The sequence below is a fragment of the Mycobacterium sp. MOTT36Y genome (genome assembly GCF_000262165.1).
Taxonomy (GTDB): Bacteria; Actinomycetota; Actinomycetes; order Mycobacteriales; family Mycobacteriaceae; genus Mycobacterium; species Mycobacterium intracellulare.
Genome location: NC_017904.1, coordinates 3,893,875 through 3,950,925 on the forward strand (window position 1 = coordinate 3,893,875; position 57,051 = coordinate 3,950,925).

The 57,051-nt window shown below is 70.5% G+C and carries 58 protein-coding genes and 1 pseudogene (2 of these 59 cut by a window edge); 21 read left to right on the forward strand and 38 right to left on the reverse strand.

The annotated features are described in order from the left end of the window. Both W7S_RS17505 and W7S_RS17510 read left to right on the forward strand, forming a co-directional pair. Positions 1-314, forward strand: the 3' portion of a protein-coding gene (locus tag W7S_RS17505; RefSeq protein WP_014380652.1) for a hypothetical protein. The gene continues 277 nt to the left of window position 1, outside the view; only the last 314 of its 591 coding nucleotides appear in the window; its start codon lies beyond the left edge, outside the window; the stop codon is at positions 312-314. Between the two features lies 1 nt (position 315). Further along, positions 316-2,037, forward strand: a complete 1,722-nt coding sequence (locus W7S_RS17510) for a CocE/NonD family hydrolase (protein WP_014712055.1) — start codon at positions 316-318, stop codon at positions 2,035-2,037. On the opposite strand, the gene W7S_RS17515 is transcribed toward W7S_RS17510, so the two are convergent. Both W7S_RS17515 and W7S_RS17520 read right to left on the reverse strand, forming a co-directional pair. Next, entirely contained in the window at positions 1,996-2,538 is a 543-nt protein-coding gene (locus W7S_RS17515) for a DUF1802 family protein (RefSeq protein WP_168160334.1), read from the reverse strand. The two genes, W7S_RS17510 and W7S_RS17515, sit on opposite strands and share 42 nt — an antisense overlap. Positions 2,539-2,552: 14 nt before the next feature. Further along, positions 2,553-2,822 carry a DUF2277 domain-containing protein gene (locus W7S_RS17520; protein ID WP_008258698.1) on the reverse strand — a complete coding sequence of 90 codons (270 nt, stop codon included), beginning with the start codon at positions 2,820-2,822 and terminating at the stop codon, positions 2,553-2,555. A 125-nt stretch (positions 2,823-2,947) separates the two neighbouring features. Here W7S_RS17520 and W7S_RS17525 point away from each other — a divergent pair, with 125 nt between their 5' ends. Next, positions 2,948-3,697: an enoyl-CoA hydratase gene (locus tag W7S_RS17525; protein ID WP_014712057.1), complete on the forward strand. Its 750-nt coding sequence runs from the start codon at positions 2,948-2,950 to the stop codon at positions 3,695-3,697. 49 nt (positions 3,698-3,746) lie between these two features. Then, positions 3,747-4,313, forward strand: a complete 567-nt coding sequence (locus W7S_RS17530) for a hypothetical protein (RefSeq protein WP_008258707.1) — start codon at positions 3,747-3,749, stop codon at positions 4,311-4,313. Here the strand turns inward: W7S_RS17530 and W7S_RS17535 are convergent. The 7 genes from W7S_RS17535 to rimP form a co-directional block, all read right to left on the reverse strand. Further along, positions 4,310-5,644: an MATE family efflux transporter gene (locus tag W7S_RS17535; protein ID WP_008258712.1), complete on the reverse strand. Its 1,335-nt coding sequence runs from the start codon at positions 5,642-5,644 to the stop codon at positions 4,310-4,312. The genes W7S_RS17530 and W7S_RS17535 overlap by 4 nt on opposite strands. Continuing rightward, on the reverse strand, positions 5,641-6,642 hold the full coding sequence (locus W7S_RS17540) for a bifunctional oligoribonuclease/PAP phosphatase NrnA (RefSeq protein WP_170320576.1): 1,002 nt from the start codon (positions 6,640-6,642) through the stop codon (positions 5,641-5,643). Before W7S_RS17540 ends, W7S_RS17535 begins: the two co-directional genes overlap by 4 nt. Beyond that, positions 6,617-7,105: a 30S ribosome-binding factor RbfA gene (gene rbfA / locus W7S_RS17545; RefSeq protein WP_008258717.1), complete on the reverse strand. Its 489-nt coding sequence runs from the start codon at positions 7,103-7,105 to the stop codon at positions 6,617-6,619. Before rbfA ends, W7S_RS17540 begins: the two co-directional genes overlap by 26 nt. Positions 7,106-7,111: 6 nt before the next feature. Continuing rightward, complete coding sequence (gene infB / locus W7S_RS17550; RefSeq protein ID WP_041297939.1) at positions 7,112-9,883, reverse strand: translation initiation factor IF-2; 2,772 nt, start codon at positions 9,881-9,883, stop codon at positions 7,112-7,114. A 75-nt stretch (positions 9,884-9,958) separates the two neighbouring features. Further along, positions 9,959-10,234 carry a YlxR family protein gene (locus tag W7S_RS17555; protein WP_014712058.1) on the reverse strand — a complete coding sequence of 92 codons (276 nt, stop codon included), beginning with the start codon at positions 10,232-10,234 and terminating at the stop codon, positions 9,959-9,961. A 156-nt stretch (positions 10,235-10,390) separates the two neighbouring features. Next, positions 10,391-11,437: a transcription termination factor NusA gene (nusA, locus tag W7S_RS17560; protein ID WP_008258725.1), complete on the reverse strand. Its 1,047-nt coding sequence runs from the start codon at positions 11,435-11,437 to the stop codon at positions 10,391-10,393. Continuing rightward, the gene (gene rimP / locus W7S_RS17565) at positions 11,434-11,961 is read right to left on the reverse strand and encodes a ribosome maturation factor RimP (protein WP_014712059.1); all 528 of its coding nucleotides are present in this window, start codon (positions 11,959-11,961) and stop codon (positions 11,434-11,436) included. Before rimP ends, nusA begins: the two co-directional genes overlap by 4 nt. A 207-nt stretch (positions 11,962-12,168) precedes the next feature. Here rimP and W7S_RS17570 point away from each other — a divergent pair, with 207 nt between their 5' ends. Both W7S_RS17570 and W7S_RS17575 read left to right on the forward strand, forming a co-directional pair. Next, positions 12,169-12,696: a hypothetical protein gene (locus tag W7S_RS17570; protein WP_041297941.1), complete on the forward strand. Its 528-nt coding sequence runs from the start codon at positions 12,169-12,171 to the stop codon at positions 12,694-12,696. Further along, positions 12,693-13,139 carry a ferritin-like domain-containing protein gene (locus tag W7S_RS17575; protein ID WP_008258734.1) on the forward strand — a complete coding sequence of 149 codons (447 nt, stop codon included), beginning with the start codon at positions 12,693-12,695 and terminating at the stop codon, positions 13,137-13,139. Before W7S_RS17570 ends, W7S_RS17575 begins: the two co-directional genes overlap by 4 nt. Here W7S_RS17575 and W7S_RS17580 read toward each other — a convergent pair. The 8 genes from W7S_RS17580 to mqo all read right to left on the reverse strand — a co-directional run bounded on the left by W7S_RS17580 (position 13,136) and on the right by mqo (position 23,647). Beyond that, on the reverse strand, positions 13,136-14,887 hold the full coding sequence (locus tag W7S_RS17580) for a proline--tRNA ligase (protein ID WP_014712061.1): 1,752 nt from the start codon (positions 14,885-14,887) through the stop codon (positions 13,136-13,138). The two genes, W7S_RS17575 and W7S_RS17580, sit on opposite strands and share 4 nt — an antisense overlap. Before the next feature lie 64 nt (positions 14,888-14,951). Then, positions 14,952-16,559, reverse strand: a complete 1,608-nt coding sequence (locus tag W7S_RS17585; RefSeq protein WP_026071284.1) for an MFS transporter — start codon at positions 16,557-16,559, stop codon at positions 14,952-14,954. A 33-nt stretch (positions 16,560-16,592) separates the two neighbouring features. Continuing rightward, a complete protein-coding gene (cobA, locus tag W7S_RS17590; RefSeq protein WP_014385431.1) occupies positions 16,593-17,798 on the reverse strand; it encodes a uroporphyrinogen-III C-methyltransferase in 1,206 nt (401 codons plus the stop codon). A gap of 81 nt (positions 17,799-17,879) precedes the next feature. Next, entirely contained in the window at positions 17,880-19,271 is a 1,392-nt protein-coding gene (locus W7S_RS17595; RefSeq protein WP_014712062.1) for a cobyrinate a,c-diamide synthase, read from the reverse strand. An 11-nt stretch (positions 19,272-19,282) separates the two neighbouring features. After that, on the reverse strand, positions 19,283-19,897 hold the full coding sequence (cobO, locus tag W7S_RS17600) for a cob(I)yrinic acid a,c-diamide adenosyltransferase (RefSeq protein WP_009956278.1): 615 nt from the start codon (positions 19,895-19,897) through the stop codon (positions 19,283-19,285). A 15-nt stretch (positions 19,898-19,912) separates the two neighbouring features. Next, the gene (locus W7S_RS17605) at positions 19,913-21,754 is read right to left on the reverse strand and encodes a magnesium chelatase subunit D family protein (RefSeq protein WP_008258752.1); all 1,842 of its coding nucleotides are present in this window, start codon (positions 21,752-21,754) and stop codon (positions 19,913-19,915) included. Next, positions 21,751-22,221, reverse strand: coding sequence for a GNAT family N-acetyltransferase (locus W7S_RS17610; protein WP_008258755.1), 471 nt, complete (start codon positions 22,219-22,221; stop codon positions 21,751-21,753). The genes W7S_RS17605 and W7S_RS17610 overlap by 4 nt, the downstream gene beginning before the upstream one ends. Beyond that, entirely contained in the window at positions 22,214-23,647 is a 1,434-nt protein-coding gene (mqo, locus tag W7S_RS17615) for a malate dehydrogenase (quinone) (RefSeq protein ID WP_050989421.1), read from the reverse strand. The genes W7S_RS17610 and mqo overlap by 8 nt, the downstream gene beginning before the upstream one ends. 166 nt (positions 23,648-23,813) lie before the next feature. On the opposite strand from mqo, the gene W7S_RS17620 reads away from it, so the two are divergent. The 8 genes and pseudogenes from W7S_RS17620 to W7S_RS17655 all read left to right on the forward strand — a co-directional run bounded on the left by W7S_RS17620 (position 23,814) and on the right by W7S_RS17655 (position 32,073). Then, complete coding sequence (locus tag W7S_RS17620) at positions 23,814-24,827, forward strand: alpha/beta hydrolase (protein ID WP_008258758.1); 1,014 nt, start codon at positions 23,814-23,816, stop codon at positions 24,825-24,827. Positions 24,828-24,831: 4 nt separating this feature from the next. Then, entirely contained in the window at positions 24,832-26,211 is a 1,380-nt protein-coding gene (gene mtr, locus W7S_RS17625; protein WP_008258759.1) for a mycothione reductase, read from the forward strand. 143 nt (positions 26,212-26,354) lie between these two features. Beyond that, entirely contained in the window at positions 26,355-27,494 is a 1,140-nt protein-coding gene (locus tag W7S_RS17630; protein WP_008258760.1) for a HoxN/HupN/NixA family nickel/cobalt transporter, read from the forward strand. 397 nt (positions 27,495-27,891) lie between these two features. Continuing rightward, positions 27,892-28,389: a hydrogenase maturation protease gene (locus W7S_RS17635; RefSeq protein ID WP_008258761.1), complete on the forward strand. Its 498-nt coding sequence runs from the start codon at positions 27,892-27,894 to the stop codon at positions 28,387-28,389. A 24-nt stretch (positions 28,390-28,413) separates the two neighbouring features. After that, positions 28,414-29,280 (forward strand): annotated as a pseudogene (locus W7S_RS17640) (hydrogenase maturation protein); the annotation flags it as partial. Between the two features lie 47 nt (positions 29,281-29,327). Next, positions 29,328-30,452 (forward strand): alkaline phosphatase family protein, encoded by a 1,125-nt coding sequence (locus W7S_RS17645; protein WP_008258763.1) that lies wholly within the window; start codon positions 29,328-29,330, stop codon positions 30,450-30,452. An 82-nt stretch (positions 30,453-30,534) separates the two neighbouring features. Then, complete coding sequence (locus W7S_RS17650; RefSeq protein ID WP_014712063.1) at positions 30,535-30,996, forward strand: hypothetical protein; 462 nt, start codon at positions 30,535-30,537, stop codon at positions 30,994-30,996. Between the two features lie 117 nt (positions 30,997-31,113). Further along, on the forward strand, positions 31,114-32,073 hold the full coding sequence (locus W7S_RS17655; RefSeq protein ID WP_008258765.1) for a PPE family protein: 960 nt from the start codon (positions 31,114-31,116) through the stop codon (positions 32,071-32,073). Here the strand turns inward: W7S_RS17655 and W7S_RS17660 are convergent. The 13 genes from W7S_RS17660 to dxr all read right to left on the reverse strand — a co-directional run bounded on the left by W7S_RS17660 (position 32,045) and on the right by dxr (position 46,684). Continuing rightward, on the reverse strand, positions 32,045-32,824 hold the full coding sequence (locus tag W7S_RS17660) for a 3-oxoacyl-ACP reductase (RefSeq protein ID WP_008258766.1): 780 nt from the start codon (positions 32,822-32,824) through the stop codon (positions 32,045-32,047). The two genes, W7S_RS17655 and W7S_RS17660, sit on opposite strands and share 29 nt — an antisense overlap. A gap of 3 nt (positions 32,825-32,827) precedes the next feature. Next, positions 32,828-34,192 carry an aldehyde dehydrogenase gene (locus W7S_RS17665; RefSeq protein WP_014712064.1) on the reverse strand — a complete coding sequence of 455 codons (1,365 nt, stop codon included), beginning with the start codon at positions 34,190-34,192 and terminating at the stop codon, positions 32,828-32,830. Position 34,193: 1 nt separating this feature from the next. Next, a complete protein-coding gene (locus W7S_RS17670) occupies positions 34,194-34,898 on the reverse strand; it encodes a gamma-glutamyl-gamma-aminobutyrate hydrolase family protein (RefSeq protein ID WP_014380674.1) in 705 nt (234 codons plus the stop codon). A 73-nt stretch (positions 34,899-34,971) separates the two neighbouring features. After that, positions 34,972-36,357, reverse strand: a complete 1,386-nt coding sequence (locus tag W7S_RS17675) for a glutamine synthetase family protein (RefSeq protein ID WP_014712066.1) — start codon at positions 36,355-36,357, stop codon at positions 34,972-34,974. Between the two features lie 20 nt (positions 36,358-36,377). Further along, a complete protein-coding gene (locus W7S_RS17680) occupies positions 36,378-36,929 on the reverse strand; it encodes an alpha/beta hydrolase (RefSeq protein WP_014712067.1) in 552 nt (183 codons plus the stop codon). A gap of 153 nt (positions 36,930-37,082) precedes the next feature. Beyond that, positions 37,083-38,603, reverse strand: a complete 1,521-nt coding sequence (locus W7S_RS17685) for a cobyric acid synthase (protein WP_014712068.1) — start codon at positions 38,601-38,603, stop codon at positions 37,083-37,085. 28 nt (positions 38,604-38,631) lie between these two features. Further along, a complete protein-coding gene (map, locus tag W7S_RS17690) occupies positions 38,632-39,489 on the reverse strand; it encodes a type I methionyl aminopeptidase (protein WP_014712069.1) in 858 nt (285 codons plus the stop codon). Positions 39,490-39,520: 31 nt separating this feature from the next. Further along, positions 39,521-40,105 (reverse strand): DUF1707 domain-containing protein, encoded by a 585-nt coding sequence (locus W7S_RS17695; RefSeq protein ID WP_008258773.1) that lies wholly within the window; start codon positions 40,103-40,105, stop codon positions 39,521-39,523. A gap of 51 nt (positions 40,106-40,156) precedes the next feature. Next, positions 40,157-41,971: a penicillin-binding transpeptidase domain-containing protein gene (locus W7S_RS17700; RefSeq protein ID WP_008258774.1), complete on the reverse strand. Its 1,815-nt coding sequence runs from the start codon at positions 41,969-41,971 to the stop codon at positions 40,157-40,159. A 167-nt stretch (positions 41,972-42,138) separates the two neighbouring features. Then, the gene (locus tag W7S_RS17705) at positions 42,139-42,993 is read right to left on the reverse strand and encodes a GNAT family N-acetyltransferase (RefSeq protein ID WP_008258775.1); all 855 of its coding nucleotides are present in this window, start codon (positions 42,991-42,993) and stop codon (positions 42,139-42,141) included. A 49-nt stretch (positions 42,994-43,042) separates the two neighbouring features. Then, entirely contained in the window at positions 43,043-44,221 is a 1,179-nt protein-coding gene (ispG, locus tag W7S_RS17710) for a flavodoxin-dependent (E)-4-hydroxy-3-methylbut-2-enyl-diphosphate synthase (RefSeq protein ID WP_008258784.1), read from the reverse strand. A gap of 8 nt (positions 44,222-44,229) precedes the next feature. Beyond that, positions 44,230-45,453 carry an RIP metalloprotease gene (locus tag W7S_RS17715; RefSeq protein ID WP_008258786.1) on the reverse strand — a complete coding sequence of 408 codons (1,224 nt, stop codon included), beginning with the start codon at positions 45,451-45,453 and terminating at the stop codon, positions 44,230-44,232. Between the two features lie 19 nt (positions 45,454-45,472). Beyond that, the gene (gene dxr / locus W7S_RS17720) at positions 45,473-46,684 is read right to left on the reverse strand and encodes a 1-deoxy-D-xylulose-5-phosphate reductoisomerase (RefSeq protein ID WP_020823213.1); all 1,212 of its coding nucleotides are present in this window, start codon (positions 46,682-46,684) and stop codon (positions 45,473-45,475) included. 114 nt (positions 46,685-46,798) lie between these two features. Here dxr and W7S_RS17725 point away from each other — a divergent pair, with 114 nt between their 5' ends. Then, entirely contained in the window at positions 46,799-47,053 is a 255-nt protein-coding gene (locus W7S_RS17725; RefSeq protein WP_036390065.1) for a DUF2631 domain-containing protein, read from the forward strand. A 102-nt stretch (positions 47,054-47,155) separates the two neighbouring features. Here the strand turns inward: W7S_RS17725 and rlmN are convergent, their stop codons facing one another. From rlmN to pyrH, 4 genes are read right to left on the reverse strand one after another with little or no spacing between them, the layout of a single operon-like run. After that, positions 47,156-48,259: a 23S rRNA (adenine(2503)-C(2))-methyltransferase RlmN gene (gene rlmN, locus W7S_RS17730; RefSeq protein ID WP_008258789.1), complete on the reverse strand. Its 1,104-nt coding sequence runs from the start codon at positions 48,257-48,259 to the stop codon at positions 47,156-47,158. A gap of 32 nt (positions 48,260-48,291) precedes the next feature. Continuing rightward, the gene (locus tag W7S_RS17735) at positions 48,292-49,236 is read right to left on the reverse strand and encodes a phosphatidate cytidylyltransferase (protein ID WP_036429090.1); all 945 of its coding nucleotides are present in this window, start codon (positions 49,234-49,236) and stop codon (positions 48,292-48,294) included. Positions 49,237-49,268: 32 nt separating this feature from the next. After that, on the reverse strand, positions 49,269-49,826 hold the full coding sequence (gene frr / locus W7S_RS17740) for a ribosome recycling factor (protein WP_008258791.1): 558 nt from the start codon (positions 49,824-49,826) through the stop codon (positions 49,269-49,271). Between the two features lie 15 nt (positions 49,827-49,841). Further along, the gene (pyrH, locus tag W7S_RS17745; protein WP_014712070.1) at positions 49,842-50,639 is read right to left on the reverse strand and encodes a UMP kinase; all 798 of its coding nucleotides are present in this window, start codon (positions 50,637-50,639) and stop codon (positions 49,842-49,844) included. A gap of 325 nt (positions 50,640-50,964) precedes the next feature. Here pyrH and W7S_RS17750 point away from each other — a divergent pair, with 325 nt between their 5' ends. Together W7S_RS17750 and W7S_RS17755 are read left to right on the forward strand one after the other, a co-directional pair. Then, on the forward strand, positions 50,965-51,204 hold the full coding sequence (locus W7S_RS17750) for a CsbD family protein (protein ID WP_008258793.1): 240 nt from the start codon (positions 50,965-50,967) through the stop codon (positions 51,202-51,204). Between the two features lie 190 nt (positions 51,205-51,394). Next, positions 51,395-52,117, forward strand: a complete 723-nt coding sequence (locus W7S_RS17755) for a response regulator transcription factor (RefSeq protein ID WP_008258794.1) — start codon at positions 51,395-51,397, stop codon at positions 52,115-52,117. Between the two features lie 45 nt (positions 52,118-52,162). Here the strand turns inward: W7S_RS17755 and W7S_RS17760 are convergent, their stop codons facing one another. After that, positions 52,163-53,101, reverse strand: a complete 939-nt coding sequence (locus tag W7S_RS17760) for a lysophospholipid acyltransferase family protein (RefSeq protein WP_020188526.1) — start codon at positions 53,099-53,101, stop codon at positions 52,163-52,165. 91 nt (positions 53,102-53,192) lie between these two features. After that, a complete protein-coding gene (locus tag W7S_RS17765) occupies positions 53,193-53,771 on the reverse strand; it encodes an MPT63 family protein (protein WP_008258797.1) in 579 nt (192 codons plus the stop codon). Between the two features lie 296 nt (positions 53,772-54,067). On the opposite strand from W7S_RS17765, the gene W7S_RS27200 reads away from it, so the two are divergent. From W7S_RS27200 to W7S_RS17780, 4 genes are all read left to right on the forward strand, one after another. Then, the gene (locus tag W7S_RS27200) at positions 54,068-54,244 is read left to right on the forward strand and encodes a hypothetical protein (protein WP_167324040.1); all 177 of its coding nucleotides are present in this window, start codon (positions 54,068-54,070) and stop codon (positions 54,242-54,244) included. Positions 54,245-54,326: 82 nt separating this feature from the next. Then, a complete protein-coding gene (locus tag W7S_RS17770; protein ID WP_008258798.1) occupies positions 54,327-55,166 on the forward strand; it encodes an SDR family oxidoreductase in 840 nt (279 codons plus the stop codon). Positions 55,167-55,247: 81 nt separating this feature from the next. Further along, positions 55,248-56,318 (forward strand): hypothetical protein, encoded by a 1,071-nt coding sequence (locus W7S_RS17775; RefSeq protein ID WP_008258799.1) that lies wholly within the window; start codon positions 55,248-55,250, stop codon positions 56,316-56,318. 10 nt (positions 56,319-56,328) lie between these two features. After that, complete coding sequence (locus tag W7S_RS17780) at positions 56,329-56,661, forward strand: hypothetical protein (protein WP_008258800.1); 333 nt, start codon at positions 56,329-56,331, stop codon at positions 56,659-56,661. Here W7S_RS17780 and W7S_RS17785 read toward each other — a convergent pair. Continuing rightward, positions 56,627-56,983: a hypothetical protein gene (locus tag W7S_RS17785; protein WP_008258801.1), complete on the reverse strand. Its 357-nt coding sequence runs from the start codon at positions 56,981-56,983 to the stop codon at positions 56,627-56,629. The genes W7S_RS17780 and W7S_RS17785 overlap by 35 nt on opposite strands. A 1-nt stretch (position 56,984) precedes the next feature. Continuing rightward, positions 56,985-57,051 carry the 3' portion of a molybdopterin-dependent oxidoreductase gene (locus W7S_RS17790; protein ID WP_014712071.1) on the reverse strand. 1,424 nt of this gene lie beyond the right edge of the window, so 67 of the gene's 1,491 nt are visible here — the last part of the coding sequence; its start codon lies beyond the right edge, outside the window; the stop codon is at positions 56,985-56,987.

Here is a 57,051-nt window from a genome sequence, read left to right on the forward strand (position 1 = left end):
TGCGCTGCCACTTCGACGCCGGCAACTATCAGGTGGCCGTCGAGCCGATCATCTGGCGCACCTACGAGGCCTCGCTGCCCGCCGACGCCGTCGAGACGACGATCGCGGGCCACCGCGCCGCGCAGTACTGGGTGCTCAAGCCGACCTATCACAACAGCTACTGGTTCTACTCCTGCATGGTCGTGTTCAAGACCAGCTACGGTGTGCTGCAGCAGGCGCTGTACTACTCGACCGTCTACTCCGACCCCGAGGTCGATTGCATGCAGACCAACCTGCAGCGCGCCAACGACCTCGCTCCGTATTACAAGTTCTAGGGTGAGCATCACCTCGATCCGCCCCGCGCAGCCGACCCTGCACACCGTGAATCACTTGGGCGGCAAGGCCCTTGGCCGGTTGCTGGGTCTGCCGCCGGCGACCACCGACTACACCGTGGAGCGCGTGCGCGTGCCGATGCGCGACGGGGTCGCCTTGGTGGCCGACCATTACACGCCCGCCACCCCCGTCGGCACCGTGCTGATCCGCAGCCCCTACGGACGCGGGTTCCCGTTCACCCTGATATTCGGTGCGCTGTACGCGGCGCGCGGCTACCACGTGGTGCTGCAGAGCGTGCGCGGAACGTTCGGGTCCGGCGGAGTTTTCGAGCCGATGGCCGACGAGATCGCCGACGGCGCGGACACCGTCGCATGGCTGCGTGAGCAGCCGTGGTTCACCGGCCGCTTCGCCACCATCGGCATGTCGTACCTGGGATTCACGCAGTGGGCCCTGTTGCAGGATCCCCCGCCGGAACTGGCGACCGCGGTGATCGCGGTGGGACCGCATGACTTCAACGAATCGACTTGGGGCACAGGGTCGTTCGCGGTCAACGACTTCCTGGGCTGGAGCGACATGGTGGCGCACCAGGAGGACCCGGTGCGGGCCCGCGCCGCGCTGCGCCAGTTGCAGACCCGCCGCAAGGTGCCGCGGGCCGCGGCCGCGACGCCACTGGGCGACGCCGCCCGGGCCCTGCTCGGCACGGGCGCACCCTGGTTCGAATCGTGGGCCGAACACAGCGATCCCGGCGATCCCTTCTGGAATGCGTTGCGCTGCAACGAGGCGCTGGACCGGGTTCAGGTGCCCGTGCTGCTCATCGGCGGCTGGCAGGACCTCTTCATCGGGCAGACGCTGCGGCAGTACGCGCATCTGCACGGCCGGGGAGTCGATGTCGCGCTCACCGTCGGCCCGTGGACGCACACCCAGCTGCTCACCACCGGGCTCGCCACCTGCGCCCGGGAGACGCTGGATTGGCTGGGCACCCACCTTGGCGGGGCCCCCGCCCGCCGGCCCGCCCCGGTCCGGGTCTATGTCACCGGCGTGGGTCGGGGCCAAGGGTGGCGCAGCCTGCCCGTGTGGCCGCCCGTCACCACCGAGCGCGCGCTGTACCTGCGGCCCGGTGGCTACCTGGGTGAGACCGCCCCGACGCTGAAAGGGCTGTCCCCGGCCACATTTCGCTACGACCCGGCCGATCCAACACCGACCATCGGCGGCCCGATGCTGTCCGCCAACGGCGGTTACCGCGACGACGGCCGGCTCGCGTCGCGCGCCGACGTGCTGGCGTTCACCAGCGCCACCCTCACCCAGGACCTGTACGCCTACGGAACCCCGGTCGTCGAGCTCGCACACGGCGCCGACAACCCGCACGTCGACCTGTTCGTGCGGGTGAGTGAGGTCGATCCGAAGGGCCGGTCGCGCAACGTGAGCGAGGCCTACCGCCGGTTGGCCACCGCGGCGAAGACGAAGTCGGAGAAGGTCGTTCGCCTCGAGCTCGACGACATCGCCCACCGGTTCCGCGCCGGGTCACGCATCCGGGTGCTGATCGCCGGTAGTTGGTCCCCGCGCTACGCGCACAACCTCGGCGGCGACGAACCGGTGCTGACCGCGCGGCGCGCCACGCCGGTCACCCACAGCGTGCGCTACGGACGCTCCCGGCTGGTGTTGCCCGTCGGCCCAGCGGAGTTGTCAGCCGACGGCGTCGCGGACGCGGGCGGCGACGGCGTCTAGCGCGGGATCGTCGTGCACCGGCGCCGCCAACGGCGCGTGCACCGGCAGCTCCACCCAGCTCTTGCAGCCGGCGTATTCGGGCGTCCGGGCGATGCGCGCCGGTTCGGCCAACGGGCTCACCGACACCACCAGCACGGCCAGCTTGTGCTTGGGGCGAAAATCGAGCCGGTCGGCGCGCACCGACTCGGGCGTCCAGATGTGCAGGTCCTCGATGGCCGCCAGGCCGTCGGGCCGCTCCACGGCCACCGCCGCAACGACTTTCGCGGCCGCGCGGATCACCAGCTCGTCGTCGGTGCTGTCGGCGGCGGCGGGCTCGAGCAGGTCTCGATGTTCGGTGCGCACCCGCTCGGCGTGGCTGTGCGCGACCGTCGGGAACAACAGGAATTCGCGAGCGGCAAGGTCGAACCGCTTCTCCCCGATGCCCCCCTTGCGCAGCAGCACCCGCTGGCGGCCGTCGAGCAGGGCGTGGACCGCGGCGCTCCACTCTTTGAGCGCGGGCATCGTGGCGGTCACCGTCACGTCGCACCCGCCAGCCGGGCCACCACCTCGGGCCGGCGCAACGGCGGCACCGTCTTGGGCGGCTGACGCCGCGGGGCCAGCCGCCCGAGCAGCCGGGTCGTCGTCTCGGTGACCTCGGCGACCGCCTGCTCGAACGCTTCGGCGTTGACGGCCGACGGGTGCGTGATGCCGCTGACCTTGCGCACGTACTGGCGGGCCGCCGCGGCGATTTCCTCCGCGGTGGCCGCCGGCTGAAGACCCCGCAGTTCGGTGATGTTCCGGCACATGGTCCCCACGATAAGCGCTACGCCCGGTGCCCTCTACCCGCGCGAGCAGACACAAAAGCACCTCCTGAGCGGCGTGTCGTGGGGTCTTTGCGTCTGCTCGCGGAGCCATCTCTACGGTGGCACTCATGACCGACGAGATCCTGCTGATCGACACCGAGGAACGGGTCCGCACCCTGACCCTGAACCGCCCCCAATCGCGCAACGCGCTGTCCTCGGCATTGCGGGACCGCTTCTTCCGCGCGCTGGCCGACGCCGAAACCGACGACGACGTCGACGTCGTCATCGTCACCGGCGCCGACCCGGTGTTCTGCGCGGGACTCGATCTCAAGGAGCTCGGCGGCTCGACGGCGCTGCCGGACATCTCGCCGCGGTGGCCGGCGATGACCAAGCCGGTGATCGGCGCCATCAACGGCGCCGCGGTGACCGGCGGGCTGGAGCTGGCGCTGTACTGCGACATCCTGATCGCCTCGGAGAACGCCCGCTTCGCCGACACGCACGCCCGGGTGGGCCTGCTGCCCACCTGGGGGCTGAGCGTGCGGTTACCGCAGAAGGTGGGCATCGGCCTGGCCCGGCGGATGAGCATGACCGGCGACTACCTGTCCGCCGCCGACGCGCTGCGCGCCGGCCTGGTGACCGAGGTGGTGCCCCACGAGCGGCTGCTGGGTGCCGCGCGCCAGGTCGCCGCGTCGATCGTGGGGAACAACCAGGACGCGGTGCGGGCGTTGCTGGCGTCCTATCACCGCATCGACGACGCGCAGACCGGCGCCGGGCTCTGGCAGGAGGCGACGGCCGCCCGGCAGTTCCGGACCAGCGGCGACGACATCGCCGCCAACCGGGAGGCCGTGTTGCAACGCGGGCGGGCGCAGGTTCGCTGACCGGGCGGTCCGGTCGGGCCGATTTCCGGCCACCCAATACGATCAGGTGATGCGCGCGGTTGTGGGAATCAGCAGGGCGCTCGCCTGCCTGGCGCTGGCGGCATCGGCGATCGCGGCCGGTGCGCCCCTCGCGGCCGCCCAGCCGCCGCCGAAGTTCCCCAACCTCGACGGCTACACCGCCGTCCCGCCCGAGGGCTACCTCAGCACCGGCGCCTCGCCGCGGATCGCCTTTTCGGCCCCGTACGCGCTGGTCTGTGACTTTTACGGCGGGCCGGCGCCCGCGCCGCAACCCTCACAGGACATCAAGTGCAAGGGCGACATGTCGGGCATGGACGACGTCCCCATCCCCGGGGGCCGCCCGAGGCCGGGCGATTGCGTCGTGGGTTCCGTCGACTTCAAGGGCCCCGGCTACCAGTTGAGCCGCATGTCCTACAGCGGATGCGACGGCAACCCGCCCGCGCTGCCCACGGGCGCCAAGCTGTTGGCCGCGGGCCAGAAGTTGACCTACCTCAACGTCACCTGCGCGGTGGGAGCCGACAACCTGGTCGCCTGCCTGGACACCACCAGCGGCGACCACGGATTCGTCGTGCAGCGCTCGGGCAGCTGGGCGTTCTAGCGGCCCGTGGTGGCCGCCCAGCGGCCCGAGATCGCCCGGGCGCCAACGAAGACCAGCCGCAGCAGCACGAACGTGGTTAGCCCCGTCCAGATGCCGGCCAGACCCCAGCCGAACACCAGCGACAGCCAGATCAACGGCAAGAAGCCGACCAGCGCGCTGATCACGGTGGCGGTGCGCATGAACGCGGCGTCCCCCGCACCCAGCAGCACGCCATCCAGGGCGAAAACAATTCCGGCAAAGGGTAATTGGGCCACCAGGAACCACCACGGCACTCCGATCGCGGCCAGCACCGAACGGTCGTCGGTGAACAGGCGGGGCAGCGCGGAAAACCCGACCGCGCAGACGGCCGCCAGCAGGGCGGCGGCCGCCGCCGAGAACAGCGTCACCCGCCGCGCCACCGATTTCGCGTGCGCGGCGTCACCGGCGCCCAGCGCGGCGCCCACGAGGGCCTGCGCCGCTATGGCCAACGAATCCAACACCAGCGCAAGGAATTCCCACAGCTGCAGCACGACCTGATGCGCGGCCAGCGCCGAGGCGCCGAATCGGGCGGCGACCGCGCCCGCCGAGACGAAGCAGGCCTGAAAAGCCAGCGTCCGCACCACCAGGTCCCGGCCCATCACGAGTTGGGCCCGCAGCACGGCGCGGTCCAGCCGCAGCGGTGCCCGCTCGGCCAGCAGCGCGCGCCCGAACAGCACCGCGGCCAGCCACTGGCCCGCCAGGTTGGCCACCGCCGATCCGGCCAGCCCCAACCGCGGCAACCCCAGCCAGCCGTAGACCAACAGCGGGCACAGCAGCGCCGAAAGCCCAAAGCCGGCAACCACATAACGCAGCGGGCGGACGGTGTCCTGCACGCCGCGCATCCACCCGTTCCCCGCCAGCGACACCAATATGGCCGGGGCGCCGAAGATCGCGATGCGCAGCCACGGCAGCGCCGCCGCGGCGATCCCCTCCCCGCCCACTTTGCCGCCGGCGATCACCGACACCAGCGGCACCGCCGCGGCCTGCACGGCGATCACGACGAGCGCGCCCAACCCCAGCGCCAACCACGTCGCCTGCACGCCCTCGATCACCGCCGACGAGCGGTTGCCGGCGCCGAAGTGGCGGGCCGAGCGTGCCGTCGTGCCGTAGGACAGGAAGGTGAGGTCGGAACCCACCAGGCTGAGCAGGAGCCCGCCGATGGCCAGCCCGGCCAGGCTCAGGGCGCCGAGCCGGCCGACGACCGCGGTATCGAAGAGCAGGTAGAGCGGTTCGGCCGCCAGCACGCCCAGCGCGGGCAGCGCCAGGCCGGCGATCCGACGGCCCCCGGCGTCGGGTCGATCCGGCTCGGTCACCCGAGCGCGGTGCGCAGCGCCGCGACGGCGTCCTCGATGGGGCCGGTGGTCGAGTAGCCGGCCGCCAGCCGGTGCCCGCCGCCGCCGAATGCGGACGCGACCGTCGCCAGGTCCACTTCGGCCTTGGCCCGCATCGATACCGACCACTGCCCCGGCGCGACCTCCTTGAAGACCGCGGCCACCTCGGCCTGCTGCGTGGTCCGCACGATGTCGACGATGCTTTCGACTTCCTCCGGGCGGGAGCCGCTCCAATCCTGGTGGCCGACAACGGCATACACCAGCCCTCGGCCGCCGGCCGCGCCCGGCACCAACTGGGCCGACGCCAGCACGCGCGACAGCAGCGGCAGCCATCCGAACGGATGGGTGTCCATCAGGGTCCGGCTGATGGCGGCGTTGTCCACGCCGGCGTCGACCAGCCGGGCGGCCAGACGAAGGGCGCGCGCGCTGGCCCAGCGGAACGATCCGGTATCGGTCGTCAGGCCGGCGTAGATGCAGTGCGCGACGTCGGGATCGATGGGCTTGCCCCACGCGTCGAGGATGTCGGCGATCATCATCGTCGTCGAATCCGCCGACACATCAACGAAATTGGCGGTGCCGAACATGTCGTTGGAGGCGTGGTGGTCGATCACCAGCACCTCGGCGCCCGACACGGCCAGCTCGCTCAACGCGCCCAGCCGCTTGACGCTCGGAACGTCAACGGTGACAACCAGATCGACGTCGCGGCGCATCGCGTCCGGGCTGACCAGCAGGTGGCGGCCCGGCAGCGAAGCCAGCGATTCCGGCAGGCCGGTGGGCTCGGCGAAACTGACCTCGGCCCGTTTGCCGCACTTGTCGAGCACCAAACCCAGCGCCAGACCGGCGCCGATGGTGTCGGCGTCGGGATGCACGTGGGCGATCACCGCGACGGTGGCGGCGTCCGACAGTAGGTCGACGGCGGCCGGCGCGTCGACGCGTGCACCCACACCGGCCAGTTCAGTATTCGCGTTGGTCGTCGTCACCGATGCTCCCGTCGAGGCCGGGCTCGGCGCCCGATCCGCTATCCCGGTATGGATCGGCCTCCCCAGCCGGCTTGGCGCCCGAACGAACCCGCGCCAGATCAGCGTCCGCGGCGCGGGCCCGCGCCAGCAACTCGTCCATCCGCTGCACGTTGTCCGACGTGGTGTCGCGGGTGAACGTGAGGGTGGGCGTGAAGCGCACGCCGGTGCCCGCCCCGACCATGGTGCGCAGCGCGCCCTTGGCCCGCTCCAGCGCGGCCGCGGCGGCGCCGTAGTCCGGCTCGTCGTCCAGCGTGCGCCCCATGACCGTGTAGAACACGGTCGCGTCGTGCAGGTCGGCGGTCACCTTCGCGTCCACGATGGTGACCCCGTCGAGCCCGGGGTCCTTGATCTCGAACTCGATCGCCGAGGCGACGATCGTGTTGATCCGCTTGGCCAGGCGGCGGGCCCGGGCGGGGTCAGCCATGCCGGGTCACGACCGTTCCTTTTGGACCAGCTCGTAGGACTCGATGATGTCGCCTTCCTTGATGTCGGAATAGCCCAGCGTCATACCGCATTCGAAGCCCTCGCGGACCTCGGTCACATCATCCTTTTCGCGTCGCAGCGAGTTGATCGTGAGGTTCTCGGTGACCACGACGTTGTCGCGCAGCAACCGGGCCTTGGCGTTGCGCCGCACCACGCCGGAGCTGATCATGCAGCCGGCGATGATGCCCACCTTGGAGGACCGGAAGATCGCCCGGATCTCGGCGCGACCCAGCTGGTTCTCCTCGTAGATCGGCTTGAGCATGCCGCGCAGGGCCTTCTCGATCTCGTCGATCGCCTGGTAGATCACCGAGTAGTAGCGGATCTCCACGCCCTCGCGGTTGGCCAGCTCGGTGGCCTTGCCCTCGGCCCGCACGTTGAAGCCGATGATCACCGCGTCCGACGCCGACGCCAGGTTGACGTTGGTTTCGGTGATGCCACCGACGCCGCGGTCGATGACGCGCAGCGCCACCTCGTCGTCGATCTGGATGCCCATCAGGGCCTCTTCGAGCGCCTCGACCGTACCGGCGTTGTCGCCCTTGAGGATCAGGTTCAGCTGGCTGGTTTCCTTCAGCGCCGAGTCCAGGTCCTCCAGGCTGATCCGCTTGCGCGAGCGGGCCGCCAGCGCGTTGCGCTTGCGCGCGCTGCGCTTGTCGGCGATCTGGCGGGCGATGCGGTCCTCGTCGACGACCAGCAGGTTGTCACCGGCGCCGGGCACCGACGTGAACCCGATGACCTGCACGGGCCGCGACGGCAGCGCCTCTTCGACGTCGTCGCCGTGCTCGTCGACCATGCGGCGCACGCGCCCGTAGGCGTCGCCGGCGACCACCGAGTCGCCGACGCGCAGCGTGCCGCGCTGCACCAGCACGGTCGCGACCGGCCCGCGGCCGCGGTCCAGGTGCGCCTCGATCGCGACACCCTGGGCCTCCATGTCGGGGTTGGCCCGCAGGTCCAGGGCGGCGTCGGCGGTCAGAAGGACCGCCTCGAGCAGCGCGTCGATGTTGGTGCCCTGCTTGGCGGAGATGTCGACGAACATCGTCTCGCCACCGAAATCCTCGGCCACCAAACCGTATTCGGTGAGCTGGCCGCGGATCTTGGCCGGGTCGGCGCCCTCCACGTCGATCTTGTTGACCGCCACCACGATGGGCACGTCGGCGGCCTGCGCGTGGTTGATGGCCTCCACGGTCTGCGGCATGACGCCGTCGTCGGCGGCGACCACCAGGATCGCGATGTCGGTGGCCTTCGCGCCGCGGGCACGCATGGCGGTGAACGCCTCGTGACCCGGGGTGTCGATGAAGGTGATCGGCCGCTCGTCGCCGTCGTGCTCGACGGACACCTGGTAGGCGCCGATGTGCTGGGTGATGCCGCCCGCCTCGGCCTCGCGCACGTTGGCCTTACGGATGGTGTCCAGCAGCCGGGTCTTACCGTGGTCGACGTGACCCATCACGGTCACCACCGGCGGGCGGGTCTGCAGGTCTTCCTCGGTGCCTTCGTCCTCGCCGTAGGTCAGATCGAAGGACTCGAGCAGCTCGCGGTCCTCGTCCTCCGGGCTGACGACCTGGACGACGTAGTTCATCTCGCTGCCCAGCAGCTCGAGCGTTTCGTCGCCCACCGATTGGGTGGCCGTCACCATCTCACCGAGGTTGAACAGCGCCTGCACCAGCGAGGCCGGGTTGGCGTTGATCTTGTCGGCGAAGTCGGAGAGCGACGCGCCGCGGGCCAGCCGGATCGTCTCGCCGTTGCCGTGCGGCAACCGCACACCGCCGACGACCGGGGCCTGCATGTTCTCGTACTCGGCGCGCTTCGCCCGCTTCGACTTGCGGCCACGCCGGGGCGCGCCGCCGGGACGGCCGAACGCGCCGGCCGCACCGCCGCGCTGGCCGGGACGGCCGCCGCCGCCACCGGGCCGGCCGCGGAAACCGCCGCCGCCTCCGGGCGGGGCGCCGACTCCGCCGCCACCGCCGCGGTAGTTGCCGCCTCCCCCGTCACGACCGCCGGGACCACCGGGCCGGCCGCCGCCGGGCCGCGGGGCGCCGGGGCGCGGCGGGCGGCCCTGTCCGGCGGCGCCGGCGGGCCGGGGTGGCATGTTGCCCGGGGAGGCGCCGGGCCGCGGCGCGCCCGGGCGGGGCGCTCCGGGACGCGGCGCCGCCGGGCGCGGGATGGGCCGGTCGACGGGTTGCGCCGACGAGAACGGGTTGTTGCCGACGCGCGGGGCGCGGGGCTTGGGGATGGGGCCGGGGCGCGGGCCCGGCGTCATGCCGGGGTGCGGCGCCTGGCCGGGAGCGGGCGGCTTCGGCTGCCCCGGGGACGGCGCCGACGGGCGCGCGGGGGCCGGCCCCGGTCGCGCCGGGGCATCGCTCGGCGCGGCGCCGGAGGCCTGCGCGGCGGCAGCGGGCGCCGCGCCACCGGGCTGGGCCGGCGTCGCGGTCGCTTCGCCGTTGCCGGCGGGTTTGTTGATCGCGTTGTCGAGGGCCGCGTCGAGCGACTTGTCGGGGGCCTTGGCGGCCGCCTTGGCGTCGCCTTTCGCGGCCTTCGCGGGGGCCTTCTCGGCCGCGGGCTTGCCGCCCCCGAAGGACTCGCGCAGCCGGCGAGCGACCGGCGCTTCTACCGTCGACGATGCGGATTTGACGAATTCGCCCTGATCATTCAGTCGGGCGAGGACTTCCTTGCTGGTGACACCGAGTTCCTTTGCCAACTCGTGTACGCGGGCCTTACCTGCCACTACATCTCCTGTCTATGAGGCGACAGTCGTGGGGCCGCGCCTCGGGTTTAGCTATGACACATTGTCATCGGGACTTCACGGTGTGCTCATGTTCTTTGCTACCTGTTCTGTTGCCGGGCGATCGGGCGCATTCAGCGACTCTATGTGCTCGACCACCGCGGAGGTGTCCGGTGAACCGGTGATGCGCAGCGCCTTGGTGAAAGCCCGCCGCCGGATCGCCTGTTGTGCGCAGGGCGGCGCGGGATGCAGCCACGCACCCCGCCCCGGCAGGCGACTGCCTGTGTCAACGATCACGGCGAATTCGCCGTTCCCGGTCGGCACAGCCACCACGCGAAGCAGTTCGACGGCCAACTCTCGCTTTCGGCACCCGATACACGTCCGCACGGGTCCACCCATGTGTCGGTGCGCCCTTCTGGGTTTCGGAGGCCGAAGGCTCACGCTGGATCACGGCTAGTCTAGCGTCACCGGATCGATGGTCAGCACCGCCCGAGGGTGTGCGGGCGCGCCCTAGCGGTCGTGGGCCATTCCGTGGGTGGCGCCGTGTTCGGGCTCGCTCTCCGCGTGCCCGCCGGGCGAGTCCCCGCGGATGTCGATGCGCCAGCCGGTGAGCCGGGCGGCCAGCCGCGCGTTCTGCCCCTCCTTGCCGATGGCCAGCGACAACTGGAAATCGGGGACGACCACCCGGGCGGCGCGGGCGGACTGGTCGATGATCGACACCGAGACCACCTTGGCCGGCGACAACGCGTTGGCGACGAACCGGGCCGGGTCCTCGTCGTAGTCGATGATGTCGATCTTCTCGCCGGAGAGCTCGCTCATCACGTTGCGGACCCGCTGCCCCATCGGGCCGATGCAGGCGCCCTTGGCGTTCAGGCCGGGCAGGTTCGACTTCACCGCGATCTTGGAGCGATGGCCGGCCTCGCGCGCCACGGCCACGATCTCGACCGACTCGTCGGCGATCTCGGGCACCTCCAGGGAGAACAGCTTGCGGACCAGGTTGGGGTGGGTCCGCGACAGCGTGATCAGCGGCTCGCGGGCCCCGCGGGTCACCCCGATCACGTAACACCGCACGCGGTTGCCGTGTTCGTAGCTTTCCCCGGGGACCTGTTCGGCCGCCGGGATCACGCCCTCGGACGCCTTCGTCTCGGTGCCCATCCGCACCACCACCAGGCCGCGCGCGTTGGCCCGGCTGTCACGCTGGATCACGCCCGCGACGATCTCGCCCTCACGCGTGGAGAACTCGCCGTAGGTGCGCTCGTTCTCGGCATCGCGGAATCGCTGCAGCATCACCTGGCGTGCGGTGGTGGCGGCGATGCGCCCGAAGCCCTCGGGGGTGTCGTCCCATTCGCTGATGACGTTGTCGTCTTCGTCGGTCTCCCGGGCGATCACCCGGACGACGCCGGTCTTGCGGTCGATCTCGATCCGCGCGTCGTTCTGATGGCCCTCGGTGTGCCGGTAGGCGGTGAGCAGCGCGGACTTGATGGTCTCGAGCAGCTCGTTGACCGAGATGCCCCGATCCACCTCGATCGCATGCAGTGCGGCCATGTCGATGTTCATCTGCGCCGCTCCTCCCCAGCCCCACGCTTCGCCAATGCCAGTTCGGCGTCGGCAGGGGGCGAAAACTCCACCTGGACAACAGCTTTGACGACATCACCGAGCGAGATTTCGCGGATTGACCAGTCCCGGCCGGTGCGAACCACCAGCGCGACGGCGTCCTCGTTCGTCTCGCCGATGCGGCCGGTCAGCGTCGATCCGTCGGAGAGGGTGACGTCGACCTTGCGGCCGCGGGCGCGGCGGAAGTGCTTCGCGCGGGTCAGGGGGCGGTCCACACCGGGCGAGGAGACCTCGAGCACATAGTGATCGCCGATGGTGTCCAGATCGTCGAGCAGCGCCGACGCCGAGCGTGACAACGTGGCGGCCGTGTCCAGGTCGAGGCCGTCGTCGCCGTCGGCGATCACCGTGATGCGTGGGGGCCGGGTGCGCGCGTCGATGACCACGTCTTCGATCTCGTATCCCGCGCGCGCAAACTCTGCATCGAGTAGCTCGATCACCTGCGTCTGCGACGGTAGCCCGGTGGTCACGGCGAGCTCCTCATCTTGAGTTGTCCGGTCATCTGGCGGATGTCGCCGCCGCGATGGCTTCGCGTCCGGCTTCCGGTGTCCCGGCGGAGAACGTGCTGGCTGTCCTCTGCGAGAACCAGCTATCCACGATACGCCAGGAATCGCGGATGGCGGCGCGATCGCGTGCTGGCTTCGTGCCCGCCGACGCACCGGTGGCAGGATGTGCTTGTGCCTAGCGCAGTTCCGTTCGTCAACCGGCGAGACGTCCTCTCCGGCGGCGTCGCTTTGGCCGCGCTCGGTGTGGTGTCCGCGTGCGGAAAGTCCGCGCCCAAGCCCCCGCCCGTCGAACAACTGCTGGGCCCGTTGGACCAGGCGCGCCACGACAGCGCGCTGGCGAGTGCCGCCGCCTCGGCCGTCGGGAACCCCCCGCAGGTCGCCGCCGCGCTGACGGTGGTGGCGAGCCAGCGCGCCGCGCACGCCCGCGCGCTGTCCACCGAGATCGCGCGGGCCGCCGGCAAGCTCGCCGCGCCGTCGTCGAGCGAAACGCCCAGCCCGAGTCAGGCCGAGCCGGCCGGCCCCCCGCCTCCCCCGCCGCCGGTGGTCGACGTGATCAGCGCGCTGCACGCCTCGGCCGACAGCGCCGCTCGCCTGGTGGGCACCGAATCCGGCTACCGGGCCGGGCTGCTCGCCTCGATCGCCGCGTCCTGCACGGCGTCCTACACGGTGGCGCTGGTGCCCGGGGGGCCGTCGATATGAGTTCGGGGAAGGACGCCGACAACGCCGCGCTGTCCGACGCGCTGGCCATCGAACATTCGACGATCTACGGCTACGGCATCGTCTCGGCCATGTCGCCGCCCAGCGTCAACGGCATGGTGGTGGAGGCACTCGAGCAGCACCGGCAGCGCCGCGACGACGTCATCGCGATGCTGACCGCCCGCAAGGTCACCGCCCCGGTGGCCGCCGCCGGCTACCAGCTGCCCCTGGTGGTCGGCAGCCCGGCGGACGCTGCGCGGCTGGCCGCGCGGATGGAGAACGACGGCGCCGGCGCGTGGCGCGTTGTCGCCGAACACGCCGAGACCGCCGAGGACCGGGCGTTCGCCTCGACGGCGCTGGTGCAGAGCGCGGTCATGGCCGCCCGGTGGAACCGGGTGTTGGGCGCCTGGCCGATCACGACGAGCTTCCCGGGCGGCAACGACTAGCCCGTCTCAAGCGCCGCCGCGATGTCGGCGGCCAGCGACGCCCCCGTCGCCAGTTCGCGGGTTTGCCCGCCGAAGCGGTCGCGCAGTTCCACCACGCCGTCCGCCCAGCCGCGCCCCACCACCACGATCCAGGGCACGCCCAACAGCTCGGCATCCTTGAACTTCACGCCGGGCGAGGCCTGCCGGTCATCGAGCAGCACGTCGACGCCCAGCCGGTCCAGCTCGCCGGCGAGCTCGGTGGCCCCGGTGCGGGCCCGGTCGTCCTTGTTGGCGATCACCAGGTGGACGTCGAAGGGCGCGACCGACGACGGCCACCGCAGCCCCAGCTCGTCGTGGTGCTGCTCGGCGATCACGGCCACCATCCGCGAGACGCCCAGGCCGTAGGAGCCCATGGTCAGGCGCACCGGCTTGCCGTCCTCGCCGAGCACGTCGGCGGTGAAGGCGTCGGTGTATTTGCGGCCGAGCTGGAAGATGTGCGCGACCTCGATGCCGCGCGCCGACACCAGCGGGCCCGCGCCGTCCGGCGACGGGTCCCCGTCGCGCACCTCGGCGGCCTCGATGGTGCCGTCGGCGGTGAAATCGCGGCCGGCGACCAGCCCGACGACGTGCCGGCCGGGCTCGTCGGCCCCGGTGATCCAGCTGGTGCCGTCGACCACGCGTGGATCGACCAGGTAGCGAACACCGTTGTCGCGCAACGCTTTCGGGCCGATGTATCCCTTCACCAGAAAGGGGTACTTGGCGAAGTCGGCGTCGTCGAGCATCGCGTATTCGGCCGGTTCGAGCGCCGCGCCCAGCCGCTTGTCGTCGACCTCGCGGTCGCCGGGCAGCCCGATGGCCAGCAGCTCCCAGTCCCCACCGGGCTCGCGCACCTTGAGCAGGACGTTCTTCAGTGTGTCGGCCGCGGTGACGGTGCGGCCCAGGTCGGCGGTGTTGGCCCAGTCCACCAGGGTGGCGATGGTCGGGGTGTCGCCGGTGTCGTGGACCACCGCCTCGGGCAGCCCGTCGATCGGCTGCGCCTCCGGGCGCGCGGTGACGACGGCCTCGACGTTGGCCGCGTAGCCGGACTCCAGGCAGCGCACGAAGGTGTCCTCGCCGACCGGGCTTTCGGCCAGAAACTCCTCGGAGGCGCTGCCGCCCATGGCGCCGGAGACCGCCGAGACGATGACGTAGCGCACCTGCAGGCGCGCGAAGATGCGCTGATAGGCCTCGCGGTGCGCGTGGTAGGCGGCCTTGAGCCCGGCGTCGTCGACGTCGAACGAGTAGGAGTCCTTCATCAGGAACTCCCGCACGCGCAGGATGCCGGCGCGCGGCCGCGCCTCGTCGCGATACTTGTTCTGGATTTGGTAGAGCAGGACCGGAAAGTCTTTGTAGGAGCTGTATTCGCCCTTGACCGTCAGGGTGAACAACTCCTCGTGCGTCGGGCCCAGCAGGTAGTCGTTACCGCGGCGGTCTTTGAGCCGGAACACCGAGTCGCCGTATTCGGTCCACCGGTTCGTTGCCTCGTAGGGCGCGCGGGGCAGCAGGGCGGGAAACAGGATCTCTTGCCCGCCAATGGCATTCATCTCCTCGCGGACGATGCCCTCGATGCGGCGCAGCACCCGCAGGCCCAGCGGCAGCCAGCTGTACAGCCCGGGCGCGACGGGCCGGATGTAGCCGGCCCGGATCAGCAGCTTGTGGCTGGCGACTTCGGCGTCGGCGGGATCGTCGCGCAACGTGCGCAAAAACAGCTGGGACATCCGGGTGATCACAGCGGGCTAGCCTAGCGTGCTGCGAAGAGCGCCCGTGACAGGCGCAGTGCCCGCATGCGGTGAGCTACAGCTCCCCGGCGTCCATCGCTTCCTTGACCTCTTGCGCGTGCGCGACCTGGTCGGGTGTGTAGCCGATGAGCAGCGCCGCACCGCCGACGATGACCGCCACCCCTGCCACCCACAGCAGGCCGTAGGTATAGCCGTGGTCGAGCGCCTGCAGCTGCGCGTCGGTCATGTTCTTCACCGGGCCGGTGGTGCCGCCCAAATACAGTGTCCGCGAAGTGATCACGGCCTGGATGACGGCCAACACGAGCGGGCCACCCAGGCTTTGCAGCATCAGCGTGACCGCGGAGACGGGACCGATCTGATCGAAACCCACACCGGCGATGGCCGACAGCGTCAGGGGCACGACGGCCATGCCGATGCCGATCCCGCCGACCACGATCGGCAACACCAGGTTGGGGAAGTAGGCGACGCCGCGGTGCATGAACGCCCAGCCGTAGAGCATCGCCCAGAAGAGCAGGATGCCGCCGCCGATGGTCAAGACCCGCGGCGAGAACCGCGACACCAGCTGCGAGGAGATGCCGAGGCCGATCCCCATCGCGATGACGAACGGGATGAAGCCGACGCCGGCGTGCAGCGCGCTGTAGCCGAGGATGTCCTGCACGTACAGGCCGATGCACACGGTCAGGCTGAACATCAGCCCGCCGGCCAGGAAGATCGCGGTGAACGTGACCAGGCGGTTGCGGTCGCGGAACAGATCGAACGGCACGACGGGGTTCTCGGCGGTGCGCTCCACGATGATGAAGCCCAGCCCGGCGAGCATCGCCACCACACCCGAACCGATGGTGGTGATCGAAACCCACCCCTTTTCCGGCCCCATCGAGAAGGCGAACACCGCGGCGGTGCACGTCAGGGTGGCCAGCATGGCGCCGGTGGCGTCCAGCTTCATCCGCTCGCGGTTGGTCTCGCGCAGCGCGGTGCGGGCCAAATACATCATCACCAGGCCGATCGGCACGTTCACCAGGAACGCCAGCCGCCACGACACCTCGGTGAGCGCTCCCCCGACCACGAGGCCCATCACCGAGCCGACGGCCGTCATCGCGGCGAAGACCGCGGTCGCGAAGTTGCGCGCCGGTCCCTTGGGGAAGGTGGTCGCCACCAGCGCCAGGCCCGTCGGCGAGGCGATGGCCGACCCGACGCCCTGCGACAGCCGGGCGATGACCATGGTCGCCTCGTCCCAGGCGACGGCGCACAGCACGGAGGAGATGGTGAACAGGGCGACACCGACGATGAAGGTGCGCTTGCGCCCGATGGTGTCACCGAGCCGCCCGCCGAGCAGCATCAGCCCGCCGAATGTCAGCACGTAGGCGGTGATCACCCAGCTGCGGCCGGCGTCGGACAGGCTGAGCTCGTTTTGGATCTTGGGGAGCGCGACGATCGCGACGGTGCTGTCCATCGTCGCAAGCAGCTGCATACCGCCGATGGCGATGACGGCCGCGATGAAGCGTCGCGAGGGCAGCCACGCCGGGTAGTACTTGCTGATGCGATTGGAGGCGGTCTCCGCCGGGGGCTTTGCGGCGGTCTCCGCCGTGCGCACCGGGGCCGGACGATCGGGGCGTGCAGACGTCCAGTTTTGGACAGCGCGCTCTGAGTCGTTGAGAGCCGTCATAAAGGGTTACCTTACAGTAATCTTAAGAAGCGTTTAAACCCCGAAAGCCGCCACGGCGCCGATCACGATGATCGCGGGAGGTCGGATCCCCTCGGCGCGAATCTTTTCGGGCGTGTCGGCGAGGGTGGCCCGCAAAGTGTGTTGAGCGGCCGTCGTTCCGTGCTGAACGACAAGCACGGGCGTATCCGCTGGTCGACCTCCTGCCAAAAGGGCTTCGGCGAAAAGTTCGATGCGTTCGACGGCCATCAGCAAAACAATCGTGCCGGACATCGCGGCCAGCGCATCCCAATTCACTAACGATTCGGGATGCCCGGGTGGGAGATGGCCGCTGACCACCACGAACTCGTGGTTGATCGCCCGATGGGTGACGGGGACACCCGCCAATGCGGGCACCCCTATGGCGCTTGTCACACCCGGCACCACGGTGACCGGGATCCCGGCCTCGGCGCACGCGAGCACCTCCTCGTAGCCGCGGGCGAAGACGAAGGGGTCCCCCCCTTTGAGGCGCACCACGAAGCTTCCAGCCCGGGCGCGTTCGATCATCACGTCGTTGATGGCGTCCTGGGCCATCGCCCGCCCGTACGGGATCTTGGCGGCGTCGATGACTTCCACGTGTGGGGGCAGTTCGGCGAGCAGTTCCGGCGGCGCGAGGCGGTCGGCGACCACGACGTCGGCCTGGGCGAGCAGCCGGCGCCCGCGCACGGTGATCAGTTCGGGGTCGCCGGGACCGCCCCCGATCAGCGCCACGCCGCCCTTGACGGCGTCGGAGCCCACCGGGCCCTCGGGGGTGATGACCCCGGTCTGCAGCGCCTCCCGGATGGCCGAGCGGATCGCCGCCGAACGCCGGTGCTCGCCGCCGGCCAGGACGCCGACGGACAGCCCCGCATAGCTGAAAGACGCTGGCGTCACCGCGGTTCCCTCGACGGCGATGTCCGCCCGGACGCAGAAGATCTGGCGGCTTGCGGCCTCGGCGACCACGGCCTCGTTGACGCGCGGGTCGTCGGTGGCCGCGATCGCGTACCAGGCGCCGTCGAGGTCGCCGTCGCGGTATTCGCGCAGTGCCAGAGTGATTCCGGTCATGGCCTCGACCGACCGGGTGGCGCTGCGGGAGATGACGTGGACGTCGGCGCCGCTGGCGATGAGCAACGGCAACCGGCGCTGGGCGACGGTGCCGCCGCCCACGACGACGACCTTCTTACCGGTCAGCCGCAGCCCTACGAGGTAGGCGCTCTCAGTCACCCGGCAAGCTTAGTGGTTCGTGGCCTTGGCATCGCGCGCGTAACGCCGCGGCGAAGTTCGGCCGGATTTTTCGCCGTGACGTTACGTCCGCGAACCCGCTCGCCGGGCCGCGTGGGCGACGAAGCGCGCCACCGCCTCCGGCGCGGCGGCCGGGTGGGTGTGCAGATACGACGCGTGCACGCCGCCGTGCACGACGCCATCGCGCACGGCCCCGCCGGCATCGTCGGCGTCGTCGGCGTCGTCGGCGTCGGGGGCCCGGTACATCCATGCCGGCTGGTAGCTGTCGCTGAATGTGACTGCGGTGCGGTGGAATTCGTGCCCGACGGCCCGCTGGCCCGCAGTGTACAGCGGGGAATCGGCCACGGCGACGGCGTCGCGGTAGGCCAGCGTCAGCTGCGGGGTGAACCGGGCCCGTCCGGCCAGCACGCCGCACATCGGGTGGCCGTCGAGTTCGGTGGCCAGGTAGATCAGCCCGGCGCACTCGGCGTGCACGGGCGCCCCGGCGGCGGCCAGCTCCTTGATCTGCCGGCGCACGACCTCGTTGGCGGACAGCTCGGCGGTGAACTGTTCGGGAAAGCCGCCGGGCAGCAACACCGCATCGCTGCCGTCGGGCAACGCGTCGCTGAGCGGATCGAATGCGACGACGTCCGCGCCGGCGGCCGCCAGCAGCTCCGGGTGCTCGGCGTAGCCGAAGCTGAAGGCCTTCCCGGCCGCCACGGCCACGGTGGCGCGCCGCCGCGCCGACTCCCCCACCGCCGCCGCCGGATCCCACGGCTGCCCGGCCGCCGGGGCCCGCGCGACCGCGATCACCGACGCCAGGTCGACGTGGGCGGCGACCAACGCGGTCATCGCGTCGACCGCCTGCCGGGCCCGGCGGCCGTACTCCACGGCGGTGACGAGCCCCAGATACCTTGTGGGAAGCTCCAATTCGGCCGCCCGCGGGATGGCCCCCAGCACCGGGACACCGGCCTGCTCGCAGGCCTGCCGCAACACCTGCTCGTGGCGGGTCGAGCCGACCCGGTTCAGGATCACGCCGGTGACCCGGGTGGCGGTGTCGAACGTCGAAAAGCCGTGCAGCAGCGCGGCGATGCTCTGGCTTTGACCGCGCGCGTCGATGACCAGCACGACGGGTGCGCCCAGCAGGCGGGCGACGTGGGCGGTCGATCCGGCGGCGGGGGTGGCGGCGGACGGCCCGATCCGCCCGTCGAACAGCCCCATCACGCCCTCGATCACCGCGATGTCCGCGCCGGCGGCGCCGTGCGCGTACAGAGGGCCGATGAGGCCCTCCCCGACCAGCACCGGGTCGAGGTTGCGGCCCGGCCGGCCTGCGGCCAGGCCGTGATACCCGGGATCGATGAAGTCCGGGCCCACCTTGAACGGCGCGACGGTGTGACCCGCCCGGCGCAAAGCGCCGATCAAACCCGTTGCCACGGTGGTCTTTCCGCTGCCGGACGAGGGTGCGGCGATGACCATGGCGGGAACACTCACCACTCGATGCCCTTCTGCCCCTTGCGCCCGGCGTCCATCGGATGCTTGAGCTTGGTCATCTCGGTGACCAGGTCGGCCGCATCGATCAGCGGCCGCGGGGCGTCGCGTCCGGTGATGACGACGTGCTGGTGGCCGGGCCGCGCCGCGAGCACCTCGACCACCTCGTGGACGTCGACCCAGCCCCACTTCAGCGGATAGGTGAACTCGTCGAGCACGTAGAAGTCGTGGCGCTGGTCGGCCAGCCGGCGCGCGATTTCGGCCCAGCCGTCGGCCGCGGCCGCCGCGTGATCGGTGTCGCTGCCCGCCTTGCGCGTCCAGGACCAGCCCGCACCCATCTTGTGCCATTCGACCGGCGCGCCGGCGCCGTGTTGTTCGTGCACGTCGCCGAGCGCGGCGAACGCCGCCTCCTCGCCGACCTTCCACTTCGCGCTCTTGACGAATTGGAACACCGCGACGGAAAGCCCGGCGTTCCAGGCCCGCAACGCCATTCCGAACGCCGCCGTCGACTTCCCCTTGCCGGCGCCGGTGTGCACCGCCAGCACCGGCGTGTGACGTCGCGCCCGGGTGGTCAGGCCATCATCGGGAACCTGGACTGGAACTCCTTGCGGCATAACGGGTTACCTTTCTCACGCGACGTCGCGTACCGCACGCGTCAACGAATCGGCGTGCAGCTGCTCCAGCCGAACGGCGGGTGCGCCGAGTTGGCGGGCCAGCTGCTCGGCCAGGCCCAGCCGCACGAACGACGTCTCGCAATCCACGACCACCGCGGCCGCGCCTTCGGCCACCAGCCGGGCCGCCGCGGATCGGGTGCGGCCCAACGGATCCGGTCCGGCGGTGGCCCGGCCGTCGGTGAGCACCACCACCAGGGCGCGGCGGGCCCGGTCGCGCGCCTTCTCCCGGACGATCAGCTCGCGCGCGGCCAGCAGGCCTTCGGCGAGCGGCGTCTTGCCGCCGGTGTCGAAGCGGGCCAGTCGCCGCCCGGCGATGTGGGCCGAGGAGGTCGGCGGTAGCAACAATTGCGCCTGCTGGTGCCGGAAGGTGATCACGGCGACCTTGTCGCGGCGCTGGTAGGCGTCGCGCAGCAGCGACAGCGTGGCGCCGCTGACCGCCGCCATCCGGTCGCGGGCGGCCATCGAACCCGAGGCGTCCACCACGAAGATCACCAGGTTGCCCTCGCGTCCCTCGCGCACGGCGCGGCGCACGTCGTCGGGCCCGGGCCGCAGCGGCCCGGCCCCGGCGCGCTCGGCGGCCGAGAGCAGCGTGGCGAACACGTGCAGTCCGTGCCCGCCGCAACTGGTGTCGTCCCCGTCGGTGGCGGCGATGACGCTGCCGCCGGCGTTGCGCGCCCGCGACCGCCGCCCGGGCGCGCCCTCCCCCACCCCGGGGACGCGCAGCGCGCGGGTGCGGAAGGTTTTCGACGGAGGCGCGCTGGGCTTGGACTTCGGCGGCTTCCCCGTGGTGCTGTCCCCCGAGTCCCGTTGTGGCCCAGCCTGTTCGGTGTCCGGCGTTTGACCGCCGCCGGGCGGGTCGGGCTCGGGGTCCGGCTCGGAGCCGGCCCGCGCCAGGGCTTCGTCCAGCTGGTCGCGGTCGATCCCCGGATCGTCGAAGGGGTCGCGGCGGCGCCGGTGCGGCAGCGCCAGCTCGGCGGCGACCCGGATGTCGGATTCCTCGACGGCGGGCGCCCCGCGCCAGGCAGCGTGGGCGACGGCGGTGCGGGCCACCACCAGGTCCGCGCGCATGCCGTCGACATCGAACGCCGCGCACAGCGCCGCGATGCGCCGTAACTCGTTGTCGGGCAACACCACATCGTCGACGAGCGCGCGGGCCGCGGCGATGCGCCGGGCCAGCTCGGCGTCGGCGGCGGCGTATCGCTCCGCGAAGCCGTCCGGGTCGGCCTCATACGCCATTCGCTGCCGGATGACCTGCACCCGCACGTCGACGTCGCGTGAGGCGTGCACGTCGACGGTGAGCCCGAAGCGGTCCAACAGCTGCGGACGCAGTTCGCCCTCTTCGGGATTCATGGTGCCGATCAACACGAACCGCGCCTCATGCGAATGCGAGATGCCGTCGCGTTCGATGTGCACCCGCCCCATCGCCGCGGCGTCGAGCAGCACGTCGACGAGATGATCGTGCAGCAGGTTGACCTCGTCGACGTAGAGCACCCCGCCGTGCGCGCGGGCCAACAGGCCCGGGGAAAAAGCGTGCTCGCCGTCGCGCAGCACCCGCTGCAGATCCAGCGAGCCGATGACCCTGTCTTCGGTTGCCCCGAGCGGCATTTCGACCAGGCCGGAATCGCTGCCGGTCGCCGCGCACAGCAGCGCCGCCAGGCCGCGCACGGCCGTCGACTTGGCGGTGCCCTTCTCGCCGCGGATGAGGGCGCCCCCGATCTCAGGGCGCACGGCGCACAACAGCAGGGCGAGACGCAGCTGGTCGTGCCCGACGATGGCGCTGAACGGGTAGGGCCTCACGGCTTGGCCGCCAGACCGGAGCCCGGCCGCAGCATGGGCACGTGCGGGACGCCGTCGTCGACGAAATCGTCGCCGTCGCGCACGAATCCGTGCTGCGCGTACATGTCGGCCAGATAGGTCTGCGCGTTGATCCGGCACGGGTAGTCACCCACCTCGGCCAGGGCCGCGCGCAGCAGCCGGGTGGTGTGGCCCTGGCCACGGGCGCTGCGCTTGGTGCACAGGCGCCCGATGCGGAACGCCTTCTCGCCTCCGGCGTGCTCCTCCATCAGCCGCAGCGTACAGATCACCTCGCCGTCGGCCGTCTCCAGCCAGAAGTGCCGGGTTTCGGCGAGGAGGTCACGGCCGTCCAGTTCGGGATACGGGATCGCCTGTTCGACGACGAACACCTCCACCCTCAACTTGAGCAGCTCGTAAAGTGTCTGGGCATCAAGGTCTTTGGCCCAGATACGCCGCAGTGCTTCAGTCATTGACATCCAACCCCAGTACCTTCGTTCCCCACGAAAAGACCTCGTCGTAGAGCGCCGGCTCGTCCGACAGCGACGCCCCCAAAGAGGGAACCATCTCCTTGAGCGCGGGCAACCACGACTGAAAACGGTTGGCAAAGCACCGCTGCAACACGTCGAGCATGATCGGCACCGCGGTCGACGCCCCGGGCGAGCCGCCGAGCAGACCCGCGATGCTTCCGTCGGCGGCCCCCACCACCGTGGTGTCGAAGTCGAGCACCCCGCCCTTTCGCCTGTCGCGCCGGATCACCTGCACGCGCTGACCGGCCACGGTCAACTCCCAGTCGGAACCCGCTGCGGTGGGCGCGAATTCGCGCAGCATGCGCAGCCGGTCCGGCTCGGAGAGCCGCAATTGGCCGAGCAGGTACCCAAGCAGCGTCAGCTGGGTGGCGCCGACCCCGAGCAGGGAGGCCAGGTTATGCGGCTTCACCGAGCGGGGCAGGTCGGTGAAGTGCCCGCGTTTCAAGAACTTCGGTGACCAGCCGGCGTACGGGCCGAACACCAGCCACGGCTTGTCGTTGACGTAGCGCAGGTCCAGATGCAGCGCCCCCAGGGGCGGGGCGCCGGGCGCGGGCGCCCCGTACACCTTGGCCCGATGCGCGGCGGTGAGCGCCGGCTTGTCGGCGCGCAGGAACCGGCCGCCGATCGGGAATCCGGCGAAACCCCTGACCTCGCTGATGCCGGACTTCTGCAGCAGGGGCAGCGCGTCGCCGCCGGCCCCGACGAAGACGAATTTGGCGTGACAGCGGCGCTTTTGGCCGGTGCGGCGATTGCGGATCGACACCGTCCAGCCGCCGTCGGACCCGCGGGTCAGGTTGCGGACCTCGTGCCCGAACAGGGCCGTCGCGCCGCCCCGCACACAGAATCCGACCAATTGGCGCGACAGCGCACCGAAGTCGACGTCGGTGCCGTGGGCGGCCCAGTTGAGTGCGGTCGGCGTGGAGAAGTCGCGATGGGCGGCCATCAACGGCAGCCGGCGGGCGAACTCGCCCGGGTCCTCGATCAATTCGATGCCGGCGAACAGCGGGTTGGCCGCCAGCGCGTCACGGCGCCGCCGCAGATAGTCCACGCGCCGCGCCCCGCGCACGAAGCTCGCGTGCGGGATCCGGGTCAAAAAGCTCCGATCGGTCAGGATGCCGTTCTCCACGGCGTGAGCCCAGAACTGGCGGGTCACCTGAAACTGCTCGTTGATGCGCACCGCTTTGCTGATGTCGATCGAGCCGTCGGCGCGCTGCGGGGTGTAGTTCAGCTCGCACAGCGCCGAATGCCCCGTGCCGGCGTTGTTCCAGGGGCTGCTGCTTTCCGCGGCGACGGCGTCGAGGCGTTCGACGAAGGTCAGCGACCACTCCGGCTGCAGCCGGCGCAGCAACGCGCCCAGCGTCGCGCTCATGATGCCCGCGCCCACCAGCACGACGTCCGTCCGCGCGGTTGTGGCTAGCGATGACACCGGCTTGCTGGTCCTTCCCTCGACTGGGCCGATCCCCAGGTTATCCCGAGGCAAAGTGGGCGCGAACGACGTGCGGCTCCCCGTGCCCAGCAAAAGCTAAGCTTGCCTCGTGACTGGCTGGGTGCCCGATGTCCTCCCCGGATATTGGCAGCGCACCATCGCGCTCGGCCGCGATCCCGCCGGTGAGGGCGACATCGTCGCGACCCTGATCCGGCGCGGGCCGGCACAGGCGGGCCCGGCCGGGCGCGCGGTGCTGGCGGTGCACGGCTACACCGATTACTTCTTCCACACCGAGCTGGCCGACCATTTCGCCGCGCGCGGCTTCGCCTTCTACGCGCTGGACCTTCACAAGTGCGGTCGGTCGCGGCGCGACGGCCAGACGCCGCACTTCGTCACCGACCTCGCCAACTACGACACCGAACTCGAGCACGCCCTGGACGTCGTGCGCGCGCAGGCCCGCGACGTGCTGGTGTACGGGCATTCCGCGGGCGGGCTCATCGTGTCGTTGTGGCTGGATCGGTTGCGCCGCCGCAACCCGGACGCGCACGCCGACATCGGCGGGTTGGTGCTCAACAGCCCGTTTTTGGATCTGCCCGGCCCGGCCATCCTGCGGCATTCGGCGACCGTGGCGCTGCTCGGGGGTCTGTCGCGGGTGCGGTCCAAGGGCGTGGCCAGGTCGCCGGGTGAGGGCGGCTACGGCACCACGTTGCACCGCGACTATGGCGGGCAATTCGACTACAACCTGCAGTGGAAACCCGTGGGTGGCTTCCCGATCACCTTCGGTTGGCTGCACGCCGTCCGCCGCGGCCAGGCCCGGCTGCACCGCGGCCTCGACGTCGGCGTGCCGAATCTGATCCTGCGCTCGGACCACAGCGTGCGCGAAACCGCGGACCCGGAGCCCATGCGGTGCGGCGACGCCGTTCTCGACGTCACCCAGATCGCCAGGTGGGCAGGCTGTGTCGGAAACCGCAGCACCATCGTCCCGGTGGTCGATGCCAAGCACGATGTGTTCTTGTCGTTGGAGGGCCCGCGCGACGTCGCCTATCGGGAACTGGATCTCTGGCTGGACGAGTACCTGCCCACCAACAACAGCGACGCCCCGGCGTCGTTCGGAAGGGGGTGACGGTGTGGAGACCTACGACGTCGCGATCATCGGAACCGGTTCGGGCAACAGCATTCTCGATGAACGCTTCGCCGACAAACGGGTGGCCATCTGCGAACAGGGCACGTTCGGGGGCACGTGCCTGAACGTCGGGTGCATCCCGACCAAGATGTTCGTCTACGCCGCCGAGGTCGCCCAGAGCATCCGGGAGGCGGCGCGCTACGGCATCGACGCCCGCATCGAGCGGGTGCGCTGGGACGACATCGTCTCGCGCGTGTTCGGGCGCATCGACCCGATCGGGGTCAGCGGCGAGGACTATCGCAACGCCGCGCCCAATATCGATGTGTACAAACAGCACACCCGGTTCGGCGCGGTCCAACCCGATGGGCGCTACCTGTTGCGCACCGACGCCGGCGACGAGTTCACGGCCGATCAGGTGGTGATCGCGGCTGGGGCGCGCGCCGTGGTCCCGCCCGCGATCCTCGAGTGCGGCGCGACGTACCACACCAGCGACACGATCATGCGAATCCCTGAACTGCCCGAGCATTTGGTGATCGTCGGCGGCGGTTTCGTCGCAGCCGAATTCGCCCACACTTTCTCCTCCCTGGGCTCGCGGGTCACCCTGGTGGTCCGGGGCTCCACATTGCTGCGGCACCTCGACGACGTCGTCGGCGAACGCTTCACCCGCATCGCGGCCAGCAAGTGGGAGCTGCACACCCACCGCAACGTCGTGGGCGCCGAAAACCAGGGTTCGGGCGTCGCGGTGCAACTCGACGACGGTCGCACCGTGAACGCCGACGCGCTGCTGGTGGCGACCGGCCGCGTGCCCAACGGCGATCTGCTCGACGCCGAGCAGGCCGGCGTCACCGTCACCGACGGCCTGGTGGTCGTCGACGAGTACCAGCGGACCACGGCGCGTGGCGTTTTCGCGCTCGGCGACGTCTCCTCGTCGTATCAGCTCAAGCACGTCGCCAACCACGAGGCGCGCGTCGTGCAGCACAACCTGCTGTGCGACTGGGACGACACCGAAGCCCTGGCCGCCACCGACCACCGCTACGTGCCCGCGGCGGTGTTCACCGATCCCCAGATCGCCTCCGTCGGGCTGACCGAAAACCAGGCCATCGCACAGGGTTTCAAGATTTCGGTGAAGATCCAGAATTACGGCGACGTCGCCTACGGCTGGGCGGCCGAGGACACCACCGGGATCGTCAAGCTCGTCGCCGAGCGCGGCACCGGCCGCCTGCTGGGTGCGCACATCATGGGTGATCAGGCCTCGTCGATCATCCAGCCGTTGATCCAGGCGATGAGCTTCGGGCTGACCGCCCTGCAGACGGCCCGCGGGCAATACTGGATTCATCCGGCCCTGGCCGAGGTGGTGGAGAACGCGCTACTGGGTCTGCACTGACCTCGGCGGCGGCTCGGGCGTGAGCGGTTCAGTGTCGAGGGCCAAGAATCCGCGCTTCACTTGCATCCGGCGCGGCGGGGAACTTACAGTCGTGGCCGGTTGTTCTCAGCCCGATACCGCAAGGACGCGCCGGAAGGACCCCAGTGGCCAGCACCGAGATCGACCGGCGGCCGTCACGGGTGACCAGACTTCTCGGCGCCCTGACCACAGCGGAGTGGTGGCGGCTGGCCGCGATGCTCGCGTCCATCGTCGCGCTGCACCTGCTCGGCTGGCTCACCCTGGTGTTCTTGGTGGCACCGGCCCAATACAGCTTGGGCGGCAAAGCTTTTGGTGTCGGGATCGGATTGACGGCCTATACGCTGGGTATGCGGCACGCCTTTGACGCCGACCACATCGCCGCCATCGACAACACCACCCGCAAGCTGATGAACGACGGGCAGCGCCCGCTGGCCGTCGGCTTCTTCTTTTCGCTGGGCCACTCCACCGTGGTGTTCGCGTTGGCGCTGTTGCTGGCGGGCGGGGTGAAAACGGTCGTCGGGCCGGTCGAGGACGACTCCTCGACGCTGCACCACTACACCGGGTTGATCGGCACCAGCGTCTCCGGCGTCTTCCTGTATGCGATCGCCCTTCTCAACCTCATCGTCCTGGCCGGCATCCTGCGCGTGTTCGCGCGGTTGCGCCGCGGCGAATTCGACCCCGAGACCGACGGGGCCGAGCTGGAGCGGCAATTGCAGAGCCGCGGACTGATGAACCGGGTGCTCGGCCGGCTCACCAAGTCGATCACCAAGTCGTGGCACTGCTACCCGATCGGGTTGTTGTTCGGGCTGGGCTTCGACACCGCCACCGAGATCGCACTTCTGGTGCTCGCCGGCACCAGCGCCGCCGCCGGGCTGCCGTGGTACGCCATCATCTGCCTGCCGGTGCTGTTCGCCGCGGGCATGTGCCTGCTGGACACCATCGACGGTTCGTTCATGAACTTCGCCTACGGCTGGGCGTTTTCCAATCCGGTGCGCAAGATCTACTACAACATCACCATCACCGCGCTGTCGGTGGCCGTCGCCCTGCTGATCGGGAGCGTCGAACTGCTCGTCCTGTTCGCCGACCAATTCGGTTGGCGGGGCGCCTTCTGGACCTGGATCGGCGGGCTGGACCTCAACGCGGTCGGCTACGTCGTCGTCGGCATGTTCGTCCTCACCTGGGCGGTGGCCCTGCTCGTCTGGCGCTACGGCCGCATCGAGGAAAAGTGGGGCCCCACCGACCTGGGGGCCGAATCCGCGACCTAGCGGCTCACCGGGCGCGGGCGTGCGAGGCGCACGAAGCGTTGACAACGCTCGGCAGCGGGAGTAGACCCAAAAAACAGCGCCGCGCAAGTGGGCCGACGGTCGACTCCGGCGGCGCAGGAGCCCCGGCCCGGCTCCGGAAAGCTGCAGCATGCCAACGGAAGCGGCAGTCCAGACAGCACCACCGTTGACCCGTGCTCTGCGCGGCAAGGTCTCGGGCGCCGCGTCGCGTGTGCACGGCACCGTGATTCGAAGATCGAGGGGTACCACGGAGCGCACCGTCGACACGGTCGGGGGGTGACGCCATGGCGGATCGCCCGGTGCAGCCGACGGGACTTTCACCGCGGCCGGCGCAGTGGCGCGAGGCGGACGATCAAAGCCGGCGGACTGCGGTGCCGGCATGACAGCCCGCATCCTGGTAGCCGGGATCGGCAACAGCTTCCTGGGGGATGACGGATTCGGCTCCGAAGTGGTCCGCAATGCCGAACTGCCGCAAGATGATCCGATGGTCCAGGTCATCGACTACGGAATCAGGGGGATGCACCTGGCCTATGACCTGCTCGAGGAGTGGGACACGCTGGTCCTCGTCGACGCCGTACCCAGCCGCGGCCATCCCGGCACGCTGCACGTCTTCCAGGCCGATCACGAATCGCCCTCGCGGACAAGCGGTCTGGATGGCCACAGCATGGACCCCGCCGCGGTCTTCGCCAGCCTGCGGGCGCTGGGCGGCCGTCCGCCCTACACCGTCGTCGTCGGCTGCGAGGCCGGCAGCGTCCAGGAAGGCATCGGGCTGACCGAGCCGGTCGCCAAGGCCGTCCCCCGGGCGGCGCGGGCGGTCGAAGAGATCGTCGCGGCGTTGCACGGGGCGGCACTACCCGCGGCCGAAGACGGGTACTGAACCATGTGCCCGGCACCAGGGGGGCCGCTGGATCTCGTTCAGCACCACCGCGCCGACGTGGTGTCGCTGCTGGCCGAGCGCGGGCGCATCGGCGAACCCATCGTCGGGGTCTGTTTCGACGGCACCGGTAACGGCGGTGACGAAACGATCTGGGGCGGAGAGATTTTGGCGCTGGGCGCCCGGAGCCGGCAGTTCGTGCGGATCGGCCACCTGCGGCCGGTGCCGATGCCCGGCGGCGATGCGGCGGTGCGCGAACCGTGGCGGATGGCGCTGTCCCAGTTATGGACGGCCGACATCGACTGGACCCCGGATCTGGCGCCCGTCGCCGCCGCGACCGATGACGCACTGCGCCTGGTCCGTTCGCAACTGGAGACCGGGACGGGCTGTGTGCCGTGCTCGAGCATGGGACGGCTGTTCGACGCGGTCGCTTCCCTGCTCGGGGTGCGGCACCGCATCGACTACGAGGGGCAAGCCGCGGTCGAGCTCGAGGCGCTGGCGGAGTCGGCGGGCTGCGATCCCGGGCGGCCCCGGCCGTCGTTGCCGCTGGCGGTGCGCCCCGACGGGGTGATCGATCCGGCGCCGATGGTGCAGACGCTGGTCGCGGCGCTGTACGCCGGGACGCCGCGCGCGGTGCTGGCCGCGGCGTTCCACCTCGCGGTCGCGGACGCGGTCGCCGACGTGGTGGCGCGGGTGGCCGGCGACACCCGGCTGGTGGGGCTCACCGGCGGGGTGTTCCAGAACGTTCTGCTGACGCGCGCCTGCCGTGACTTATTGCAGCGCAACGGTTTCGAGGTCCTCACCCACCGCACCGTGCCGCCGAACGACGGCGGACCGTCGCCGGGACAGGCCGCACTCTCGGTGCTGACGGCGCGGGAGGGGGCCACGCGGTGACCGACCGGCGACTGGCGCGCGTCTAGCTTCGACGTCAGACTGGCCCGGTGCCCGGTTCCCTGCGTGACGTGCTGCCCGCCGCGGCCGCCCTGCTCGGCGTTCCGGGCGCGGTCGACACCCTGGCGGTGACGGAGCGGGCCGGCTCCGATCGGATCGACCGGGTGCTCGTCGTGCTGGTGGACGGGCTGGGCTGGCACCTGCTTCCGCAGCTGGCGGGCGGCGCGCCGCTGCTGGCCTCCGTGCTGGGGGGCGGCACCGGCCGGCTGACCCGGCTGGAGTGCACCTTCCCGTCGACGACGCCGACCAGCCTGGTGTCCCTGGGCACCGGTGCGGCGCCCGGCGAGCACGGGGTTCTGGGCTTCACCCTGCGGGTGCCGGGCACCGAGACGGTGCTCAACCACGTCCGGTGGCGCGACGATCCCTCGCCGGCCGTCTGGCAGCCGGTGCCGACCTGGTTTCAGCGGCTCAAAGAGGCCGGCGTCAGCGCCCGCGCGGTGCTGCCGGCGCTGTTCCTCGGCAGTGGGCTGACCGAGGCCGCGTACCGTGGCGCGGAATTCCGCCCGGCCGGCCCCGCCGACGACTACGCCCAGCTGGTGGTCGACGACCTGCGCTCGGCGCCCGGACTGGTCTACGGCTACACCGCCGAACTCGACACCGCGGCCCATGTCTTCGGCGTCGGCTCCGAGCAGTGGCATGCGGCCGCGGCGAGCGTCGACACGCTGCTCTCGCGCCTGCTCGAGGCGCTGCCGCCGAACGCGGCGCTGCTGGTGACCGCCGACCACGGCGGCCTCAACGTCCCGCCGGAGGCCCGCATCGACCTCGACGCCGACCCCCGGCTGGCCCGGGGCGTCCGGGTGGTCGCCGGCGAGCCCCGGGTCCGCTACCTGCACACCGAGCCGGGCGCCGCGCCCGACGTGCGGGCCGCGTGGGCCGAGGTGCTCGACGGCCGGGCGACCGTGTACAGCCGCGAGCAGGCGGTGGCCACCGGGATGTTCGGGCCGGTCGCCGCGCCGCACCTGGAGCGGCTGGGCGACGTGGTGGTGGTCTGCTCGGGCGACACGGCGGTGCTGGCCAGCGCGCACGAGCCGCCGGAAGCCTCGCGCCTGATCGGTTTCCACGGCGGAGCCAGCCCGGCCGAGATGGCGATCCCGCTCATCGTTTTCCGCCCCTAGCTGCACCAACCGTGGATTCGGACCGACTTCACAGCTCGTTCCGACCGGTTTACCACGATTCACGTTGTACATTCGGCGCACTGTGTTGTTCCGGGTTGGCGGTCAGACTCGGCGGTGGCGGCCCGCCACCGCGATCGTCGCAGCCCTGGGTGTGTTCATCGCGCTGATAGCCGGTTCGTCGCTGCGGCCCCAGTTCGCCGCGTCCAGCCTGCCCGAGCCGGCCGCCTGGTCCGGCCCGGCCGCCGGGGTCGGCGCGCATGCGCTCCCCCGGGGCCTCCACTCCGCCGTCGGCCGCCCGGCGCCGGCCGCGTGGCAGCCGCCGGCACCGGCGGACAACACCAACAAGAAGCCGTTTCACAGCATGTGGATGACGAAGGAACGGCCCCAAACCTGGAACCGTTCGTCAGCGCAAGTGGCCCTGTCACCGGCGCCGACGACGTTCGGCCCGGTGCGTGCGGCGCCCGACCACGCCCAATCCCGTTCTCCCGCAATCATTGCCACCGACCGAGATACCTTGACCCGGCTCTGCATCGCCCGCGTCTGATCGCCGCACGCCGCGCATTCGCGCGACAGGGCTCATATCCCCCGTGTCTATCTCGTGAAGGACGCCCCCAATGTTTTCGAGCACCAACCACACCGCCCGCCCCCGGCGGAGGCTGTAATGGATTTCGCGACGCTGCCCCCGGAGATCAACTCGGCGCTGATGTATTCGGGTCCCGGTGCGGGATCGATGGTCGCGGCCGCCGCGGCGTGGGACAAGCTGGCCGCGCGGCTCTGCGCCGCGGCGGCCGACTACCGGGCGGTGACCGCGAAGCTGGCGGCGCAATGGGAGGGCCCGGCGCCCTCGGCGCTGCGCGAGGCCGCCCGCTACGTCGACTGGCTGGACGCCAACGCCGCACGGAGCCAGGAGGCGGCCGTGCAGCTGGGCGCGGCGGCCGGGGCGCACGACGCGGCGTTCGCGGCGACGGTGCCCCCACCGGCGATCGCGGGCAACCGCGCGCGCCGCACGGCGCTGGTGTCGGCGAACTGGCTGGGCCAGCACAGCGCGGCGATCGCGGACGTCGACACCGACTACGACGCCATGTGGGCGCGCAACGCCGGCGCCATGTACGCCTACGCCGACGCCGCCGCCGGCGCGGCGACGTTGGCCCCGTTCACCCCTCCGCCTTCCGACGCCGGTGCGCGCGCAGACAGCTGGCCGTTGAAGGCGGCGCCCGACGTCATATCGGCCGGCCGCCGCGTGATGTCGGCCATTCCCGGCGCGCTCAAGCACCTGTCGTCGGCATCGCGGACCACGTTCGAGGCGTCCCTTTCCTCGGTGACACCGTCGCTGTCGAAGCTGAATTCGCTGACCGCGCCGTCGGATTTCGCGATCGGCCACCTGAATTCGATGAACAAGGCGGCGGCGCTGCGCACACTGTTCCCCAGGCCGGCCGCCGTCGACGGGGTGAACGCGCGCGTGGGCCGCGGGGTGTCGCTGGGCGCGCTGTCGGTGCCGCGCAGCTGGACGACGGCCGCGTCCGCCGCGCAAGGCCTGGGCGGGGACCGGCGGGCGAAGGCGCCCGCGTGGTCAGGGCCGGTGGGTACCGCCGTTAGAGCGGAGTCACGTAGGCCGAGCTGATGCCGCCGTCGACCAGGAACGTCGACGCCGTGATGAACGACGCGTCGTCGCTCGCCAAAAACGCGACGGCCGCGGCGATTTCGCCGGGGTCGGCGAAGCGTCCCACCGGCACGTGCACCAGCCGGCGCGCGGCCCGTTCGGGGTCCTTGGCGAAAAGCTCTTGCAGCAGTGGGGTGTTGACCGGCCCGGGGCACAGCGCGTTCACCCGGATGCCCTGCCGGGCGAACTGCACCCCCAGCTCCCGCGACATGGCCAGCACCCCACCCTTGGACGCGGTGTAGGAGATCTGCGACGTCGCCGACCCCAGGACGGCGACGAACGACGCGGTGTTGATGATCGAGCCGCGCCGCGCGGGAACCATGTGCCGCAACGCCGCCCGGCAGCACAGGTACACCGACTTCAGGTTGACGTCCTGGACGCGTTGCCAGGCGGGCAGCTCGGTGTTCTCGATGACATCGTCGTCGGGGGGTGAGATGCCGGCGTTGTTGAACGCGATGTCGACGCGGCCGTAGGCCTGCGCCGCGGTATCGAACAGCGCGTCGACCGCGTCCTCGTCGGCGACGTCGGTGGGCACGAACAGGCCGGACAGCTCGTCGGCCGCGGCCGCGCCCGCGTCGTGGTCGACGTCGGCGATCACGATGGTGGCGCCCTCGGCGCGCATCCGCCGCGCCGAGGCCAGCCCGATGCCGCCGCCGGCGCCGGTGACGACGGCGACCCGGCCCGCCAACCGTTGGGTGAGATCGACCGCCACCGCCTAATCCTCCCCGATCGCGATGAAAACGTTCTTCGTCTCGGTGAAGTGCAGCGGCGCGTCCGGGCCCAGCTCGCGGCCCAGGCCCGACTGCTTGAAACCGCCGAACGGGGTGTTGTACCGCACCGACGAGTGCGAATTCACCGACAGGTTCCCGGCTTCGACCGCGCGGGACACCCGCAGGGCGCGGGACAGGTCGTTCGTCCAGATCGATCCGGACAGGCCGTAGGCGGTGTCGTTGGCCAGCGTGACGGCGTCCTGCTCGTCGTCGAAGGCCAGCACCGTGACCACCGGGCCGAAGATCTCTTCGGTGACGGTGCGGTCGGTGCGCTGCGGTGTGAGAACCGTTGGCGGGAACCAGAATCCGCGCCCGCTCGGCGCGGTGCCGCGAAACGCGACGGGGGCGCCGTCGGGCACGTAGGACGCCACCCTGGCGCGGTGCGCGGCCGACACCAGCGGGCCCATTTCGGTGCCCCGGGACGCGGGGTCCCCGACGACGACACCTTTGACGGCGGGTTCGAGCAGCTCCATGAAGCGGTCGTAGACGCTGCGCTGCACCAGGATCCGGCTGCGGGCGCAGCAGTCCTGCCCGGCGTTGTCGAACACCCCGGCCGGCGCGGTCGCGGCCGCCCGCTCCAGATCGCAGTCGGCGAACACGATGTTCGCGCTCTTGCCGCCCAGCTCCAGGGTCACCCGCTTGACGCGGGCCGCCGCCCCGGCCAGCACCCTTTTGCCGACCTCGGTGGAGCCGGTGAACACGATCTTGGCGATGTCGGGGTGCGTGACGAACCGCTCCCCCACCACCGGGCCCGGTCCCGGCAGCACCTGGAGCAGGTCTGGGTCCAGGCCGGCGTCGGCCGCCAGCTCACCGAGGCGGATCGTGGTCAGCGGCGTCGCCTCGGCGGGCTTGACCAGCACGGCGTTACCCGCCGCCAGCGCCGGCGCGAACCCCCAGCAGGCGATGGGCATCGGGAAGTTCCACGGGGCGATCACACCGACCACGCCCAGCGGTTCGTTGAACGTGACGTCCAGCCCGCCGGACACCGGAATTTGCTTGCCGGACAACCGTTCCGGGCCGGCGGAGTAGTAGGTCAGCACGTCGCCGACGTGCCCGGCCTCCCACTCGGCCGACCCGATGGGATGACCCGAGTTCGCGACCTCGAGGTCCGCGAGCTCGTCGAGATGGGCGTCGACGGCGGCGGCGAAAGCCCGTAGGCCGGAGGCTCGTTCGGCCGGGGACAGCCGCGCCCACCGCCGCTGCGCCACCCGCGCGCGGCGCACCGCGTCGTCGACGGCCGCCGCGTCGGCGTGCTCGACCGAGCGCAGCACCTCCTCGGTCGCCGGGTTGATCAGCTGCGTCGCGCCCACGTCAGCGCCCCGCATACGCCCGGGCCGCGTCCACGATCGCGGCGAACAACCGCAGATCCTCCAGGGACTGCTCCGGATGCCATTGCACGCCAAGCACAAACCGGTCCCCGGGGAGCTCCAGCGCCTCGACGACGCCGTCGGGATCGGTCGCGCTGACCACCAGCCCGTCCCCGACCCGGTCGATGGCCTGGTGGTGATAGCACGGCGCGTCGACGGTCTCCCCCACCAGCGCGGCCGCCCGGGTGCCGGCGACGGTGCGCACCGGCACCCGGGTGAACACCCCGTCGCCGGCGCGGTGCCCGCAGTGCCCGAGCACGTCGGGCAGGTGCTGGTGCAGCGTGCCGCCGAGCGCGACGTTGAGCACCTGTGCCCCGCGGCAGATCCCGAGCACCGGCAGCCCCCGGTCCAGTGCGGCGCGCAACAGCGCGAACTCCCAGGCGTCGCGGTCGGTGCGGGGTTCGTCGGTCGTGGGATGCGGTTGCTGGCCGTAGCTGGCGGGGTCGAGGTCGTAACCGCCGGTGATCACCAGCGCGTGCACGCCGTCGAGCACCGCGCCGACGACCTCGGCGTCCGCCGGTTGCGGGGGCAGCAGCACGGCGATCCCGCCGGCCTGGATGACGCCCTCGAAGTAGTCGGTCGGCAGGTATCCGGCGGGGATGTCCCAGATCCCGGTCTGCACCCGCTCGAGGTACGTGGTCAGGCCCACGACCGGGCGCACGGACTTGCGTGGCGATCGCAAGCGCGGCGCAGCCGGGCGCAGCGCGTCGCCACCATCCAGCTCAGAGCCGTTCAAAACCACGCATCCTCTCCCAGTCGGTGACCGCCGCGTTGAACGCCGCCAGTTCCACGCGGGCGTTGTTCAGGTAGTGGGCGACCACGTCGTCGCCGAACACCTCGCGCGCGAGCGCCGAGCGCTCGAAGGCCGAGGCCGCCTCGGCCAGGGTGGCGGGCAGCCGCTCGACGCCGGGGGCGTGATAGGCGTTCCCCGCGTAGGACTCCGGTGGCTCGAGGCCCCGTTCGACACCGTACAGCCCGCCGGCGACGATCGCCGCCACCGCCAGATACGGGTTGACGTCGCCGCCGGGGACGCGGCACTCGACCCGGATGTTGGGCCCGTGGCCGACCACCCGCAGCGCGCAGGTGCGGTTGTCCAGCCCCCAGGCCACCGCGGTGGGCGCGAAGCTGCCGTCGGCGAATCGCTTGTAGGAGTTGATGTTCGGCGCATAGAACACGGTGAATTCGCGCAGGGTGGCCAGCAGGCCGGCCACAAAGCTGCAGAACGTCGACGACATGCCGTGCGGACGGGCGGGGTCGGCGAACACCGCGCCGCCCTGCGGGTCGCGCAGCGAGAGGTGTATGTGGCAGCTGTTGCCTTCTCGCTCATCGTATTTCGCCATGAACGTCAGGCTCTTGCCGTGCTGATCGGCGATCTCCTTGGCCCCGTTCTTGTAGACGACGTGGTTGTCGCAGGTGACCAGCGCCTCGGCGTAACGGAAACCGATCTCCTGCTGCCCCCTGTTGCATTCGCCTTTGACGGCCTCGAATTGCAGTCCCGCGCCCGTCATTCCGTTGCGGATGTCGCGCAGCAGCGGCTCCATGCGCGACGACGCCGCGATCGCATAGTCGATGTTGTAGTCGCTGGCCGGGGTCAGGCCGCGGTATCCGCCGGCCCACGCCTGGCGATAGGTCTCGTCGAACACCATGAATTCCAACTCGGTCGCGGCGTTGGCGCTCCACCCGCGCCGGGCCAGCCGGTCGAGCTGGCGGCGCAGGATGGCCCGCGGCGACACGGCGACCGGGCTGCCGTCGCCCCAGCCCACATCGGCGATCACCAGGGCCGTGCCGGGCAGCCAGGGAATGCGCCGCAGGGTGGACAGATCGGGCGTCAGCACGGTGTCGCCGTATCCGGTGTCCCAGCTCGACATCGCGTAGCCATCGACGGTGTTCATGTCGACATCGACCGCCAGCAGATAGTCGCAGCACTCGGCGCCCCGGGTGGCCACCTCGTCGACGAACAGTTGCGCGGCCACCCGCTTGCCGACCAGGCGTCCCTGCATGTCGGCGAACGCCACGATGACCGTGTCCACCGCGCCGGCGGCCACCAGCTGCCGCAGGGCACTCAGCGAGAGCATCGGGTCGGTCACGGCGTCATCGTCGGAGGCCATGACCGCTAGTCAACCAGGCGCTACCAGGTGCTGGTGCGCAAAATGATCTCGGCGGCCAGTTGCGCCGTCGACTCCTGCACGGTGCGCCGTCCCAGATGCACCACCCGGTAGTCGGCGTAGACATACTGCTGGCTGGCCTGGGCCACCGACCGGGCGGCCGGCGAGCTGACCAACACGGTGGTGCCGATCTCCACCGGTGGGCAGTGCCCGTCGCGGATGGCGCCGTCGCGATCGCCGGCGCGCGGATGCCCGCGGTCGATCACCACCAGCCCGACGAACCGGCCCAGCCGGGTCGCCGTCAGTTCCCACGCGAGGTCGCCACCGGCGCGGTCGCCCATGACGACGGCCCAACCGATTCCCAGCGCGTCGAGAATGCCGATCACCGACTTGGGGGTCAGCCGCGGGTCGTAGCCGATCACGACCGTCCGCAGCGATGCGGTGTGCAGGCGCTCGCAGACCGCGTCATACGCGGCGGGGGCGCGTTCCTCGTCGCCCAATATGACGACGACGACGCCCGTCTCCGGTCCGGCCACAACGACCGGGACCGGGAACCCCTCCAGGGTGGTCATCATCGAGGACACCCAAGCACGCTACAGCCAAACGGCATGCGCGCGCGATGATTCTGCGGCATGTGATACAGGGACACAGTTTCCACCGGCACTCGATGACTGCCCGCCGGCCGCGTCGTCAACAGGTGCGTTCACATCGCGGCGTCGGCGAATGCCCTACGGGCGCAACAGACTTGCCAGATGCGGACGCGCCGGCGGCGGGCCGTGCAGCAGCCCGAGGACGGCCTCGACGTCGAGATGGGCGGCCAGCAGATCGGCGGCGAGATCGAGCTGGGCGTCGCGCCGCGCGGCGACGTTGGTGTCGTCGTCGACCACGAAGCCGCCCCGGCCGGCCGCGTCGGCGACCCGGGTGAGCCAGGCGCGCCGGAAGTCGTCGTTGTCGAGCACGCCGTGCCAATGCGTCCCAAAGATCGCACCGCGCACCACACCTTGCGGTTGCGGATCGGTGCCGGCGTCGAACCAGGTTTGCTCGGCGCAGCGCGCGATCCGCCCGTGATGGATCTCGTATCCGCCCAAGGGACCGTCGATCCCACACCGCCAGCGGCGCAGGGCCTTGGCCGGATCGAAGGCGATGTCGGCGTCGAGCAACCCCAGCCCCGGCACCTCGCCGGCCCCGGACTCCACCGCGTCATGGATACGACGGCACAGCATCTGAAATCCCCCGCAGATCCCCAAGACCGGTTTGCCGGCCCGCGCGTGCGACACGATCGCCTCGGCCAGGCCGCGCTCGCGCAACCAGGACAGGTCGGCGACGGTGGCCTTGCTGCCCGGGACGACGATCAGGTCGGCGTCGGCCGCGCCGGCGGGGTCGGCGACCCAGCGCACCACCACGCCCGGTTCGCAGGCCAGCGCCTCGACGTCGGTGGAGTTGGAGATCCGGGGCAGCCGGACCGCGGCCACCCGCAGCCACTCGTCGCCGCGCGGCGGGGCGGGCGTGCCGATGACGCGGTGCGCGACCACGGACAGCGAGTCCTCGGCATCGAGCCACAGCTCCTCGGCGTACGGCAGCACCCCGTAGGTGGGCCGCCCCGTCATGGCCTGCAGCTGACGCAATCCCGGTTCGAGCAGCGCGGGATCGCCCCGGAACTTGTTGACGATGAAACCGGAGATCAGCGCCTGGTCGTCGGGCTCGAGCACCGCGACGGTGCCGAACAGGTGCGCGAGCAGGCCGCCGCGGTCGATGTCGCCGACCAGGACCACCGGCAGGCCGGCGGCCCGGGCCAGCCCCATGTTGGCCAAATCGGTGGCGCGCAGGTTGATTTCGGCGGGTGATCCGGCGCCCTCGCAGATGACCGCGTCGAATTCGTCTCGCAGGCATGCCAATTCGTCGAATACGACGGAGGCGAGCCGATCGCGGTGTTGGACATAGCTTTTCGCGCTGACCGAGTCGGTGACCCGGCCCTTGATCACGAGCTGCGAGGTGCGGTCGCTGCCCGGCTTGAGCAGCACCGGATTGAACCGCACGCTGGGCTCCAGGCCGGCCGCGCGGGCCTGAATCGCCTGGGCGCGACCGATTTCGCCGCCTTCGACGGTGACCACCGAGTTGTTGGACATGTTCTGCGCCTTGAACGGGGCGACCCGGGTTCCGCGGCGGGCCAGCAACCGGCACAGGGCGGCCACCACCACCGATTTGCCGGCGTCGGAGCTGGTGCCGGCGACCAGCAGCGCCCCGCTCACCCGTGCGCGGCGAGCAGTGGGGCCGCCCTCATGGCAGCGTGAGGATTTCGACGCCGGTGTCGGTGACCAGCAGGGTGTGCTCGAACTGCGCGGTCCACTTGCGGTCCTTGGTGACCACCGTCCAGCCGTCGTCCCAGATCTCGTAGTCCAGGCCGCCGAGGTTGATCATCGGTTCGATGGTGAACGTCATGCCCGGCTGCATGACGGTCGACACCGAGGGCTGGTCGTAGTGCAGGACGACCAGCCCGTTGTGGAACGTGGTGCCGATGCCGTGCCCGGTGAAATCGCGAACGACGTTGTAGCCGAACCGGTTTGCGTACGACTCGATGACGCGGCCGACGACCGACAGGGCACGCCCGGGCTTGACGGCGTTGATGGCGCGCATCGTCGCTTCCCGGGTCCGCTCCACCAGCAGCCGGTGTTCTTCGGCGACGTCGCCGGCCAGGAAGGTGGCATTGGTGTCGCCGTGCACGCCGTCGATGTAGGCGGTGACGTCGATGTTGACGATGTCACCGTCCTCGATCACCGTCGAGTCGGGGATGCCGTGGCAGATGACCTCGTTGAGCGACGTGCAGCACGACTTCGGGAAGCCCTTGTAGCCCAGCGTCGATGGATAGGCGCCGTGGTCGACCATGTATTCGTGGGCGATCCGGTCGAGTTCGTCGGTGGTGACCCCGGGCGCGACCGCCTTGCCCGCCTCCACCAGTGCGCGCGCCGCGATCTGGCCGGCGACCCGCATCTTTTCGATCACCTCGGGCGTCTGCACCCACGGCTCGCTGCCCTCCTGGACCGTCGGCTTCCAGGCGTACTCGGGGCGCGGGACGCTGCCGGGCACCGGCAGAGTCGGGGACAACTCTCCGGGGGAAAGCGCGGTGCGAGCGGGCATGCGACCAGCTTAACCGGGGTCCCCCCGGCGATCAGACTCGCTGGCGGCGCAGCAGCGAGCGGCGCGGGCCCCGGATGATCACCGAACCGCACACCACCCGCCCGGTCAGCACGACGTGCGGCCTGCCCTCACCGGGCGGGTCTTTGCGGCGATCGCTGGCGCTGCCCACGTAGACCTCGACGTCGTCGATCGACGCGCTGGCGCCGTCGGGCAATCGAATCTCCACGGAGCCGAACCGCATGTCCAGTTCGACGACCACCACCGGCCCGGCGAACCGGGCCTTGGTGAGGTCGAGTTCCACCGAGCCCAGCCGGCGCACCAGCGCCAGGCGGGTGGGCACCGTCCATTCGCCGTGCCGCTTCAGCGAGCCCGCCCAGCCGCGCAGTTCCACCCGGTCGGCCGCCGAGGTGACGATGGCGCCCGGTCCCGGCAGGTCGCCGACCAGATGGTCCAGCTCCCCGCGCGTGCGCGCGTAGGACACCTGCGATGAGCGCTGCTCGAACTCGTCGATGTCGATCAGCCCGAGCGCGACCGCGTTGTGCAGTCGCCGCATCGTGCCGTTGCGGTCGGCGTCGGAGACGCGCAACGCCACCATGTCGCCGCCGGTATCGGTCATGCTCGCAATTTACCGCCGCCGCGGCCGACGTGGACCGGGCCCGTAGGACTGCTAGGCCAGAAAGTCCGGCGGCAGCGACTCGAGCATCACCTTGGTCATCCGGACGGCGTACTCCGAGCTGCCACCCCCGACGATCAGCGCCGCGAACGCCAGATCGCCGCGGTAGCCGGCGAACCAGGAATGCGACCCGCCCGGGAACTCGGCCTCACCGGTCTTCCCGTACACCTCGCCGCAGCCGGCGATCTCCTTGGCGGTCCCGTTGGTCACCACCAGCCGCATCATGGGCCGCAGCGCGTCGATCATCTTCGGGCTGATCGGCGTGGCGTCGCCCTGCACGGCCGTCTGGCGGCCCGCGATCAGTTGCGGCACCGGCGTCTTGCCGGCCGCGACCGTCGCCGCCACCAGGGCCATGCCGAACGGACTGGCCAGCACCTTGCCCTGGCCGAAGCCGTCCTCGGTGCGCTCGGCGAGGTCGACAGTCGGCGGCACCGAGCCGGTCACCGTGGTGATGCCGTCGATCTGGTAGTCCAGCCCGAGCCCGTAGCGGGAGGCCGCCTGGGTCAGGCCGCGCGGGGGCATCTTGCTGCTGAGCTCGGCGAAGGTGGTGTTGCACGAACTGGCGAACGCCCGCGACATCGGCACCACCCCGAGATCGAACCCCCCGTAGTTGGGGACGGTGCGGTGCCCGATGTCGAGGCGGCCCGGGCAGCCCAGCATGGTGTTGGGCGTGGCCATGTCGCGTTCGACCGCCGCGCCGGCGGTGACCATCTTGAACGTCGACCCGGGCGGGAACAGCCCGGTGGTGGCCGGCAGGCCGTCGGCGTCGGCGCCCGCGTTCTGGGCGATCGCGAGGATCTCCCCGGTCGAGGGCTTGATCACCACGATCATCGCCTTGCCGCCGCGGGTGTCCACCGCATGCTGGGCGGCGTTCTGCACCGCGCGGTCCATCGTGAGCGACACCGAGGGGGCCGGTGATCCCTCGACCTCGTGCAGCACCTCGACCTCGACGCCGTTCTGGTTGACGCTCACCACCCGCCAGCCGGCCTCGCCGTCGAGCTGGTCCACCACCGCCTTCTTCACCGCGGCGACGACCGCGGGCGCGAAATGCGGGTCGGTGGGCAGCATTTCGGGCTGGGGCGTGACCACGATGCCGGGCAGCCGGCCGATCGCCGGGAACACCTTGTCGTTGTCGTCGGGGTGCAGCGTGACGCCGAGGTCGACCGGGTGGGGTGTCGAGCTGGCCTGCTCGGCGAGCAGCTGCGGGTCGTTGAGCGTGTCGTTGAACGGGTGCAGTACGTCGACCACCGCGTGCGCCGTGCCGAACAGCGCGGGTCCGGCCTGGGTGGCGTCCAGCGTGTAGTGGTACACGTAGCCGGGCACCAGCACGTCGCTGCCGCCGAGTTCGTTCACCGAGGCGCGGCGCGGCCGATCCGCGCGCAGCGCGAACGTCTGGTGCTCGCCCAGTTTGGCGTGCAGAGCCGTGGTGGTCCAGCGCACCCGCCAGCGGCCCTCGTCGCGCGCCATCCTCAGCTGGCCGTCGTAGCTCCAGACGCGGTTCTTGGGCAGGTGCCAGGCGAAGCGATAGCCGACCGTGCCGGTGTCCTCGGCGTACTTGGCGTTGAGGACCTGCGCGTCGAGGTGGGTCGCCTGCAGGCCGGACCAGGCGGCGTTGAGCGCTTCGCGCGCCTCGTTGGGGCTGTCGCTGAGCTGGGCGGCCGTCGCGGTGTCGCCGACGGCGAGGGCGCGGAAGAACTTCTCCGCGGCCGGGCCCGGGCCGTCGGGCCGGGGCGTGCACCCGGACAGCGCGATGACCGCGACGAGCAGCAGGCCTGAAACGGATGAGGCCGCTGTTGTTCTAGTTACCATCGGTGCTGATGTTATGAGCTGCGGGGTGAACTGCGGCGCCGCCACACCGAGACCGAACCGTTATGCGTGGTCGTGGCAGCTCGCCCCGATGCCGAGCGCCCGGGCAGTCGGGCGTTCGCCGGCCGGCGCCCGCCCAGCCGGGCGGCGGCCGCTGCCGGGGAGCACAACTAGTCGAGCAGCACCGTCGCGAAGGTGCCGATCTCGGCGAAGCCGACGCGGGCGTAGGCCGCGCGCGCCACCGCGTTGAAGTCGTTGACGTAGAGGCTGGCCGTCCGCCCGCTGCCGACGATCACCGCGGCGACCGTGGCGGTGCCGGCGGTGCCCAGGCCCAGGCCGCGCCACTCCGGGTGCACCCACACCCCCTGGATCTGGCCGACCCCCGGCGACTGCGAGCCCACCTCGGCCTTGAAGACGACCTGGCCGTGCTCGAACCGTGCCCAGGCGCGACCGGCCGAGATGAGGCTGGCCACCCGCCGCCGGTAGCCGCGACCGCCATCCCCGATCCGCGGGTCGACGCCCACCTCGCCGATGAACATGTCGACGGCCGCCACCAGGTAGGCGTCCAGCTCCTCGGGCCGGACCTGGCGCACCGCGGTGTCGATGTCGCAGCTCGGGTGGGTGGACAACGCCAGCAGCGGCTGGCGGTCGCGCACGTCGCGGGCCGGCCCCCACGCCCCCTCGAGCCGCTCCCACATCGGCATCACCAGGTCGGCCCTGCCGACCAGCGACGAGCAGCGCCGCGTCCCGCGCATGGCCTCGTCGGCGAACGCGCTCAGGTCGGCCGGGGCGCCGCGCAGCGGGATCAGGTTGGCGCCGGCGAAGCACAGCGATTGCTCGGCGCCGCGCAGCGTCCACAGTTCCCCGCCGATGGAATTGGGGTCGACGCCGTGGTCGGCCACCCGGGCCGCGACCATGCACGAGGCGACGGGATCGTCCTCAAGAACCCGCCAGACCGCGGCCGCATCACGCACCACGGACACCCGACGCTCGCCGACCAGGCGGAAAAGGGGCGGAGCCGACATGTGGCGAACTCTCTGTGGTGCGATCTGAGGGCCAGGGCGCTGGCGTTTATCAGCTTACGGTCACAACCGGCGAACCGCTCGATGTTGTGTCCGGTCCGTGATCGCCGCCCATCTCTGTGCCCATTTCAGCGGCGAGCCGCATCGCCTCTTCGATCAAGGTCTCGACGATCTGCGCCTCGGGCACGGTCTTGATCACCTCGCCGCGAACGAAGATCTGCCCCTTGCCATTTCCCGATGCGACGCCGAGGTCGGCCTCCCGGGCCTCCCCCGGACCGTTGACCACGCAGCCCATCACGGCGACGCGCAGCGGGACGTCGAGACCGTCGAGGCCCGCCGAGACGGCGTTGGCCAGGGTGTAGACGTCGACCTGCGCGCGGCCGCACGACGGGCAGGACACGATCTCGAGCCCGCGCGGGCGCAGGTTCAGCGACTCGAGGATCTGGATGCCGACCTTGACCTCTTCGACCGGCGGCGCCGACAGCGACACCCGGATGGTGTCGCCGATCCCGCGCGACAGCAGCGCGCCGAACGCGACCGCGGACTTGATGGTGCCCTGGAACGCGGGGCCGGCCTCGGTGACACCGAGGTGCAGCGGATAGTCGCACCGCTCCGCCAGTTGCTCGTACGCGGCGACCATCACCACGGGGTCGTTGTGCTTGACGCTGATCTTGATGTCGCCGAAGCCGTGTTCCTCGAACAGCGAGGCCTCCCAGAGCGCGGACTCGACCAGCGCCTCGGGGGTGGCCTTGCCGTACTTCTGCAGGAACCGCTTGTCCAGCGAGCCCGCGTTGACCCCGATGCGGATCGGGATGCCGGCGGCGCCGGCGGCCTTGGCGACCTCGCCGACGCGGCCGTCGAATTCCTTGATGTTGCCCGGGTTCACCCGCACCGCGGCGCATCCCGCGTCGATCGCGGCGAAGATGTACTTCGGCTGGAAGTGGATGTCGGCGATCACCGGGATCTGGCTGTGCCGGGCGATCTCGGCCAGCGCGTCGGCGTCCTCCTGACGCGGGCAGGCCACGCGGACGATGTCACAGCCGGCCGCGGTCAGCTCGGCGATCTGCTGCAGCGTGGTGTTGACGTCGTGGGTCTTGGTGGTGCACATCGACTGCACCGAGATCGGGTGGTCGCTGCCGACCCCGACGTCGCGCACCATCAGTTGGCGCGTTTTGCGCCGGGGTGCGAGCGTGGGCGCCGGGGCGTCCGGCATGCCCAGGCCAACGGACATGAGTTCTCCTACTGAAACAGCCTGATCGGGTTGACCAGATCGGCGGTCACGGTCAGCAGCATGTAGCCGACCACGAACACCAGCACGACGTACGTCGCCGGCATGAGTTTGAGGTAGTTCACCGGCGCGGCCGCGACCATGCCCCGGGCCGAGCGGATCAGGTTGCGGACCTTTTCGAACATCGCGATCCCGATGTGCCCGCCGTCGAAGGGCAGCAGCGGCACCAGGTTGATCGCGCCCAGGATGAGGTTCAGCTGGGCCAGGAAGAACCAGAACGCCACCCACAGTCCGTGGTCGACGGTGTCGCCGCCGATGATGCTGGCTCCGACCACGCTCATCGGCGTCTGCGGGTCGCGCTGGCCGCCGCCGATGGCGTGCACCAGCGCACCGACCTTGGTGGGAATTGTGACGAGCGCCTTGCCCACCTCGACGGTCAGGTCCCCGGCGAACGCCAGACTGCCCGGGATCGCCGAGAGCACCCCGTAGTGCGTCGGGCCGGTCCGGACGGCGCCGACGCCGATGGCGCCGACCGTCGAGGCTTGCGGTTGAGCGCCCTGCCCGTCGGGCCCGGTGGTCAGGTAGCGCTGCGTGGGCGTGACGTTGACGTAGGTGGTGATGGCGGTGCCGTCCCGCTCGGCGACGATCGGGGTGTTGCCGTGCACCTTGCGGATGGCCGCGGCCATCTCCTCGAAGGTCGACACCGGGGTGTCGCCCACCTTGACGATGACGTCGCCGGGACGGATTCCGGCGAGTGCCGCCGGCCCGGGCCCGGTGCAGTCCGCGATCTTGCCGGGCGCCACTTCCGGTGCCACACAAGCGGTTTCGCCGACCACCGCCTTGGTGGGCGGGTGCAGGTCGGGCAGGCCCCACACCAGCGCGATGCCGTAGAGCAGCACCAGGCAGATGACGAAGTTCGCGGCGGGCCCGGCGAACAGCACCGCGACGCGCTTCCAGACCGCCTGCTTGAACATGGCGCGGTCGGTCTCGTCGGGCGCCAGCTCCTCCACCGAGGTCATGCCGGCGATGTCGCAGAATCCGCCCAGCGGCACGGCCTTGAGGCCGTACTCGGTCTCGCCGCGGCGGGTCGACCACAGCGTGGGGCCGAAGCCGACGAAGTAGCGCCGCACCTTCATGCCGGTGGCGCGCGCAACCCACATATGGCCGCACTCGTGCAGGGCCACCGAGATCAGGATGGCCAGTGCGAACAGCACAATGCCGATGACGAACATCATTAGGCTGCGAGGACCTTTCTCACACCGCTCCGGAGGCTTTGACCGATAAGTTGGCGGGCTGCGCCTGTGCGACGACACGCTGGGCCCGCTCCCGTGCCCAGCGCTGCGCGTCGAGTACCTCATCCACGTTAGCGGGTGAGACGGCCCATTGGTCGGCGGCGTGCAGCACGTCGGCGATGGTTTTGACGATGGCACCGAACCCGATGCGGCCCGCCAGGAACGCCTGCGCCGCCTCCTCGTTGGCGGCGTTGTAGACCGCGGTCATGCAGCCGCCGGTCTGCCCGGCGTGCCGGGCCAACTCGACGGCGGGGAAGACGTCGTTGTCCAGGGGCTCGAATTCCCAGCTAGACGCCGTGCTGAAGTCGCAGGAGGCGGCCGCGCCGGGCACCCGGCGCGGCCAGCCCAGGGCCAGCGCGATCGGCAGCCTCATGTCCGGCGGGCTGGCCTGGGCGAGGGTCGAGCCGTCGACGAAGGTGACCATCGAATGAACAATCGACTGGGGGTGCACGACCACCTCGATGCGGTCATAGGGAAGGCCGAACAGCAGGTGGGTCTCGATGAGCTCGAGCCCCTTGTTGACCAGCGAGGCCGAGTTCAGCGTGTTCATCGGGCCCATCGACCACGTCGGGTGGGCGCCGGCCTGCTCGGGGGTGACGTCCTCGAGCTGGGCGGCGGTCCAGCCGCGGAACGGGCCGCCGGACGCGGTCAGCACCAGCTTGGCGACTTCGTCGGGAGTCCCGCCGCGCAGGCACTGGGCCAGCGCGGAATGTTCGGAGTCGACCGGCACGATCTGGCCGGGCTTGGCGGCCTTGAGCACCAGCGGACCGCCGGCGATCAGCGATTCCTTGTTGGCCAGCGCCAGCCGGGCGCCCGACTCCAGCGCGGCCAGGGTGGGCCGCAGGCCCAGCGCCCCCACCAGCGCGTTGAGGACGACGTCGGCCTCGGTCTCCTGGACCAGCCGGGTGACGGCCTCGGGCCCGGCAAAGGGGATGTCGCCGGCCCGCCGCGCCGCCGCTTCGTCGGCGACCGCGATGTTGGTCACACCGGTGGCGGCGCGCTGGTGCAGCAGCGTGTCCAGGTTCGCCCCACCCGCGGCCAGGCCGACCACTTCGAAGCGGTCCGGATTGGCCGCGATGACGTCCAGCGCCTGGGTGCCGATGGAGCCGGTGCTGCCCAGCACCAGCACGCGCACGCGGCCCGGGGTTTGCCCGTCGGTCGTCGGGTTGGTCACCCATTCATTGTGCCGCCCGGCCCGGACGGGGGCCACGATGCGGCCGCGCCCGCGGCGCGGCCTTATGCCAGAATTTGGATTCAGCAAGCCGATCCGATCCGAAAGGGATTCGCCGTGGCCAGTACCGAGGTCGAACACTTCACCGGCGTCGACTCCGTCGAGGTGCCGTCGGCGGCGTGGGGTTGGAGCCGGATCAATCACCGGACCTGGCACATCGTCGGCCTGTGCATCTTCGGGCTGTTGCTGGCGATGCTGCGCGGCAACCACGTCGGCCACATCGAGGACTGGTTCCTGATCGGCTTCGCGGCCCTGGTCCTCGTCGTCCTGATCCGCGACCTGTGGGGCCGCCGGCGCGGCTGGATCAGGTAGCTGGCGCCTTCGGCGCGGCCGAGCGTCGAGTTGTGCGGCGAATTCGCGGTGTTTCGCCGCACCAAGTCCACGTTGGGCGCCGGGTGAGCGCCTGCGCTCTCGCTACCGGTTCTCGAAGGCCAGCTGGCCGCACGCGGCGCTGATCTCCCGGCCGCGGGTGTCGCGGACCGTGCAGGACACGCCCTTGGCGCGGACCCGCCGCACGAACTCGCGCTCGACCGCCTTCGGGCTCGCATCCCACTCGCTGCCCGGCGTCGGGTTCAGCGGGATCAGGTTGACGTGCACCAACGGCCCCAGCGCGCGATGCAGCCGCTGCCCCAACAGGTCCGCCCGCCACGGCTGGTCGTTGACGTCACGGATCAGCGCGTACTCCACCGATACCCGCCGGCCGGTGACGTCGGCGTAATACCGTGCGGCGTCGAGCGCCTCGGCGATCTTCCACCGGTTGTTGACCGGCACCAGCGTGTCGCGCAGTTCGTCGTCGGGCGCGTGCAGCGACAGCGCCAGGGTCACCGCGAGCCCTTCGTCGGCGAGTTTGCGGATCGCGGGCGCCAGGCCGACCGTCGACACCGTCACCGAACGGGCCGAAATGCCGAACCCGTGGGGCGGCGCGGCGATGATGCGCCGCACCGCGGCGACCACCCGGGCGTAGTTGGCCAACGGCTCCCCCATGCCCATGAAGACCACGTTGGACAGCCGCTGACTGGGCGGGCCGAAGTCGTCGCGCAGCACCGCGGCGGCGGCGCGCACCTGCTCGAGGATCTCGGCCGTCGACAGGTTGCGGCTCAACCCGCCCTGGCCCGTCGCACAGAACGGACACGCCATGCCGCAGCCGGCCTGCGACGAGATGCACACCGTGTTGCGCTGCGGATAGCGCATCAACACCGACTCCACGGTGACCCCATCGAGGGCCCGCCACAACGTCTTTCGCGTCTCGCCGGCGTCGCAGGCCACCTCGGAGACCGCGGTGAGCAGGATCGGGAACATCGTGTCGGCGATCGCGTCGCGCAGCCCGGCCGGCAGGTCGGTCATCTGCCGCGGGTCGGCGATCAGCCGCCCGTAATACTGATGCGCCAGCTGCTTGGCGCGAAAGGCCGGCAGCCCCAGCTCGGCGACGGCGGCGGCGCGGCCGTCCGCGTCGAGATCGGCCAGGTGCCGCGGCGGCTTGCCGGGTCGCGGCTCGGAGAACACCAGTTGTTGGACCATGACCTGTCCAGTATCGGTCACGTCGGGCCGACCTAGGGAACGAGCGTCAGCACCGTCCACGCCGCGACCGCCGACGGCAGGACGCCGTCGAGGCGGTCCATCAGTCCGCCGTGGCCGGGCAGCAGCCGGCCCATGTCCTTGATGCCGAGGTCGCGCTTGATCTGCGATTCCACCAGATCGCCGAGCGTGCAGGTCAAAACGAGCACCAGACCCAGCAGCGCGCCCACCCACGGCGGTTTGCCGGCGAGGAAGGTCGCGGTCAGGGTCGCCGCGGTGATGCCCAGGACGAGCGAACCGGCGAGCCCCTCCCAGGACTTCTTCGGGCTGATCGCCGGGACCATCGGGTGCTTGCCGAACAACACGCCGACGGCGTAGCCGCCCACGTCCGACGCGACCACCGTGATCATCAGGCAGAACACCCGCCCCGCGCCGTCGGCGGGATACACCAGCAACGCGGCAAAGGACGCGAACAGCGGCACCCACGCGGCCAGGAAAATTGTGGCGGACGCGTCGCGCAGGTAGGACGGCGACGGGGACCCACCGGCGGGTTCGGGCGGTGTGCGGTTGTCCTGCATGAACAATCGCCAAAACAGGCACGCCACCACGGTGACGCCGAAGCCCGCCAGCGCGCCGGCGGCGTGGAACGGCCAGGTCAGCCACACCGTGAGCTGCCCGCCGGCCAGCAACGGGATGACCGGAATGACGAATCCGGCTTCACGCAGCCGCCGCACCACCTCGTGGGTGGCGACCAGGATGGCCATCGCGACGATCGGGACCCAAAAGCGGGGGGCGAACACCAGCGTGACGACCAAAGCGCCGCCGATACCGGCGCCCACCGCGATCGCGGCGCGCAGGTCGCGGCCGGCCCGCGAGGTCTTCTTCGCGGGCGGCGGCATCGCCGTGAACGCAGGCTCCGGCTGGGCTGCGGCGCCGGGCTCGTCGGGCGGGGTGCCTGCGCCGGGATCTGGGGTAGCCACGGGCCTGAGTCAACTTAGCTGCCGAGTGGTCGCTAGACCTCCAGCAGCTCGCCTTCTTTGTGCTTGACCAACTCTTCGATCTGGGTGGTGTACTGGTGCGTGGTCTTGTCCAGGTCCTTTTCGGCCCGGCCGACCTCGTCCTCGCCGGCCTCGCCGTCCTTGCGGATGCGGTGCAGCTCCTCCATCGCCTTGCGGCGGATGTTGCGCACCGAGACCTTGGCGTCCTCCCCCTTGCTCTTGGCCTGTTTGACCAGCTCGCGGCGACGTTCCTCGGTGAGCTGCGGGACCGCCACGCGGATCAGGGTGCCGTCGTTGGTGGGATTCACGCCCAGGTCGGAGTTGCGGATCGCCGTCTCGATCGCCCCCACCTGGCTCGCCTCGTAGGGCTTGATCACCACCAGGCGCGCCTCGGGGACGTTGATGCTCGCCAGCTGCGTGATGGGGGTGGCGGCGCCGTAGTAATCGATCACGATCCGCGAGAACATGCCGGGATTGGCGCGCCCGGTCCGGATGGTCGACAAGTCGTCGCGGGCGACCGCTACGGCCTTCTCCATTTTCTCTTCAGCGTCGAAGAGAGCCTCGTCAATCATCTGCGCCGCTCCTCATCAGGTGGTGACCAGAGTCCCGATTTTCTCACCAGCGACCGCCCGGGCGATATTGCCATTGGTCAGCAGGTTGAACACCAGGATCGGCATGCCATTGTCCATGCACAGGCTGAACGCGGTGGCATCGGCCACTCGTAGCCCGCGGTCGATGACCTCGCGATGACTGATCGCGGTGATCAGCTCGGCCTCGGGATACTGCCGCGGGTCCGCGGAGAAGACGCCATCGACGGCCTTGGCCATCAACACCACCTCGGCGCCGATCTCGAGCGCCCGCTGCGCGGCGGTGGTGTCGGTGGAGAAGTACGGCAGGCCCATGCCGGCACCGAAGATCACCACGCGCCCCTTTTCCAGGTGGCGTACGGCGCGCAGTGGCAGGTAGGGCTCGGCGACCTGACCCATGGTGATCGCGGTCTGGACGCGGGTGACGATGCCTTCCTTCTCCAGAAAGTCTTGCAGCGCGAGGCTGTTCATGACGGTGCCCAGCATGCCCATGTAGTCCGAACGGGTGCGTTCCATGCCGCGCTGCTGCAGCTGCGCCCCCCGGAAGAAGTTGCCCCCGCCGATCACGACGGCGACCTGGACGCCGCCGCGGACCACCTCGGCGATCTGCTGCGCCACCAGCGCCACGACGTCGGGATCCAGGCCCACCTGGCCGCCACCGAACATTTCGCCGCCGAGCTTGAGTAGCACTCGCGAATACCTGGCCCGGGTCAGCGCCTGGCCGGAAGCCAGTCCGTTCGTGGGCTCCTGCCTCGGAGCCGCCGGGCCGGCGACGTGGGGCTCCCTGGACTCCGTCATCAGACTCCTCGCATGAGAGTGCCATCCCGGGCGATCTCATCCGGAACGGCATTTCACATCCTGCCTCATCGCAGCACAACGGGGCGTCGGTGGGGTGCATTATGCGCACAGTTGGCGTGCGGGAGCGATTTTCGAGCCTGCCGGTACCGAATGTTCCGACGCCCGGCGCTGCGTTTGAGCCGCCGACGGCAGGGGAACCCGCTACAACGCGGTGACATATGCGGTCTCGAGCAATGAGGACCGGGTTCGCCGTATGACCGGATCGATCGCTCGCGATCGTTGAGCGTGGATCGCTCACAGTACGCCAACGAGGAGGAACGGATCCATGGCGGAAGAAAACAAGTCGGGACCCGCTGAAGCGGTGAAGGGCGTCGTCGAGGACGTCAAGGGTAAGGCCAAGGAGGCCGTAGGCGCGGTGGCCGGTCGCGATGACCTGACCCGTGAGGGCCAGGCGCAGCAGGACAAGGCCGAAGCGCAGCGTGACGCGGCGAAGAAGGAAGCCGAGGCGGAAGCCGCGCGTGGCGGCGCCGAGGCGGCCGAGGAGCGCCAGAAGTCCAACCAGTAGCTTGATGGGAAAGATGGGTCCGGTCCATGAAAATGGGCCGGGCCCATCGACTTTCTCCAGCGCGCCGGCCTGAGTTTGCATAGCTTTGCATAGTTTTCGGCCGAGTGGGTAAACAGCCCTAGCGCTGCCAGACATCTCGCGCGAGGCGCCTACGGACCGGGGGGAACGCAGGGACCTCACGAGGTTGGAGATGTCGTTGGACAGGTCGATGGACATTGTGGTGCTCACCGACGAGGCTGATTTCGAATCGGCCTTACCGGATTTGACCACGTTCGCGCTCCCGGCGCGCGTGGCGCTGACCGCCCACACCGACGGTCATTGCGCCACCGCCGACGTGGCGATCGTCGACGCGCGCAGCAATATGCCTGCGGCCCAGGCGGTTAGCCGCCGACTGGCGGCGCAGAACCCCGCTACCGCGGTGGTGGCCCTGGTGAGGCCGGCGGATTGCGCCGCGGTCGACACCGATGGCAATTTCGACGACGTGATGCTGCCCGGCACCGGCGCGGACGAGCTGCGGGCGCGGTTGCGGCTGGCGGTCGGCCGCCGCCGCGGCACCGCCGACGGCATCTTGAAGTTCGGCGACCTCCGCCTGCACCCGGCGAGCTTCACCGCGTCGCTGGACGGCCACGACCTGACTCTGACCCTGACCGAGTTCAGATTGCTGAGTTTCCTTGTGCTGCATGCCGGCCAGGCCTTCACGCGCACCCGATTGATGCGGGAGGCGTGCGGCTATGACAGCAACAGCCGGGCCCGCACGGTCGACGTCCACATCCGGCGACTGCGCGCCAAGCTCGGCACCCGGCACGAATTCATGATCGGCACCGTCCGCGGGGTCGGTTACCGGGCGCCCACGCCCCCGCAACCGGAGTGGGTGCTCGCCGATCCGGCGCTGACACCCACGCGGGCAACCTGATCCACGACGCCCTCATCGACGTGGCCGCAACGGTTTTCGCGGCCGTCACCCGAAGAACGGGAAGGCGCGCTTGCGCGCCAGCGCGTCCATGCCCTCCTGGATGGAATCCTGCACTTCGTGGTATTTGCGGTCGATGTATTCCTCGTCGTCCGCCCGCGCGGGGTCGTGGTCGAGTTCCACGGCGGGCATGAAGCGCGTCCTGATCTTGGCCGGCAGCGGCAGTTGGGGCAGCGCCGCCGGGGCGATCCCCCACGGCAGCGAGATCGCCAGCGGGAACACCTTGAGCCGCAGTAACCGGTCCAGTTGCAAGGCTTTTGACAGCCGGTCGCCGCGGATCAGCACGGGCATCGCGTCGGCCCCGCCGACGGTGGCGATGGGCACGATCGGCACCCCGGCCCGGATCGCCATCTTGACGAAGCCCGTCCGCCCGGCGAGGTTGGCCCGATCGCGCTCCGTCCATGGGCGCAGCGAGTCCACTTCCCCACCCGGCCACAGCGCGACGTCACGCCCTTCGGCCAGGGCGGTGGCGATCGCGTCCGGGGCGGCCGGGAGCACCCCCATCGACCGGAAGTAGCGCCCGAACAACGGGATTGCCATCAACGCGTCATGGGCGGTGCCGTGCAGCGGCCGGTCCTGGCCGAACCGTCGCCACCATTGCAGACCAACCGTCCAGGCGTCCCACACGAACGGGGCCCCGGAGTGGATCCCGACCAGCAGCGCCGGCGGTGCTTCCGGAATGTTCTCCCAGCCGTCGATCTCCATCCGAAACCAATAGTCCACCAGCACATTCCACAAATACTTCTGTCGCTGCAGGGCGGCCTCGTCCTGGCCGGACAGATCCCAGCGGCCGGCGCGCTCGGCGACCCAGCCGCTCAGCCCGCCGCTGTGTTCGCTGCGCCGCTCGTCCATCGCCGCTCGCGTTCGCTCGGCGTTGCGTTGCGCTTGTTTGCGCACGCTCGCCGGCCTGTGGTCCGGATTACTCATGAATGCCGGGTACCCGGTTCACCCGCGCCCGATTCGTCGGGACGCAAAAACTCCCCGCACCACGGGGGTGCGGGGAGTTTTGCCGGCCGGATCAGGCGCTGGGCGCCGGCGCCGGCGGGGCACCGGGTGCCGGGCTGTTCGGCGCGCCGGGCGCCGGGCTGTTGATCGTCCCGGACGCGGAGCCGCCCTCCATGTTCGACGTCCAGATCAGGACGTCTTGCATGCCGTCGTTGTAGACGACGCCGTTGGGGGGCGCGCCGGTCACGTCGAAGTACAGCGTGCCGGTCGACTCGCTGCCCTGCGGGATCGGCGCGGGGCTGAGCCCGTTCGGGGTCCCGACCTTGTCGATCACCCGGTAATTCTGACCGTTGGGTCCGCGGGCGATGAAGTCGTTGACCATCGGGGTCACGAGGCCGGCCTCCGACCGGGCGCTGATGTCCGCCTGGTAGAGCGTGCCCTTGGGCGTGTAGCCCGGGATGGTGACATTGCTCGGCTGCAGGTTGCTCACGGTGTAATTGGTGATCAGGGCGCCGTCCACGAGCTGTTCGCTGGTGCCGAATCCCTGAATGTTGGGCGGCGGCGAAGCCAAAGCCGGCGCCGCGGCGAAAACGCCCGCGGCCGCAATCCCGGCGGCGGCAACTGTCTTAATGGCCGTCTTGGTGACCTTCATTCTTCATTCCTTTCGTCGCACACAAACGCCCCCCGTCAAGGGCATGCAGATATACGCAGCGAAATAGCCATGCGGCTCCGGCTTTAAACATCTACCCGCGCCGCACGCCAATAATCGGGTCCATTAGCTGGTGAAATGCGGGTGTTTTCGCCGACGACATCTTTGGTAACAGAACACAACATCCGCATCACCGCTAACACCCGCCGCGCGCCCCGATTAAGCCGTGCGCCGCCGGGTAACCGGTGCGCGAAGGCGTTCTGAGCACAGGCCGAGACATCCGCGAAGGGGGCGATCGCGTGCAACGTGGCAACTCCAAGCACAGCTCACGGGAAGACGACGAGCTCAAGCACGAACTGGAGGGCACGGTCCGCGGCAATCGGTCCAGCCGTAGCGAGGAGTGGCGGGACCCGGAGCCGCCGGCCGACGACGATCCGGACGTTCCGGCCGCCGGCCCAACCCGTCGCGAATCGTAAAGCGGGAAGCGGCGCCGGCGTTTGCCCGGGCCGGCTTCTCCAATGACATGGCCAACTTTCGAGCGAGGCAAAGGAAATCAAGATGGGCTTTACCGCGCAACAACAATCCGTCCCGGGCGTGCAGGCCCAGATGGATCCAATTCCCGATTGTGGTGAAAACACTTACCAGGGCTCGGGAAAACTCCTCGGCAAAAAGGCGATCATCACCGGCGGCGACAGCGGCATCGGGCGTGCGGTCGCGATCGCCTTCGCGCGCGAGGGCGCCGACGTGCTGATCGCGTACCTCAACGAGGACGACGACGCGCGCGACGTGGCCCGCTACGTCACCAACGCCGGACGCAAGTGCGTGCTGGTGCCCGGTGACCTCTCCGACGCCGCCCACTGCCGCGCCGTCGTGGACCGGGCGGTGCAGGAATTGGGCGGCGTGGACATCCTGGTCAACAACGCCGCGTATCAGATGATGCGCAAGAGCCTGGACGAGATCAGCGACGAGGAGTGGGATTACACCTTCCGGCTCAACGTGGGCGCGTATTTCTACCTCGCCAAGGCGGCCCTGCCCTACCTGAACGCCGGCTCGTCGATCATCGGCAGCTCGTCGGTGAACTCCGACAGCCCCAATCCGACCCTGGCGCCCTACGCGGCGACCAAGGCGGCGATCGCCAATTTCTCCGCCAGCTTGGCTCAGCTGTTGGGCGAGAAGGGGATTCGGGTCAACAGCGTGGCGCCGGGTCCGATTTGGACGCCGCTGATCCCGTCGACGATGCCGCCGGACAGCGTGGAGTCCTTCGGCGACAACGTGCCGCTGGGGCGTGCCGGCCAGCCCGCCGAACTCGCCCCGCTCTACGTGCTGCTGGCCTCCGACGACGCGAGCTACATCTCCGGGGCGCGGGTGGCCGTCACGGGCGGGCGGCCGATTCTGTAGGCGGCGCTCCCGTCGCGTCCTCTCGCAGGTGTAACGGGCCGCCCGGCGGGGTACAGCCCGGACGGGCGAAACGGCGAAAGGATGGCACCGATCGTGGCCATCGGGAGCGGTCAGCGACGAAGGTTGCGACGGTGGTCGGTCGCGGCGGCCGCCGCAGTCGTGGCGGTAGCGGGTTGTTCGGCGCCCGGGTCCTCGCTGGAGAGCGCGCCGGCGGTCAGCGTGGCGACCATCGACGCGACCCTGCATGACCCGGTCTGGTCCTATCACGACCACGAGTTGCTGGGCCTCACCGACGATCACCGGCTGGCCGCGATCGGCTACGCCGGGCCGGGCACCGCCCATACCCGGCTGTCGGCCCCGATGGGGTCCGGGCGCAACCTGCAGATCAGCCAGAAGGACGACCGCCACGTCTTCGTGCCGCAGCCGGAACGCGGCAAGGTCGCCGTCGTCGACATCGCGACCCTGCGGCCGGTCGCCGAAATCGACGCCGGCCCCGCGCCTTCCTACCTCGCCGAGGACGCCGGCATGCGGGTGCTGCTGGCGCTCGCCGCGGACGGTTCGTCGGTGACGCCGGTGGACCAGTACGGGTTCCGCAAGCTGCCGACGGCCACCTACGCCGGGGAGCCGGCCGACACGATCGACGGGTCCAACCGCGGGCGGCAAATCGAGTACCACCTCTACGGCGCCTCGGGCATCCGCTACTACAAGGGGCCCACGTCGCCGCCCGAAGAACGCGGCTCGCTTCCGATGGCCGTCGCCGTGTGGGCGGGCGACGGAACCCAGGTCACCCGCAGCTATGTGGCCGGGCGCGACGACAAGGTGCTGTACGCGGTCGACTCGCGTCGCGGCGGCGACGGGCTCGAGGTGCTGGCCCGAACCGAACTGTCGTCGCCGATCCGCTATCTGGGCACCGACGACACGCGCATCTACGCGGCCACCGACCGCGACGTGACGGTGCTGGAAACCGCGAGCTTCACCGGCTTTCCGAACGGGACCATCCGGGTGATCCGCACCCTCGACTACCGGGCGGGATTGCCGTCGGGCCCGGTCGCTTCGGCGCCGCTGTCCGGGATGGCGATCGGGCCCAAGCGGGTATATCTGACCCTGCGCGGCCAGCCCCACGTGATCAGCGTGGCGAAGCCACGCCTGTGAGGGAGGTCAGGTGAGCACGACAGCGCGGCGGCCCGAGCCGATCGGCATCGATGACGACTTCGAGCTGCTCGATGAGCAGATCGCGGCGCTCAAAGAGCTCGCGCGACGCGACGACGTTCCCGAAGGGCAGGCCTACGACTTCGGAATCCGTTGGGGGGCAGCGCTCGCCGGGAGGTTCCGGCGGCTGGTGCACTACAGTTGCCTGGGCGTGCTCGACGAGCCCTCCGAACGACGGTTCCAATCCCTGTGTGACGACCTGCGTTCCGTGTCGGAGTTGATCGAGAGGTTCGATCTCGCCCGGCCGCGATTCACCGATACCCCGAGCCACCCCACGTTGCGCTAGCCTGTCTCGCCCTGGCGCGGCTCGCGATGTCCTCGACGTCGGAGATCTCCCGATAGTCGGACAAAAACTCGTTGGCGGCCAACACGATTCCGGTGCGCGGGGCCGGACAGCCGTCGTTGCGGCACGTCAACGCCACCATGAAGGCGTCGTCGTCCTCGTCGAGGAACAAGAATCCGAGATACAGCGCGTGCCCGACGGCGAAATCCTTGCCGCCGCAGCCGGCACAGTGCCCGCCCTTGACGGCCACCAGCTCTGAAACTCGTTCGCGCTCAACGCTTTGCAGGTCGATCAGCTCGGGACGCGTTGCCGAAGGGTCGGGCATGTCAGATCTCCACGTCCTTGTCGTAGTGGACGTTGTCCTCGCGCCAGCCCCCAAGGCCGTGGCCGATG

Coding starts and splice junctions, on each gene's coding strand:
- frr (WP_008258791.1), bottom strand. CDS start 49,826: ATGATTGACGAGGCTCTCTTCGACGCTGAAGAGAAAATGGAGAAGGCC.
- W7S_RS17775 (WP_008258799.1), top strand. CDS start 55,248: ATGGCACCGATCGTGGCCATCGGGAGCGGTCAGCGACGAAGGTTGCGA.
- W7S_RS17750 (WP_008258793.1), top strand. CDS start 50,965: ATGGCGGAAGAAAACAAGTCGGGACCCGCTGAAGCGGTGAAGGGCGTC.
- W7S_RS17655 (WP_008258765.1), top strand. CDS start 31,114: ATGGATTTCGCGACGCTGCCCCCGGAGATCAACTCGGCGCTGATGTAT.
- W7S_RS17515 (WP_168160334.1), bottom strand. CDS start 2,538: ATGCCCGCGCTCAAAGAGTGGAGCGCCGCGGTCCACGCCCTGCTCGAC.
- rbfA (WP_008258717.1), bottom strand. CDS start 7,105: ATGGCTGACCCCGCCCGGGCCCGCCGCCTGGCCAAGCGGATCAACACG.
- W7S_RS17680 (WP_014712067.1), bottom strand. CDS start 36,929: ATGATGACCACCCTGGAGGGGTTCCCGGTCCCGGTCGTTGTGGCCGGA.
- W7S_RS17695 (WP_008258773.1), bottom strand. CDS start 40,105: ATGACCGATACCGGCGGCGACATGGTGGCGTTGCGCGTCTCCGACGCC.
- cobO (WP_009956278.1), bottom strand. CDS start 19,897: ATGCCGCAAGGAGTTCCAGTCCAGGTTCCCGATGATGGCCTGACCACC.
- pyrH (WP_014712070.1), bottom strand. CDS start 50,639: ATGACGGAGTCCAGGGAGCCCCACGTCGCCGGCCCGGCGGCTCCGAGG.
- W7S_RS17700 (WP_008258774.1), bottom strand. CDS start 41,971: ATGGTAACTAGAACAACAGCGGCCTCATCCGTTTCAGGCCTGCTGCTC.
- W7S_RS17760 (WP_020188526.1), bottom strand. CDS start 53,101: ATGAGTAATCCGGACCACAGGCCGGCGAGCGTGCGCAAACAAGCGCAA.
- W7S_RS17525 (WP_014712057.1), top strand. CDS start 2,948: ATGACCGACGAGATCCTGCTGATCGACACCGAGGAACGGGTCCGCACC.
- W7S_RS17585 (WP_026071284.1), bottom strand. CDS start 16,559: ATGACGGCTCTCAACGACTCAGAGCGCGCTGTCCAAAACTGGACGTCT.
- W7S_RS17530 (WP_008258707.1), top strand. CDS start 3,747: ATGCGCGCGGTTGTGGGAATCAGCAGGGCGCTCGCCTGCCTGGCGCTG.
- W7S_RS17770 (WP_008258798.1), top strand. CDS start 54,327: ATGGGCTTTACCGCGCAACAACAATCCGTCCCGGGCGTGCAGGCCCAG.
- nusA (WP_008258725.1), bottom strand. CDS start 11,437: ATGAACATCGACATGGCCGCACTGCATGCGATCGAGGTGGATCGGGGC.
- W7S_RS17755 (WP_008258794.1), top strand. CDS start 51,395: ATGTCGTTGGACAGGTCGATGGACATTGTGGTGCTCACCGACGAGGCT.
- W7S_RS17595 (WP_014712062.1), bottom strand. CDS start 19,271: ATGGTCATCGCCGCACCCTCGTCCGGCAGCGGAAAGACCACCGTGGCA.
- map (WP_014712069.1), bottom strand. CDS start 39,489: ATGCCCGCTCGCACCGCGCTTTCCCCCGGAGAGTTGTCCCCGACTCTG.
- W7S_RS17675 (WP_014712066.1), bottom strand. CDS start 36,357: ATGGCCTCCGACGATGACGCCGTGACCGACCCGATGCTCTCGCTGAGT.
- W7S_RS17635 (WP_008258761.1), top strand. CDS start 27,892: ATGACAGCCCGCATCCTGGTAGCCGGGATCGGCAACAGCTTCCTGGGG.
- W7S_RS17785 (WP_008258801.1), bottom strand. CDS start 56,983: ATGCCCGACCCTTCGGCAACGCGTCCCGAGCTGATCGACCTGCAAAGC.
- W7S_RS17715 (WP_008258786.1), bottom strand. CDS start 45,453: ATGATGTTCGTCATCGGCATTGTGCTGTTCGCACTGGCCATCCTGATC.
- rlmN (WP_008258789.1), bottom strand. CDS start 48,259: ATGGTCCAACAACTGGTGTTCTCCGAGCCGCGACCCGGCAAGCCGCCG.
- mqo (WP_050989421.1), bottom strand. CDS start 23,647: ATGAGCGCGACGCTGGGCGCGTTGCTGCGCCGGCTGCAGCCGGAGTGG.
- W7S_RS17520 (WP_008258698.1), bottom strand. CDS start 2,822: ATGTGCCGGAACATCACCGAACTGCGGGGTCTTCAGCCGGCGGCCACC.
- W7S_RS17610 (WP_008258755.1), bottom strand. CDS start 22,221: ATGACTGAAGCACTGCGGCGTATCTGGGCCAAAGACCTTGATGCCCAG.
- ispG (WP_008258784.1), bottom strand. CDS start 44,221: ATGTCCGTTGGCCTGGGCATGCCGGACGCCCCGGCGCCCACGCTCGCA.
- W7S_RS17705 (WP_008258775.1), bottom strand. CDS start 42,993: ATGTCGGCTCCGCCCCTTTTCCGCCTGGTCGGCGAGCGTCGGGTGTCC.
- W7S_RS17575 (WP_008258734.1), top strand. CDS start 12,693: ATGAGTTCGGGGAAGGACGCCGACAACGCCGCGCTGTCCGACGCGCTG.
- W7S_RS17765 (WP_008258797.1), bottom strand. CDS start 53,771: ATGAAGGTCACCAAGACGGCCATTAAGACAGTTGCCGCCGCCGGGATT.